Raw genomic sequence first — 57,671 nt, forward strand, 5'->3', positions numbered from 1 at the left:
CTCTCTGTTCAGACATTTTTCCCATTGAGTTCGTCCTCCTCATGTATTAAGTGTACATTTTCATGGTGGAGGACTCCAACTTAATTAGGGGGCTGTGGAGTGTAAGCGGGTTTTACCCGCTTATTTCGCTGAATTCACACCAGTCGCGGTCTGTAAGCGGGTTTTTCCCGCTTATTTCGCCGAATTCGCCCGAGTCGCGGTCTGTAAGCGGGTTTTTCCCGCTTATTTCGCTGAATTCGCCTCAGTCGCGCTCTGCAAGCGGGTTTTTCCCGCTTATTTCGCTGAATTCACCCCAGCCGCGCTCTGTAAGCGGGTTTTTCCCGCTTATTTCGCCGAATTCACACCAGCCGTGCTCTGTAAGCGGGTTTTACCCGCTTATTTCGCCGGAGTCGTCTGCTGCGTCGGAGTCCGGCTGCGGTTTGATGCGCGACGGCGGCGCGGCGATGTCAGGCGAGAGCATTTCGCCGTATTTCTCCAATTGATCGAGAAACCCCCGCGACTTCAAGTTCAGTCCCATGTGCGTATCCATCCAACGGCGAAGCGCAAGCCGAAGCTGCTTTTTCGTATTTTCTTTGACCGAGATGTTACCCAATCTTCTCATATCCATGCCGGCGAATATGCGGAGCAGACGCCACGCGCCGTCGCCAAGTTCAAGCGCACCGGGGTCCCGGTACGCGCACGAGTGGCATAACGCGCCGCCGGCAGGCGGGCTGAAGCGGAAAGGCACATTGCTTCTGCCGCAACCGGCGCATTCATCCAGATTCGGCTCATAACCCGCAGCCGCAATCACTTTCATCTCGTAGGCGCATACGACAATCTGCGGATCTTTCCCTTCTGCCAAAGCCGTTTGAAAAGCGAGCAACTGGTGGAACAAATACGCCGCCGCCTCGTCGTCCATCGCTCTGTCCGTCAGTTCGGCAGCATAAGCAGCATAAGCGGGACCGTCCAATCCTTGTCGCAGTTCCTGATACGAACGGATAATTTCCCCGCTATTCAGCGTCCCGAGCGTGCCGCCTTTGTAATACGAATAATCCCCGTATGTAAAAAGCTGTGCCAGCGCACCGTAACGGCTTTTCAGCTTTTTCGCGCCGCGCACGACAATGCCCTGCTTGCCGAAATCCGGCGTAAGCAGGGTCACAATTTTGTTGCCTTCCCCGTAATCGGTGCTGCGAATGACTAACCCTTCAACGCGATACAACAACGGCCATCATTCCTCGTCCGCGACATTCCCCTCGTCCTCTTCCGTTCCCGGCGCATGGCCAAGCTCGGCGGCACCGAGATTGTGCATTTCTCTATAAAGCAAATATGCTTCGATATCGCCGGTTTGCTTAAACACGTGCCACGTGAAATCCCGCACTGCGCCTCATCCTCTCCGGGCGAAAATGAACTGCACTTTCACCGAATAGGATGCCACCCCAGCTTGCAGGGTATGCCTGACACATTTTGACGCGACTCGGATTTTTACTTACTCTTCCCGGTACCCTAACGTCTTCAACAAAGATTCGCGATTGCGCCAATCTTTGTTAACTTTCACCCACAACTCCAAATAAATTTTCGATCCAAGCAATTTTTCCATGTCTTCGCGGGCTTGCCTGCCGACTTCCTTCAGAAGCGCGCCTTGCTTGCCGATAATGATGCCTTTCTGGGAATCCCTCTCGACATAAATGACGGCTCCGATATTCACGAGGCCATTGCTTTGGACGCTCATGCTCTCGATTTCGACGGCGATCGAATGCGGTATTTCCTCCCGCGTTTGTTGCAGCAACTTCTCCCGAATGAGCTCAGCGCAGACAAACTGCTCGGGATGGTCAGTCACTTGGTCAGCCGGATAGTACATTGGGCCTTCTTGCAAATATTTTGACAGCGTGTCCAATAACGCGTTAACGTTGTTGCCGTTGAGCGCGGATACCGGTACGATCTCCGTGAAGTTCATTTGCTTGCTGAATTTCTCGATGACCGGGAGCATTTGCTCCGGATGGATTTTATCGATCTTGTTGAGCACGAGAAACACGGGCGTGTCCTTGACTTTTTTCAACTGTTCCATGATGTAGCGATCGCCGCCGCCAATTGACTCCGACACGTCGGTCAAATACAAAATCGCGTCAACTTCGTTTAGCGCGCTTTCGGCCGCTTTCACCATATAATTACCAAGTTTGGAGTTCGGTTTATGAATACCTGGCGTATCGAGGAACACGATTTGCACTTCGTCCGTCGTATACACGCCGTGAATTTTGTTGCGAGTCGTCTGCGGCTTATCCGACATGATAGCGATCTTCTGTCCGATCACCTGGTTCATCAGGGTCGACTTGCCGACGTTCGGACGACCGACAATCGCAACAAAGCCCGATTTGAATTTTTTTTTCTGCGTCATCGCTTAGACCTGCCCTTTCATTTGTTCAAATCTCGCGAGGAGAAAGCGCCCGGTAATAACTCAGCCACCGTCGTTACTTGATGGGAACCGTTCAAGTTGCCCAGAATAACAGGCATGTCCGGCGCGCACAATTCGACCATGACCTGGCGGCAAACGCCGCAGGGAGAGATCGGTCCGTCCGTGTCACCAATGACTGCGATCGCTTTGAACTCTCCGGCCTGTCTACCGTCTGCGATCGCTCGGAAAAGAGCCGTTCGTTCCGCGCAATTCGTTGGTCCGTAAGCCGCGTTCTCCACGTTGCAACCATGATGAAAATTACCGTCGCCATCGATAACGACTGCTCCGACTTTAAAACCTGAGTAAGGCACATATGCCCTTTCGCGGGCTGTCTTCGCCATATCCAGAAGATGATCTACAGATTGTAAAAGTTTGTCTACGCTCATCCTCATGCCCCGTTCCGTTCTTGTTGTCGTGTTCATATATTGCAATGTCGCTTGCACAACCACTCGAGAACCATCGCCTCGCTAACCGAAGAACGCAGCCCATAACGGAGGCCCGAGGACAATCGCTCCGACAACCGCCGCATACAACGCCGCAACTAGCACGGCGCCTGCCGCCGTATCTTTCGCCGCCTTGGCGAGCGGATGCTGTCCCGGAGAAGCCAGATCGACAATCCGCTCCAGCGCCGTATTAAAAAGCTCCGCCACCCAGACAGCCGCTACTGCCGTCGTTATCCATAACCAATCGGTCGTGGTCGCTTTCAGCCAGACGGCGGCGGCAGCGACGACGATCGTCGCCGTCAGATGGAATCGGACATGGCTTTCGCTGCGCACTGCGCCGGCGATGCCAGCCAAGGCGCAGCGAAAAGAGCGAAGCTCCTTCGAGCGCCATCCGCTCATCGCGACAATCCCGCTTCCAGCAGCACTTGCTCTTGCTTGGCGAACATCTCTTTTTCTTGCGTCTCATCCGCATGATCATAACCGATCACGTGCAAGAAACCGTGTACAAACAAGAAACCGAGCTCTCGTTCAAAACTATGGCCATAATCCTCCGCCTGCGCTTCCGCGCGCGGAACTGAAATAACGATGTCGCCGAGCAGTTCCGAATACGGATTACCTGCTTTCTCCTCATCGTGCCATTCCTCTTCGTCTTCCTCGGTCGCTTCGTACTCGTCATCGAAACGGATGTCCGGCTCCTCGCCTTCAATCAGTGAAAAGCTTAGCACGTCGGTCGGCTTGTCCAACCCGCGATATTGCCGGTTCAATTCGCGAATGCCTTCGTCGTCCGTCAACGTCAACGTGACGATTCCCGTCTCCACGCCTTCCTTCTTGCCGGCGATGACGAGCAGCTTCTCAAGCAGTTCCATCCATTTCTCTTCCTGAGGTCCGGCGCCTCCTTCACGTTCGTCGATCCACTCGAGACTTAACGTCATTGTGCCGACTCCTTCGCTTCTTTTAATTTTTTCAATTCCTTGTCGTCGGGATATTCGATTCGCGAATGGAACATCCCGATAACGGTTTCCTTCAGTGTCTCCGCGATTTTGTCAAGCTCCCGGAGAGTCAGATCGCATTCGTTGAACTGGTTATCATCGAGCCTGTCCTTTATGATTTTGCCGATAATGCCTTCGATCTGTTCGACCGTCGGGTGATTCAGCGAACGCACCGCCGCTTCGACGCAATCGGCAATGCCCACGATCGCCGCTTCCTTCGATTGTGCTTTCGGCCCGGGATAACGGAAATCGTCCTCCGTCCATTTGTTGACCTCGCCCGCCTCTTGCGCCAGCTTGGCCGCCTTGTGGAAGAAAAACTTCAGAAACGTTGTGCCGTGATGCTGTTCCGCAATATCCCGAATCGGCTTCGGAAGTTTGTATGCTTTCAACATTTCTCCGCCGTCTTTCGCGTGAGCGATAATGATCGATGCGCTGACTTTCGGATCGAGCTTGTCATGCGGATTGCCGGAACCGTTCTGATTCTCGATAAAATAGAGCGGCCTCTTCGTCTTGCCGACATCGTGATAGAAAGACCCCACGCGACACAGCAGCCCGTTCGCGCCAACCGCTTCAGCAGCCACTTCCGACAAATTACCGACCATCAAGCTATGATGGTACGTACCCGGCGTCTCCGTCAGAAGCTTGCGCAGCAGCGGATGGTTCGGGTTCGACAGTTCGACGAGCTTCAGCGCCGACAGAATGCCGAACGTAACCTCGAAGAACGGCATGAGTCCGATGACGAGCACCGCCGTCAGCAAGCCGCTCGAGAACATGAACGCAACCGATTGGACAAGCGCGGACCGGCTAGGCTCCGGATCAACGAGCATAAGCGCCAGCACCGCTACCGAGCCGAACAGGCTGACCATAATGCCCGCTTTCAATATGGACGAACGCTGGCTCGCTCTGTGAATCGCCAGCACAGCGGTGAACGAGACAACCGCCGCAACGAATCCGTAACGGAAATCGAATATATGCGCCTGCTCTACATTTAAGATCACACTTGCGAGCAACGTAAATAAAAACGAGCTGACAAGGCCGAGATGGAAATCGAGCAATAATGTCACGAGCATACTGCCTAGCGCAACCGGTGCCAAGTAGCCGACATGCGGCCAATCCTGGCTATGGGCCAACGCCGCAAGATGCATGAACAAAATATTCAGCGCGAAGATGAGCAGCAGCATAACCCACTGGGCGTTTGTTCGTTGCGATGTCTGCGAGCCGAGCGAAGTGAATTCAGCGTACCCGTACAGCGCTAACGTGAATATTACGGCGAACAACAGCACGCCTAGTTTCGGCAAGTCGCTTTGGCGTTCCTGCAGAAGGCCGAGCGCGTCCAGCTTCTCATACAGAGCCTGGTTAATGACTTGTCCCGCCTTGACGACAACGTCGCCTTGCATAATGACCACTGGAGGAGTATTCTGTTTCGCTTCGACTTCGGCGTCATCCGTCGCTTTCTGATCGAAAAATTTGTTCGGGAGAATTGAGATGCGCGCCAATTCCTGCACGATTTCCCGTTCCGCCTTCAGCGAAAGCGAACTTGCATTCACAAGCTCAGCAACTTTTGTCCGTGCCGTCTCCGCCTGAACCAACGGCTCAAGCATCAGCTTGCGCACGACGTCCCGTCCGACAGCGCGCATACTCGCGATCTGTTCGGGCTTTAGCTTTGGAATTTTGTAATACGTTTCTTCCGGAATCGCGTAAGCTTGCGCGGAGACGACCTTCTCCATCTCCGCAAGCAGCTCAGTGGAATACGTTTCTTTGTTCCTGTTCGCCGCGACGAACGAGGAAACATACTGCTGAACCCGCTCCGGAATGACTCTTCTGTATATGTCGACTTTGTCGCTTTCGAGAATTTGATCATCCTGATTGATTTCTTCGACCCGGGCGAATATTTCGTCTATGAGTGTTTCGTTGTGAAGGGCGACGATGGAAAACCTCGAACCGACTTTTTTCGCCGCCTCTTCCTGCGCCTGCAGCGTCGCTTTTTCGTCAACCGTCTGGCGCGGAGCGCGAATGTCTTTCTCGCTTTTCGCGTTGAGCGTAATGTCGTACGTCTCCGGCACGAGACGCGGCGTCAGGCTGAAGTAAAACAAAAATACAAAAAGCAGGAGCAGGAGCCAGCGCATCGCCGCGCTGTGCTTCCATCCTGCCGCTGCCCGGGTCAAGGTCGATGGATGGCTGGTCTGGCCGTTATTGCGACGACTCATCCGGCGCTCCCTCCCTGATCGTTATTGTTCGTTAAAAGCGTTGTAAGCCAAAATGATCTTCTGGACGAGAGCGTGGCGAACGACGTCTTGATCGGTAAAATACACGATGCCGATCTCTTCGATGTTTTTGAGCACTTGTTCGGCTTCCATCAGACCGGACTTTTTGCCCTTCGGCAAATCAATCTGGGTGACATCTCCCGTAATGATCATGCGCGAACTGGAGCCCAGCCTCGTCAGAAACATTTTCATCTGCTCCGGCGTCGTGTTCTGCGCCTCGTCCAATATGACGAAAGACTCGTCAAGCGTCCGGCCCCGCATATAAGCGAGCGGCGCGATTTCGATCTGTCCGCGTTCCATCGCTTTGGCGACGCCTTCGACGCCAAGAGCGTCGTTCAACGCATCGTACAGCGGCCGCAAATACGGATCGACCTTCTCTTGCATATCGCCAGGTAGAAATCCAAGGCTTTCACCGGCTTCGACGGCGGGGCGAGTCAGCAATATCCGCTTTACTTTGCCGCCTTTAAGCGCAGCTACCGCGCACATGACAGCCAAGTACGTCTTGCCCGTACCCGCAGGGCCTATGCCGAACACGATATCTTTCTTGCGAATCGTCGTGACGTAATGACGTTGTCCAAGCGTCTTCGGAATGATCGGTTTGCCGCGAAACGTCGACGTGATTTCTCCTTTAAACAAACCCAGCAGCTCGTCCGCTTTCATCTCCTTGGACAGTTGCAGCGCATAACGAACATCGCGCTCGGTTATCTGCATACCATCCTGGATCAGCTGGATGAGCGTCTCGAACAACTGCTCAAGTGAGCGCACCTCATCGGATGGCCCTTCGATATAAATTTCAGCTTCTCTGGAACGAATCAGCGATACGGTTTCTTTCTCGATCAGCCTAAGGAACACGTCCTGCGGACCGAACAACGCCATTCCTTCCGCCGCGTTGCGTAACGGGATCGTCGTGCAAGCTTTCAGCTCCGTCAAAAAAACTCATTCCCCCTGCTGGAAAACGCTCATTATATCGTGTTCAAAAAGTTCGATATTCAGCACCGAGAAGGTTGAAGAAAACTTTTTGAACAACCTCTCATCCTATTGGACGTTCGACCGCGATCGATTGTTCCACTTCGAAATACACGGTTAACATCACTTTACCATTCTCGGTACGCTCATGTAAAATTTTTTCCTCTTTTATCGACGCCTCCGGCCCGCTCCCCCGCAGCAATTCCGACCGTGCCTGCGCAAGTCCGGCTTCTTTCGCTTCCGCCGGCGTCAGTTTATTGACGGTTTCCGTCACTTCCCGCTCCGTCTCAATCATCGTCCCGAACGGCAGCAGCCGGTCCCATAACTTCGCGCGTTTGACCGTCGCCAAAGTTTTGGACAGCTCATACGATTCGCCGCGATAGCCGGAAATTTGCAGCGCGCGGCTGCCAATGACGAGGAACTTGCGCTCCTGGGAGGCTCCCGTAAAGTTTCTTGCTTTCGTCTCAAGCGGCGATGAGATCCGGTATTCGTGCCAGACGAGCCCCATCACCTTGCCTTTGGAGGAGACGACTTTATTGTTTGTTTCGTTGCCGATAAACCCGGAGATCAACACGTCGCCTTTGCGCACTCTATCGTTACGCTCTACCTTCGGCCTGCCGCTTTCGGCGATAATCCGGGTAACGACGGCATCGGTCGTGGCGACGAGATTGCTTGGACCGGTGAGCGGTTTCTTCTCAGGACGCGTCGAATCGACGACCGTAATCGTAACCGTCGTCCCTTGCTTGTCCACGCCGATCCATGCCGCCTCCGGCAGCCGGAGCGCCAGCTTCTTCGCGAGCATATCCGGGCTTTTCAGCCTGAACGCCGATTGGAACGAATATAACCCTTCTTCCTTTGCAGCCGCGCGAATTTTCTCCGGCGGAATCGCAGAATTGCCTTCGATTTTGACATTCCATACGAAAGTCGACAGCACGAACAGCGCAATCGCGAAAGCAAGCATGCCTGCCGCAAACGTTTTGCGCCGCGATAGCTTGGCCAACTGGAATGGCAGCCCGTGCTTGGACAAAATGCGAGAACGGCTCCCACTCTCCCGCAAAAGCGGCCGCAGCTTGAAGAATTCAGGCACAGTCACGCCGAAGCTGAGTTCCCCGCCTTTTGTAAACGAAATATTCCATAGGCCGATTCGTTGTGCTGTCGCCGCGTTCAGGAACGTCTCCGGCTCTCCTCCGATCAACTTCACGCCGACGTAGCCGCGTACGTTCGCCAACCAAGTTCCTTTCATCCCCGCTACCCCCTGCCCCAGCTTGTCCTCCTACAAACGCGCGGAAAGCGCGCCGGGAAGCTTTTCCTTCATCCCGGCGTCTTGTTCTTGCCCGAAACCAACATCTGGACGCCTAAAATATTGCCTTCTACGAATACTTCCTCTGCGCCGATATTGCGGATAATCAAATTTTGTCCCGTCACTTCCATTTCCCCGTTATCCATCGCAAGCCGCAGATTGTCCGGAGAGAAATGAAGAATCCCGCGGTGGTTCTCCACCGTCACCTGAAGGCCCCCGATCATCGTGATGCGCGGTAAGTCCAGCACCACATCCTGCGGCAGGTCGAGAATCGTCGCGGTCCATTTGCGCAGCTTCCGACTTACACGCATCATTGGGCGGTCCTCCCTCCTATACGGTAAAACATATGCGCCGCATGCGCCCTTTATGAAGCGATGACGGCCAAGCTTACCGCAAATCGTCAGATCGGACGCCTGGCTCAACACAATTCAGGTGAAAATTGGGATGGCAGGGCTGTTAGTGGTCTGGCGGAGCTTTATTTCAGTGGATCACGGGAGTTCGGGACTGTTAGTGGTCTGGCGGAACATTAATTCGGCGGGTTACGGAAATTCGGGGCTGTTAGTTGTCTGGGAGAGCATTATTTCAGCGGATCACGGGAGTTCGGGGCTGTTAGTGGTCTGGCGGAACATTAATTCGGCGGATCACGGGAAATCGAGGTAGCGTCAAGAAGTTTGTGTAACATCTTTTGGTAAGTAGAGTATCCATCGGGACGATGGATACCACCGATTTCGTTTTCAATCCTTCAGGGGGTACCCCCCTGAAAAAATTTCCTGTCACTGGAAATCTACGCCTGATACCGGTCTTTGTACATCTGGTTAAACGCAGCCTTCGTGTCCACGTCCACAAAACCACGAATCGCTCTACCACACCACTTCTCATTGTAGTCGAGCGCCTGGAGGTAGATGATCTTCTCCGCCGCTTCAATGTTCGTGAGACTGTTCATCGGTTTGAGTCGCTTACGGAGTTCCTTGTTCGTCCGTTCAATCGGATTCGTCGTGTAGATCGCTTCCCAGGTCAGCTGCGGGTATTTGTAGAAAGTCAGAAGTGTAGAGAGCTGCTCCTCCCAGGACTTCACTTCCTTCGGATACTGTTTGCGCCACTTGTCCCTGAATCCGTCGAATACCGCTCTTGCTACATCTCCATCAAGCGCAGTGTACACTTGCTTGAGATCAGCCAGAAATTCGCTTTTATCCGACATACGAATTTTGGGGAACGTCGCACGTACCTTATGGACGACGCAGTGTTGTACGTCAGCCATTGGATAGATTTCTCGGAAGGCCTCCTCCAGCCCGGGCAGGCCGTCGAATACGCCGAGCAGGACATCCGTGGCACCGCGCTGCTTGAGATCCTTGAGCACCTCGCGCCAGCCGTTCGAGCTCTCGTGACCCCCGACGTAGAAGCCTAAAATTTGGCGAATCCCTTTCTCATCAATGCCCATCGCCAAGTAAACAGCCTCACTGCTCACCGTGTTACGTTTGAGTTTGACGTAAAGTCCGTCGAGGTAGATGACCGAGTAGCGCTTCTCCAGCGGACGCTTCTGCCACTGCTCGATGTCCTCCATGACGGTCTGCGTAATATTACTGATGGTCGTAGGCGAGTACTGCGTACCAAACATGCTCTCGATGAATTTAGCCACTTCGCGCGTGCTCATGCCACCTTTGTACATGTGAATGATGGCTTCTTCCAGCCAGCCCTCACGGCGTTGATACGGCTGGAACAAACGCGTTTGAAAGTAGCCTTTACGGTCTCGCGGCACTTGCAGGTGTAGTTACCGTTGCGCATCGTGCGCTGTCCTTGATGCTCGTGTTGGATATAATTTTTGATTTCTTCACGCAGCAGCAGTTCCAGCTTTTCCTGCAGAAGTTTGGTTACAGCATTTTCAAGTAGATCATTGAACGCATTTTCGGGTATAGTAGTCATCGAGTAGGGCTCCTTCTTGGTGCGTGTCGTAACCCCGAGAATACCCTACTTTTTTGCTGCCTGTTAAGGCTCCAAATCATGGTACACAAACAATTTTACGTCATCGAAATCGAGACTGTTAGTGGTCTGGGAGAACATTATTCCGACGGATGGCGAGAGCTCGAGGCTGTTAGTGGTCTGGTGGAACATTATTCCGATGGAATACTGGTGTTTGGGGCTGTTAGTGGCCTGGTGGAACATTGTTCCAGCGAAATACTGGAAATCGAGACTGTTAGTGGTCTGGGAGAACATTATTCGGCTTGATCAAGGGAGTTCGGGGCTGTTAGTGGTCTGGAGGAGCATTAATTGGTCACAAACGACAATCCGGATTGCGAGGGATAAAATGCACGAAAGGTTACGACTTCTGTCTCTCCCCTGAGAGAACTAAAATCGTAACCTTCCGCTTTGACTATTTACCGTATGGTTTTCTCGCCCGCGGCGGTCCGACGATCTCTGCCCAGACGATCGCGCGCTTCATGTCTTGGCGACTGAAAGCACCGGCCGACGATGTTGCACGCTGTTGCTGAAGCCGCACTTGCGACACAGGCTGCGACTCCGAAGCTGCCACCGGCTTCACAGCAGGCAACGACTGCGATACGTATACATCCGCAGGCGAGGATACGCGCTCAGGACGCGGCTGCTGGCGAGGCGCCGGTGGCTGCGAAGCTTGCGCCTGCCCTCGGTGCTGCGCATGTGGCCTAGGCTGTGAAGCCTGTGTCCGCTCTCCGTGTTGCGCATAAGGCCTAGGCTGTGAAGCCTGTGTCTGCTCTCCGTGTTGCGCATATGGCCTAGGCTGCGAGGCCTGTGTCTGCTCTCCGTGTTGCGCAGGAGGTCTGGGCCGCGCAGGCGCTGAATGCGCTCCGCCGCTGCCGAAGTCCGGCATCCGATTCCTCGGCCGCTCAAGCGGCGATTTTCGGAAAAACATCGAATAGATGATGCCTATGACGATAAACACGAAATAAAAGTTGTGCGTCAGGAAAGAGATCAGTTGCTCCAAGTTTCATCCTCCTCGCTGATCCGGCAACCCTGGAAAGGGTCGCCTTTCCGCTTACGGCTTGTGGCTGCCGTCTTCTCCCTGCTTGCCGATCGCACCACGCATTTGTGTGTCGGCTTCGATATTTTTCAAATTCATGTAGTCCATAACACCAAGCTTGCCGCCCTTCAGTGCGTCAGCCATCGCCAAAGGCACTTCGGATTCCGCTTCGACGACTTTCGCCTGCATCTCGACAACTCGGGCTTTCATTTCCTGTTCCTGTGCGACAGCCATTGCGCGGCGTTCTTCCGCCTTCGCCTGCGCGATGCGTTTGTCAGCTTCGGCTTGCTCCGTTTGCAACTGCGCGCCGATGTTTTTCCCGACATCGACGTCAGCGATATCGATCGATAAAATTTCAAACGCGGTGCCTGCGTCCAAGCCTTTGCTTAGAACTGTTTTGGAAATCAAATCCGGGTGCTCCAATACATCCTTATGGGATTCGGACGCGCCGTTCGTACTAACGATGCCTTCCGCGACGCGGGCCAGCACCGTTTCCTCTCCCGCACCGCCGACGAGACGATCGATATTCGCACGAACCGTCACGCGAGCTTTGACTTTGACTTCGATGCCGTTCTTCGCGACTGCAGATACAATCGGTGTCTCGATTACTTTCGGGTTAACGCTCATTTGCACGGCTTGAAGAACGTCTCGACCAGCAAGATCGATTGCCGCCGCTCTTTCAAACACGAGCGGAATATCGGCGCGCTGCGCGGCAATGAGGGCGTTCACGACGCGATCGACGTTACCCCCGGCGAGAAAGTGGCTTTCCAATTGGTTAATGTTCAGACCTAGTCCTGCCTTTGTAGCCTTGATCATCGGATTGACGATACGACTTGGAACGACGCGGCGCAGGCGCATTGCCACAAGCGTAATAATGCTGATCCGGACGCCGGAAGCAAGCGCCGAAATCCACAACATAAACGGGAAGAAGCTTAAAAATACGGAAACGGCCACAACAGCCAAAGCGACAATGACGAGCAATTGAATTTGCGTGTTATCCATAGTTAACCTCCAATGGTTTGATTAACAGCTCATATTATTCATGTATTTCTTTCACGACAATTCTCGTCCCATCGACGGATATGACTCGAATCGGCTTGCCATTCTCGACGAATTCGCCTGTCGTAATAACGTCCAGCCGTTCGCCTCCGATTTCCGCCAAACCGGACGGTCGAAGCATCGAAGCGGCAACGCCTTCGAGCCCGACCCAACGCTCTCTTGGCAAATGGGGAACGAATCCTTTATCCGCCGTAAGCTGCTCCTTCAAAATAAACTTGTTCCATATCCCTCGCTTGCGAAACACGTAAGCGACAGCCGCAACGATGACAGCAGCCACAATACCGGCGATGCCAAGCGAGCGCAGAGCGTTCCCCGTATCGTAGGCCCCCATCGTGATGCCGGCTACGACGCCAACAATGCCAAGAACTCCGAGTATGCCGAAGCTGGGCAAGAATGCTTCAAGAATCAACAGTACAATGCCGAGAATAAATACGGCAAGCGATTCCATGCCTGCAAAGCCGGCGATCGACTGCCCGAAGAAATACAGGCCGAAGGAGACCAACCCTAGGATGCCCGGAACGCCGAATCCCGGTACGAGGAATTCAATTGCAACACCAGCAATGCCAAGAATGAGCAGCAACGTACTCATGCCGGAGCCGGTTACAAAAGCAGCCACGCGTTCTGCCAAGGAAGGATCGAAATGTACGATCATGCGGTCCTGCAAGCCTTTCCAGGTGATCGCATCCTCCACGCTTTTCGCAATATGGTCGGCATAACCGACTTTCATTGCTTTGTCGGCGCTCAGTGAAATAATATGACCTTTCTCTTTCGTTTCCCCGATCGCTTTCATTTCGACGACGCGGTTCGGATCGACCATGCCGACAGCGATGTTCGGATCTCTGCCGTTCAGTTGCGCCGCCGCGTTCATCTCTTCGCTCCAGAAGGAGACGAGCTTCGGATTGTCGACGGCGTCTCCGTTGCTATCCACAATCATCGCCGCGCCGATGACCGTTCCCGGGGCCATAGCGATATCGTTCGCATTGAGGGCAATGTACGCCCCTGCGGACGCTGCTTTGCCGCTGACGAACGCCAGTGTCGGGACAGCGCTTTCGCGAATGCGCTTACCGATCCGCTCGGCGGAATCCAATCTCCCTCCCGGCGTATCGATGTCAAGCACAACAAGGGATGCTTTCGCCTCCTCCGCTTCCGTCAGCGCGCGATCGAGGAACGACTCAAGTCCGCTTTGCACTGTCTGCTGTACGGGCACGACGTAAACTGCCCCTTCGGACGGTTTACCCGCGGCGTCTACGGTGCCCGCAAGCCCGAACAACAGAAGCAGAACCGGCAGCAATAGCGACAGCATCGGCCTCGGAAATTTCTTTTGCCGCCCCTCGCTTCGATGCTTCTTAAATGGCCTCAAGGCGCTCCATCCTCTCTTTACGTGATTACCAGCTTGATCGGTTATACGCTGCAGCCGGTCAAACGTTCCAAATCCTTTGTCGCAACCGATGTCTCTATCATCGTTATTGCAAAATTAAAGCAAAAAGCACCCCCGGAAGGGATGCCTGTCGTTCGTCGGAATTATAGCAGAGATTGTTGGACGATCGCGTTCACAAGTTTGCCATCCGCGATTCCCTTTACCTTAGGCATTAGGGCACCCATCAATTTCCCTAGCTCAGCTTTAGAAGAGACACCGGTCTCTTGCATGGTCTGTACAACAATTGCTTTGATTTCTTCTTCCGTCAGCTGTCGGGGGAGATATTCTGCGATGATCTCAATTTCTGCTTTTACGTTCGCCACGAGATCATCCCGGCCGCCTTTCTCAAAGTCGGCTTGGGAATCACGTCGTTGCTTGAGTTCACGGCTGAGAACGCTGAGCGTCTCGCTTTCGTCAAGCGGGCGGCGCAACTCGATTTCTTGGTTTTTGATCGAAGCGCGAACCATGCGAATCGTCTGAAGACGAAATTTCTCGCCGTTCCTCATCGCGTGCTTCATATCTTCGTTCAAACGGTCCGCAAGAGTCATGAGTGCGGATTCCTCCTAGTACTTGCGTTTGCGCGCAGCTTCGGATTTCAACTTACGCTTAACGCTAGGTTTCTCGTAATGTTTACGTTTCTTCACTTCCGCGAGAACGCCATCTTTGGCAATGGAACGCTTAAAGCGGCGGAGTGCAGCGTCGATTGTTTCATTTTTACGAACTTTTGTTTCGGCCACCAGTTTTCCCTCCCTCCGCACCAGACCCAACACGGTTATCAAACTATATTATAGGTGATGTGGAAAGGGAGTGTCAACTTGGGCGGACCGAAAAATTACGAATCGTCCGAGCTAAGTTTTTCCTCGAAGCTTTCCCCTGCTTTTCTCGCGTTATTATTCACCGGAAACGTCGTTTTGTACGTTCAGCGCTCCGAGTTTCTCGCCCCCGAGCACATGCCAATGGATATGGAATACGATCTGTCCGGAATCTTTGCCGCAATTGTTCACGAGCCGATAACCGCTTTCCGCGATTCCCGCTTCTTTCGCCACTTGCTGGGCGGCAAGCAGCGTATGTCCGAGAAGTTCGGCATCGTCCGGCGTTGCGTCATTCATCGACGCGATATGTTTCTTCGGGATAACCAGCAAATGAACCGGCGCTTGCGGCTGAATATCGTGAAACGCGACGACACGATCGTCTTCGTACACTTTTCTCGCGGGAATCGTTCCTTCAACGATTTTACAAAACAGGCAATCGGACATGGGACACCTCGACCTATCGATTATTTGCTCTAATCATACTCGATGGAGAAGGCGCTCGTCCAATTTCCCTTCAAAGAAAAGGACCTGCAGAGACAGGTCCGGCGCGGCGCACGCCGATCACCAATAGTAAGGCAACAATGAGATCGCCGCAAGTCCTGCAAGGGGCAAAACTAGCCGGTTAAAGCGTCTCGGGCGATACGGAAAGAACGGACCGAAGCCGCCTCCGGGGAAAAAGGCGCGCATATGATCGACAGCTCCAGGAACCGCCAGGCAAAGCCATTCGTCATCAACATGTTCGACAATGCCGTCGTAACAGAACCCGTCCGCTCCTTGAACTTCTACATAGCGGTGCATGTGGGCGAGACATGTTTCTTTCGATATTTTGGAAGCTGCGGATTTCGCCGTCGGCTTTGCGGCCGGCATTGAATACGGCATCTGCGCGGGCATCGGAGCCGCAGGCTGAACGACCGGCTCGTTCGGCTGCTTATGATGATGGGCCGCAGGCTGAGTAGGTTTCGTCTTTTCCATGTGCCATTCCTCCTTGGGCGCTTTCCCCAACAGCATATGCCGGTTTAGGCGAACGGCTACACACCGAACAAAAATGGGCGATGGAGGTATAAGAAACATTTAATATTGTGATATTTACAATAGTGTGTGTTACACAGTATAATCATATCGGGAGCTGACCATATGACAAATATAAATGAACTGACATCGGGATTATTAAGCGAACTGCGAAGAGGCACGATTGTCATTGGCGTGCTCAGCCAATTGTCCGAGCCTCAGTACGGCTATTCTCTCGTGTCATTGATGGAGGAAAAAGGAATTGACGTCGATCCCGGCACCTTGTACCCCTTGCTTAGAAGACTTGAGAAGCAAGGGCTGCTGGAGAGCAGATGGGATACAAATGAATCTCGGCCTAGGAAATATTATTTACTCAGCCCGCTTGGAAAGAAAGTATACGCGGAACTGTACAGGGAATGGCACAAACTGGTCGCCAGTATGAATGTTGCTTTGACCGATCTTGGAGGGGGAGAGTAGGATGGAAGTCATTGACCGTTATATTTTTGCAGTAACGCAACGTCTGCCAGAGCAACAAAGAGCGGATATTAAACGGGAATTGCAAAGCCTGATCGAGGATATGCTTGAGGAGCGAGCGCCCAATGGTCAATCATCTAAAGAGGAAGTAGAGAGCGTACTGCTTGAGCTCGGTCCTCCGAATGAACTTGCCGCCAAATATCGCGGGTACGAACGTTATTTGATCGGCCCAGCATTAATCAGCGCTTACTGGACTGCGCTGAAAGTCGTATTAGCGTCAATCGTCATCGGATTAACCGTTGTTTTCGTATTCGATACGTTTCTTGCGCGCTCGGAAAGACTGGATCCGGTCACAAACTATTTGGCCTCCCTCGTTACGGGCGCTGCGCAAGGCTTCTTTTGGGTGACAGTTGTATTTGCCTGGATGGAATATAGACAGCGGATAAATAGCTCAGGAAACGGCAGCAAGAAGAAAATGTGGAGCCCTTCCGATTTGCCTTCGATTCCGGACGCCAAGCTGAAAATTAAAAGAAGAAGACCGATCTTTGGCATTATTTTTGTTATTGCAGTCATGACGATTTGCCTTCAATCAACCGATCTTCTCGGAATTTGGAGGAATCATGCCGGCGAGTTCACGAGCGTTCCGTTCCTGGACAACGATGTATTCCGGCACTATCGGCCGCTTCTGTGGATCATCGCCGCTCTATCCATAACGAAACAAATCGTCCTAATCATTGTCCGTTATAGATCGAGCAAGTTGCTGGCTTTTCATATTGCGATGACCATTATTACAGCATTGCTAGTGTGCGTCATGGTGTCGGATAATTCGTTATGGAATCCTCATTTCATCCAGGATTTAACTGCCTCTAGCCTTCTTCCAATTGATGGAAATAACTTCAAAACCTTAATATCGAATTGGCCCAAGGCAAGCGAATATCTTATCAAGGCTGTCGCATTGCTCGCGTTACTCTCTATCGTAAGGGAATCCCTGGCTTGGTACAGGGCAGTATCATCGCCCACTCCCATCACAAAACAAAAATCGTTAGTCTAACAACGGCTCAGGCTATTAAGGTGTGTTCAGTGTTCCACAAACTCTAACGGTTGCCATCACCGTTAAATCGCGGATTTATGGCTAATTGTGACTCTAACGGTTGTACATGCGGCTATTTCAATGTTTTGATGCGATATGAGGAAGTCTGCAACCAATAACGTCGCTCACAACCGTTTAGAAATTCAATAGCGCCGTTTTAGACTGATTAACGGCTATGGCAACCGTTAGATTTTTGGCCCCCTGCAAAGTCCACCCATAAGCCCCCGCCATTGATTTTGACCGGGTTTGCTAGTTAATCATGGGGGGATGTCGCCTATCGAATTCTTCCCAGAAAAAGAGCCTCAATCCCCACTGAAGTGCTGGTGGAAATTGAGGCTCTTTTGCGTGTGAATAGGGATGTTCACGTGCCGTGCGAACACTGTTGGGACATCCCATATTATTCGACCTTGCCATAAACAAGGAAATCTTTCCCTGCTTCTATCGCGCTCGGAATCCACTCTCCGCCCGCTTCCATCTGTCGGAAGCCGGCTTCTCCGGTCAGAGGGCGATAACTAGCCAGCTTCTTCCGGACGGCGTCCGCAACGTCACGAGCACGCGCCAGCGCATCGGACTGAGCTGCGGTCAACGTACCATCGGTTTGACCGACTCCGTCCAAAGCGCCACCTTCGCCAAGCATGTTTTTCAACACTTGCTCGTAAGGTTTAATGGTCTCTTCGGCTGATTTGCCGGTAGACTCGCTGTCCGCGTCGGCAAACAACGCGATCGCTTCTCCGGATGCAGCTTTCGCGCCACCGAGCGATTCCGCCGCGCGCACTTTATCGGCCGTCGTCTTGGCGTTCAGCATGCCTTCCGCGCCGTCATGCAGCTGATCCGCAAAAAGCAATGCGAATCCATAACGCTCGCCAATCCGCTGTCCTCTTTCCGTGTCTCGGGACTGCCCTTTTAACAAACTGTTCGAGTAAAATATGATGATCATCGTCATCATCACCATCATAATCACCAGAAGCACAGGCACCGTATACTTTCTTTTGACTTGTGTTTCTTCAGCCACAACTACTCCCCCTGCAATTACGATATCAAAATATGTTCAAAAAACGGATCAAACGAGCCTTACCGCTTGGCCGCCATCGAAAAAGTATACGTAAGCTTCCTTCAGCGGTTTCCCGACGATTCGCTCAACCGCTTCGCCATACTTCTCCACTTGGAAGCGATGCTTTTCCGCCGACTCTTTTGCATCCCGGCCCCAAAGCTCATCGGTCTTGTAATCGACAAGAACAAGTCCGTCTTCCTCGTCGAACAAGCAGTCGATAACCCCTTGAATAATAACCGTTTCGCCGCTATCGGGCGACATGGCTTCCGGATACGCCTCGGCGGCGTCCATCCCGTACGTAAATGGAACTTCCCGCCATACTTTCGCCGAAGCTTTCATTCGCTCGTAAAGCGCAGACCCGCAAAATGTCGCGACTGAAGCAGCATCGATACCTTGACGCTGCTCGGTCGAAAAAATGCGACGCTCCACAAGTCCGTCCAGTAAGCCGGATACGTGTTCCGGGAGAAAATCCGAACCGAGCGGCAAATGCTGCATCGCCAAATGGTAAGCGGTGCCTCGTTCGGCAGGCGTCAATCGTTTCGCCGACATGAAGCGCGGACGCCTCAAGCGGAAAGTGTGGAGCTGGCCGAGCTCGCCGTCGTCCGAAGCGCCTTCTGCGGCCATCCGCTCTTCCCCGGAATCATCGGTTAACGTCTCGAAGACACGTGCCGCCTCGCGATTTTTTAACGCAGTGACCGATGTTTTCGCCCCGACTTGCGTCGCCGACATATTGTCGTACTGCCAGGATAGCGTTGCCGCGATCTGCTTTGCCGCTTCGGCATTGCCCTCTTCGACCGATTCTCCTTTCGTTATGGCGTCCCAACGTTCGAGATCGACCTCCCCGGCGACACGATCAAGAGAAGCCGCGGATCGTGCATATTCGGACGAGCGGACGACTCGGCAACTCCAACGGACAGCGGCATCCACAGCATCGATGGCGAGCATCGCCGCCGGACCGAGCCAATCGAAATATTTGGTTGCCGCCGCGACCGTGTGTGCCGGCAATGCCCCGTCTGCCATCTCGGCGATGCCCAACCATTGCGCCATTTGTTTGTCTGCATCCTTGCTCGTTCCGACGAGGAACAGCTTCTCCTTCGGTCTCGTCAGCGCCACGTAAAGAACACGCATCTCTTCCGCCAACATCTCGGCGGCAAGTTTGCGCCGAATAGCGAGCTGCGGCAACGTCGGATAGGTTACCCGTAAATCTTCTTCCACGACTCTCGGTCCGAAACCGAGCTTTTTATGTTTCAGGAATGCCCCGTTCAAATCTTGCCGGTTGAACTGTCTGCCGAGACCCGCCGCGAACACGACGGGGAACTCCAGTCCTTTGCTGCGGTGGATGGATACGATGCGGACAACGTTCTCGCTTTCCCCGAGCGAACGCGCCGCACCGAGATCCGCTCCTGTATCTTTCATCCGCCCGAGGAATCTTAGAAACCGGAACAAGCCGCGGAATCTGGAGGAACGTTCATACTGTACCGCGCGGTCGACGAGCGCCCTTAAGTTCGCCTGTCGCTGGCTTCCTCCAGGCATGCCCCCGACGAAATCATAATATCCCGTTTCGCGATACAGCATCCAGAGCAAATCGCCTAGCGGCTCCCTTCTGGCATAATCGCGCCAGCTTGCGAGGCGATCGACGAACGCTGAGGCTTTCCCGGCCAGTTCGCTTGACTCGGACGAAGCGGCGGCGTTGAGCGCATCCCAGAATGAGCCGCCGCGTCGAACAAGCCTAACCCGGGCAAGATCTTCCGCGCCGAAGCCTCCGATTGGAGAGCGCAGCACGCCCGCAAGCGGAATATCTTGATGGGGGTTATCGATAATAGACAGCAAAGATAACAATACGTCGACTTCAGTAGCCGCGAAATACCCTGTCGCCAAGTCTGCGTATGCCGGAATTCCCGCCGCCTTCAACTCATCGATAAACGTCGGCGCAAGCGCAGATACCGCCCGCAGCAAAATGACGATGTCCCTATATTGCGCGGGACGATACAACTTCGCTTTGCCGTCGTAAACAGCGAACGGCTGGCCATTTCCATCCGCTCCACTGATTAAATTGCGAATTTCGTCCGCGATGTATCTGGCTTCCAGTTGCGCCACTTCGAGCTCCTCGTTCTCATCCGCCGCTTCCCCGGTCGTCGCCCCGTCTTCGGACTCCGCTTGCTCATCTTTCGCCGGCGCAGCGGCGTCAAGCACAATCATCTCCACAGCGTATGGGTTACTGGAGGAAGTTTCAATGACGCCGGACGGGTGAGCCACCTTTTCGAAAAATTCGGAAGGATACCCCTCTCCATAGATCAGCTCCGCCCTGCCGTCGTAGTCCATCTCGCCGACTGGCTCCTTCATAATTAGCCTGAACACATGATTGACCGCATTGACGATTTCCCTGCGACTCCGAAAGTTTCGAGCGAGATCGATGCGCAAACCGTCGGCATCCGAACCGGTCGGCAAACCCATGGAAGACCCGTCCCCGTTCTCGTCCGTGTACGCTTCGTAACTTTTATATTTGCTTAAGAATAGTCCCGGCTCTGCGAGACGGAAACGGTATATGCTCTGCTTGACGTCGCCAACCATAAATACGTTGCCGGGATCGCGACGCGCGATCAGGGCGACAATCGCTTCCTGCACTTCGTTCGTATCCTGATACTCGTCCAAATAAATTTCCGCGAACCGCTCGCGGTAGTTTAACGCGGCAAGTGACGGCTCGCTCCTCTCAGGAGTAGAGGCCGTATTCCGCAATATGCGCAATGCGTAATGCTCCAAATCTCCGAAATCGAGCAAACCCTTTGCCCTTTTCGCCTGTTCATAGCGTTGTCCGAATGCGATCGCCAGCTCCGCCAACCGCGACATGTCCGGCGCAAGCGAACGAAGTTCGGCCGCATATTGCTCCGGCGAACGAACAAGCCATTCCTCGGACAGCTTTGCAGCCGTTTTCTTCGCATTGTCCCGCATACTTTTGACCTTCTCGATCAGCTCGGGATCGTAAGCATCCCCTTTGCACGGCTTCAGCCTGCCGAACGAAATGCCGGCGACCGCCGATTGCCAGCTTGCCCAATCGCCGTCGGTAAGCGCCGCGGATGCCCGCTCTAACCCGTCGATGTCAGCAAACAGCGTATCGATGTACGGCTCGGGTCCGCCCGGTTCATGAGCGACATGCAGACCCGTCTTTAGCAGGTGGATCGCGCCGTCCAGAAGCAAAGCGGCATCTCGCCGCAAAGTCTCTACCCATAACGAGCGCAGCAGCGTTTCCGCATCTGCATCGGCGAATTGTCCGGCTTGCGTCAGCAGCCAATGCTCGGGCCATGGATGGCTGCCGGCGAACTCATGCAGCTCCAGCACGAGCCGGTGCAGCGGCTCGTCGCTTCTTTCACCGCCGAACCTGTTCGCGAGCGCGGCAAGCGCCCCCTCTTCCCCTTCCTCCGCGTATCGTTCCTCAAACACCTCGTCGAGCGTATCCATTCTTAATAACTCTGCTTCGGTTTCGTTCGCCATGCGGAAACCCGGATCCAGCCCGATCAACGGTGCGTAACATTCGACGACTTCCAGGCAAAAAGAGTGCAGCGTTGTTACGGCCGCCCTAGGCAACAGCGCGATCTGCCTGCGCAAATGCTTCGATTCCGGACGCTGCTCAAGCGCTTCTTCAAGCGCATGACGAATCCGCTCCTTCATCTCCGCTGCCGCAGCTTTCGTAAATGTGGCGACGAGCATCGCATCAACGTCAAGCGGGTTGATCTCATCGGAAATCCGGGTAATCATCCGCTCAACGAGCACTGCGGTCTTACCCGAGCCGGCCGCAGCGGCGACGAGCAAGTGAGAACCGTCCGCTTGGATTGCAGCCCATTGCTCGTTCGTCCAGCGGCTTCCTTCCGGCTTTCCGGGCCAGCCGCCTTGTCGTTCGTTCGCCGTCAAACCGGTCAATCGGTTCCCCTCCCTCGTTCGTTATCTCCAGCGAGCCGTCTCCACAGTTCGTCGCGATCGGCTGATTTCGTTAACGTCTGATAGCCGTTCCCTTCCACTTGGCTGTCGAAATGGCACACCGGACGAAAATCGCAAAAAGTGCAAGGACTTCGTTTATCAAGCCTATAAGGAGCGATCGCGACATCGCCTTCGGTGATCCGTTTGCCGATTCGGCGAATCTGCTTGCGAACGGAGCTCCGCAGCACCGACCACTCGGATGGCGTCGCCACCTGGGAGCGAGCGGAGAACGTCCCGTCTTTCTTGAATTCTACGGGAATGACAGCGGACTTGCCGGAGTCGTGTAACGATTCGTCCATCAGTTTGACGGATTCCCCGTCCGAAAGCAGCAGCCCCTGCATCCGGTATTGGCGCAACAGTGCCTCTTTAGCTTCATCCTTCGGCAACCCATTGGCCGTGTGCAGAAACGGATTGTGCACGTGAAAATACAGCACGCCCGCCGGCTCTGCCGCTCTGCCGAGCCAGTGCGGGGCATGCGTAACGACGACATCCAAATAGGTGAGCATCTGAAGCGACAAGCCATGGGCGACTTCGTCCAGCCTTAGCTTCATCGCGCTTGATTTGTAATCCAGAATACGAAGAAGTAAACCTGCAGAAGAATAGGCCGCGTCTACTCGGTCGATCTTCCCGGCGATATCCATCCAGCGTCCATTGCCAAGCTCCAGAGATAACGGCGGCAGCACCCCTTGCGGCCCGAAATCAAGCTCCAGTCCGACAGGTTTGAAGCTGGACAGCCCGGCATGGCTGCCGAGCACGGCTGAAGCCTGCTTCACGATGTCGCGCAGTTTGCGCGCCATTACTTGATGACGGTGCGTGGACAGCAATATTTGCGATTGCACGCGGGGAAGCAGCTTGTCCACCGCAGCGGCAGCCTCGCTCTGCCATCTGGCGGCGTCGATTCCTGCCGGTCCTTCCGCGAACAATTTCTCTGTCGTCTGGCGGAGCGCCGCGTGAAACAGTTGGCCGATATCGGGCGCATCGACCCGAAACAGCTTCCTCTCCCGCAGCTTTAAACCGTGAGAAGCGAAATGCTGGAACGGGCAGGCGACGAAACGTTCCATACGCGACACGCTTGCCAGCAGCCGATCTCCGTATAGCAGTCGGCTCGTTTCCCCCGAAAGCGGCTTTTCCTCGTTCGAATAATTCAGCGACAACACAAGCGTAGACAGCTTGGATCGCCATTGTTCGCGAGCGGCCAACCAGTTGTACACCGACCACCAGCCTGGCGCCAGTGCCTCTCCTTGCTTCCAGCTTCTTAACCTGGCCAACAAATGCGTCATCGCCCGACCGGGCCTGACAGCGAAACCGACCTGCTCTTGCTCGCTTTGCGATTCCGAAGGCTCCGCAGCCACCGTTCGTAACGGGATGCCGGGAAATCTCTTCCTCAGCTTGCCAATCCATTCCGACGGTAGCAGGCTCTGTCCTTCTTCATTCGCAATCGGATAACTGATCCAAAGATGATCCGATGCGGTCGTCAGCGTCAAATAAGCCAGAAACTGCTCATCGAGCAGTTTGCGACGCGCCCCGGGAGCAAGCTTCATGCCTGAAGCGGCGAGCCGGTCTCGTTCCTCCTCGGCGAGCAAGCCGTTCTCGGGAAAACGCATCGGCAAGACGCCATCGTTCGCTCCTAGCAAATAAACGATTCGCACGCGGTCCGAACGCGTTCTCTCCGGACTGCCGATCAGCACTCCGTCCAGTGATGGCGGTACGGCTCCAAGCTTAAGTTCCTCGAGCCCCGCATCCACCATCCCGGCGAACAGCTCCGCGTCGGCGGCATGATCGCCCATCAACTCGACGAGTTGATCAAGCAACGTCATCGCCGCGTCCCAAAGCGGACGGTGCATCGCCGCTTTGCCTGGTCTGCCTTCCTTAGCATCGGCTTCCGCCCAGCTTTCCAGCATATCGTGCGCGCCTGTCTCATCAAGGAAAAGAAACAGACTCTCGCATTGCTCCGTGACGGATTTTGCCCGGTCCATTCGTTCCTGCAACGCAATCAAAGGACGCAGCAGAGCATCCCGAACTTCAATCAATCGACGAAATTTATCGCCAATCTCATCATCCGTTGCCGCCCCCTCGTCTTCCAGATCCCCTCGGCTCAGCGGCCGCCACGAATGCTCGGACCGCCAGCGCCAACCGTCAATGCCGGCGGCGAGCGCGTAATTTTCCAGACGATCGACTTCGTCTCGGATGACGCGTCTTTCCGGTGTGCCAAGCAGGTCCGTCTTCGCGCAGCGGAACAACGCTTCCGCTTTCCATCCGCCGGTAACGCATTCGAGCGCTGAACGGATAAACTCGACGAACGGGTGATGGGAGACACCCGCTTTGCCATCCAAGTAATAAGGGATGCCATAATCTTCGAACACCGTGGAAAGCAAATCGGCGTAGTCGTCCATTTTCCTGACGAATACCGCCATGTCGCGCCAGCGTCCATTGTGCTCCCGAACGCGCGCAAGCATATCGCGAGCGACCGCTTCCGCTTCCGCTCGGCGGTTCGCAGCTGCGTGCAAGGAAAGGCCAAACCCGGGAGAATCCGGTCTAGTCTTCGCCGTATCGTCCCAACGACGTCGGCTGCTCCAATGGCGCTCCAGATACGCTAACGCTTCATTGCGCGCAAAACGGGGACTGGCTGCATTCGGGTCTGACGAAAGTTCGACGGCAGCCTCTATTCCCGTTCCTGATGCCTCGGCCAACTCACATAGTTGCGCGGACGTCTCCGCGGTCGGATGGAACAATTCCAGCTCGTCCGGCCTCTCTCCCGCACCGTATACGCGATCCAAACAAAGCGCGACGCTCACTCTCGGTGACACGCGCAACAGCGCTTCGACGACGTCGAATTCGCTCGGCGTGAAACCGTGAAATCCGTCCACCCAAATTTCCGCGCCTGCCAAAAACGGCGCCGTTTCCGCCCCTTTAACCAACCAACCGAGCATATCCTCTCCGTCCAGCCAGTGGCCCAATAGCTCCTTCTCCATGTCCGCGTAGACAAGCGACAAGTCGTGCAGCTTGTCCGCAAGCAACGACGCCTGCGGGTCACTCGCGGCTCTGCGCTCCACAGTCGCCGCTTGCCCGGCCAGCTTCTCGCTATCGATGCCGTATCGCTTCATCTCCGTCAACAGCCCGTTAATATTCGTAATCAAGCCGTTCTCGGACTTGCCCCCCCGGTATAAACGCAAGCCGTCCCGGCGCGCTTCCAGCACTTTATGTAGCAGCATCGCTTTACCGTTATCGTGAATCGGCACGACGGCTGCGCCGCCTGTCTCCTGCATGACCCGGAAAGCAAGCCGGCGAAAGCTTAATACTTGCGCTCGCATAAATCCCGTCATCCCGGGCGTCGTCGCCATCGCGTATTCCGTTTGAAAAGTCGCCTGCTCGGGCACGAGCAGCACAAGCGGAGGTCCGAACGGATTTTGCCGAATTTTCTCCCTGATTTCGTTTAACACGAACGTCGTCTTTCCACTGCCCGAACGACCTGTAATCAGCCGAAGCGTCATACGACACACCTCCTTCCGAATCTCGCTATTCCGACACTCTCTCAACTTTTCTATTGTATCATAGGCTCATCCTAAAATCTTAAACGTGCTAACGGTGCCCATACTTAATGCGTCTCACGAAGTTATTCGCGCAAAGATCGCGATGCTAGCCCGAGTTAATGCGTCTTAGAGACTGTCGATTAATTGTTTTGGCAAGGCATTATAAATTCACACACAAAAGTCGACTTGAGAGGAAGATACTCAGAATTAATCGGCAAACTCACAAATCAAACATCTCGCTCCCGGAAGGTGCTTGTTGCTGGCAGTTGCTCGAAAAAGTCGAACATCTCGCTCCCGGAAGTTGCTTGCTGCTGGCAGTTGCTCGAAAAAGTCGAACATCTCGCTCCCGGAAGGTGCTTGTTGCTGGCAGTTGCTCGAAAAAGTCGAACATCTCGCTCCCGGAAGGTGCTTGCTGCTGGCAGTTGCTCGAAAAAGTCGAACATCTCGCTCCCGGAAGGTGCTTGTTGCAGGCAGTTGCTCGAAAAAGTCGAACATCTCGCTCCCGGAAGGTGCTTGCTGCAGGTAGTTGCTCGAAAAAGTCGAACATCTCGCTCCCGGAAGGTGCTTGTTGCTGGCAGTTGTTCGAAAAAGTCGAACATCTCGCTCCAGGAAGGTGCTTGCTGCTGGCAGTTGCTCGATTCTCACGAAGTTATTCGCTAGAAGATCGCGATGCTCGCCCGAGTTAATGCGCCTCACGAAGTTATTCGCTCGAAGAGCGAGATGCTCGCCCCGAAAAGGCGCTGACCCAAAAGTGTTCGCACGGCAAGGGAACATCCTTATTCACACACAAAAGAGCCTCAATTTCCACCAGCACGGGGGACTGAGGCTCTTTTTCTGGGTAGAATTCGGTTCTAGGTGGGACTTAAACAATCACAAATTGACTTACGAAATATTCATATACCACTTCGTGCCATCGTCATATTTAAAAATCGCTGCGTCCGACCATAGCTCGACGTAAGCGACGTGTTTCCAGCGACGCCGGAAATCCAAATCGTCTTTCATCAGCTTCATCCGGTTGTCGAACCGGCTTCTGCTGCTCGGCGCCTTCGCCCGGTTGTCGAGCGGAACCGCTCTTTTGCCGAACAAGATAACCTCGTGCACCATACTGCATCCCTCCCGTATCATCGCCTATGATCTAAAAATAAGCCGAAGGCGTTAAAAATGTTACCGGGACGGGATGAGTTTCTTTGGCCAAACGCTAACATTCTCTTAACGATTTGTCGTCCTTACAGTTCTTTGCGGCTGCGAACTTCGAAAATACCGAATTTCAAGTAGTGGCCTTCCTCCACGCCCGCGAGCATTGGATGATCTTTGCCCGCCCCGCGCCATTCGACGCGGCGGATGATTTTGCCGGCATCTTTCGCAGCTTCCTGGATCGTCTCGAGGAATAGTTCCGGCCGGACATGATAGGAGCAGCTCGCAGTAACGAGAAAGCCGCCCTCGTTCAACAGTTTCATCGCCTGCAGATTAATTTCTTTGTAGCCGCGACTAGCAGCTTCGACCGCTTTCTTCGTCTTGGCGAACGCCGGCGGATCAAGAATAATGACATCCCATGTGCGCCCCTCGGAGACAAGCGGCTTGGACGTATCCACTTTCGCACCCGATGCTTTGGCATTTGCCCTCGTCTGACGTTCATCCCGCCCGGCAACTTGGGAACGTAAATATTCGAACGCATCGGCCGCGACGAACTCTACCCGATCCGTAAAACCGTTGATCTCAACGTTATGGCGAGCCGTCTCCAGCGCATGCTCGGAAATATCGAGACACGTCACCTTTTTCGCCCCGTAATCGCAGGCATGAAGCGTAAAGCTGCCCGTATGGGCGAAACACTCCAGCACAGTTGCCCCATCCCAGAATGGATACGTGACTACGGCTCCGTTCGCATTTACCGGTACTTGCGTCAAGCTTCCGTCCGCCGTTGAACGCTCTTCGAGCTTAATACCGCTGCGCCCTCCCCAGCCTTTGATCAGCGGTGCGATTGATGCGCGGTTTTCCCTCTGGTCGAAGAAGTAGCCGGTCTTCTGGCCGCCTTCAATGTCGACTTGGACTTTAAGTCCGTTCTCTTCAATCTCGATATGCCGCGGACATTCGCCGTACAGAACGCCGGTCCGCTCTTCCAGCCCTTCCAGCACGCGGACGCCGACATCGCTCCGCTCATAGATGCCTTGAGGAGCAAACACATTGATCAAGGCCGCGAGCCAAGCTTCTTTCGCTTTCTCCATGCCCAACGTCAGCACCTGAACAACGAGCACGTCCCCGAACCGGTCAACGACGAGTCCCGGAACGAAGTCCGCTTCCCCGTACACTAACCTGCACGAGACGTTGTCGCCCAGAAAACGATGCCGATGGGCTGCCGCTCGCTCAAAGCGTTTCTGAAAAAAAGCAGTGTCCATGTTTGCCAGCGGCTCGTAAGAGACGAGCCTTACTGTAATCTGTGAAGCCGGATTCCAGTAGCCCGTTCCCAAATACAATCCCCGATGGTCTTTCACTTCGACAAGATCTCCGGGCGTCGCTTCGCCTTCCATCTTCGCAATTTCATTCGCGTATATCCAAGGATGGCCTTCCTCCAAACGAGGCCTTCTCCCTTTATTCAACCACACCGCCGCTTGCATATTCATTCGCCTTCGCTCCTTCACCGTTCATAAACTTGTCCTGCGCTCGCATAGTCATTAGGGGAGGTGCCCTACATGTTCGTTCAATTGTTCGTCCCGTCGTTGCTTGGGTTCGCTTTGCTGCTATCCGGCATGAAAGCGGTCGAATCGTCTCTGCAACGCTGGGCAGGCCGCAAACTCGCCGACTGGATTGCCCGCTCGACCGCCACGCCGCTTCGCGGCTTCGCCGTCGGAACGGCCGCATCCGCGCTCCTGCAAAGCAGCTCGGCCGTCACCGTCCTGACGATCGGATTCGTTAACGCGGGCCTGCTAACGCTGCCCCGAAGCTTCGGCATTATTCTCGGCACAAACGTCGGCACCTGCTTCACGACTGAGCTTATGGGCTTACAGCTGCACCGCTACGGGTTGCCGCTGCTCGCCCTCGGCTTCGCCGGTTGGTTTGCCACTTATTTGCTTAACGAAGGTCGGGACGCTGCCCGCGCCCCTCGACTCGCGTTTTCCTTGCGTTATATATCCGTCGCCCTGTGCGGGTTCGCGTTGCTGCTGATCGGATTTAAGCTGCTTCAAGGCATCGGTCCGGCCATGGAACACAGCGGCGCGTTCGACTGGCTTATGCGCCGCACGAACGACGCCTGGATATGGGGACTGCTCGGAGGGGCGGCACTGACTGCGCTCGTTCATTCGAGCGCCGCCGTCATCGCCATGAGCATGGGTCTCGCAGCTACCGGTGCACTGAGCCCGGAAGCCGGCATCGCCATCGTCCTAGGCGCGAACGTCGGCACTTGTTTCACCGGTCTCGTCGCTTCGTTCGGCGGGGGCAGAGGCGGACGTTTCGTCGCCCTCTCGCAGCTTGCGTTGAACGTCGGTGGCGCACTGCTGTTTTTCCCGCTCATCGGAGCGCTACATACAGCCGCGGCCTGGATCGCACCGTCCGATCCTTCCGCGCAGATCGCCCATGCTCAAACGATATTTAACGTCGCCTGTTCCTTTATCGCGCTTCCGATCGCTTATTTACCCAAGTTCCGGTAAAGAGGTTGTTCAATAAGCCCACGGAACTTTATTCGAAATCCAGCCCGAGCTTCTCAAACGCCAGGCGAACGACCTCGTCGTTGTTATCGTAACCGGAATCCCGTTGTAACTGCCACGCCTCGGAAGGTTCGTACCATTCAACGCCAGCGATTTCCTCGATCTGTGCTTTTAGAGGACCCGCTTCAGCTTCGACCAAATAATAATGTACTTCCTTGCGGACCGGGCCAAGCTCCTTATGCTCGTACACGTAGGAGATTTGTTGAAGCGGCACCACGATGCGCCCCGCTATGCCCGTCTCCTCGTCGATTTCCCGAAGCGCAGTTTGTTCGATCGTCTCGCCCGGCTCCATTTTCCCTTTTGCCAGCGTCATCCTGCCGAACCTGTCCTGAATAAGCTGAATTTCCGTTCGGCCCTCTTTAACCCGATATACAACTCCGCCCGCCGATATTTCCCGATGCATCTTCCGTTTCCCCTTTCGACTGCCTATGTCGATTGTCTAATTGCCTATGTATAGGAAAAAGACTTCGCCCCGGAGGCGCGGAACATTCCCGCGATCCCCCGGCGGTGAAATCTTAGCCTTTGCCACTATGCTTGCATCGCCACCTGATGTGATACTTCGGCCCCGCCACGTGTGTCTACAGCCAGCACCTCTAGCAACTCGCCCTTACATTCGTTCACGCCGGACTCCGTCACCTTCACGCGGCATAACGCGCCGATCAAGGAAGGCTCTCCGCGGAATACGACTTGAATGTAATTGTCAGAGTAACCCGACAGCAGCCCTTCGCCTTCCGCCCCCTTCGCTTCGCGCTCCGGAATAATGTCAAGATCGCGCCCGACCCACTCGCGGCCATACGCCGCCTGCATCCGCTCGGACAATTCGATCAACTTGTGCACGCGTTCATGCTTCAGCTCTTCGTCGATTTGCTCGTCCATGCGCGCCGCAGGCGTCCCCGTCCGCTTGGAATAAGGGAAGACGTGCATTTCCGCGAATTTCATCTCTTCCATGAATTTGTAGCCGTTCTCGAACTGCTCCTCCGTCTCGCCGGGGAAGCCGACGATAACGTCCGTCGTAATCGCGACGCCCGGCATCGCTTCATGAAGCAGTCGAATTTTCTCCGCAAATTCGGCTGTCGTATATTTGCGGCGCATCCGCTTCAGAATGGCATCGTCGCCCGCTTGAAGCGGAATGTGCAGATGACGGCACATTTTCGGCGAGCTGTTAAGAATGGAAATCATTTTCTCGTCGATCTGGCTCGCTTCGATCGAACTGATCCGAATGCGTTCAAGACCATCGATCTTATCGAGATCGGCGAGTAGGTCAGCCAACCTGTAATTTTCGAGATCGTCTCCATAGCCGCCCGTATGAATGCCCGTCAGCACGATTTCCTTGTAGCCGGACGCCACAAGCTGCCTCGCCTGATTCAGCACGCTTTCCGGCTTACGGCTGCGAGACAGTCCGCGCGACCACGGAATGATGCAAAATGTGCAGAAGTTGTTGCAGCCTTCTTGAATTTTCAGAAACGCACGCGTCCGCTCGGAGAAATCCGGAACGTCCAGTTCCTCGAACTCGCGAGTCTTCATAATGTTGCGGACCGCATTAATCGGTTTACGCTCGGCCTGAATGTCGTTCACGAACGACATGAGTTTCTCCCGATCCTGCGTGCCGACAACGAGGTCGACGCCCGGAATCGCCATAATTTCCGCAGGGGAAGTTTGCGCGTAACAGCCCGTCACCGCGATGACGGCGTCCGGATTTCGGCGCACCGCTCTGCGGATAATTTGGCGGCTCTTCTTGTCGCCCGTATTCGTAACCGTACATGTGTTAATCAAATACACGTCGGCTTTCTGCTCGAAGTCGACCTGCTCGTAACCTTCGTTCTTAAATAACTGCCAGATCGCTTCCGTATCGTAGAAGTTGACTTTGCAACCCAGTGTATAAAATGCCACGTTCGGCATAATCTAGTTTCCTCCCAACTCTCCGGACTCGTAAGCAAGACAAGCGAGCGCATACAGCGCCGCCGTCTCCGTCCGCAATATTCTCGCGCCGAGGCCGATCGGAATCGCGCCGACCGCAACCGCTTCCTCGGCTTCCTTAGGGTCGAATCCGCCTTCAGGCCCGACGACAACCATAATGCGCGGTGCTTCCGATTGCGAATAGGCCGCCTTAAACTTCTCAAGCGTAGCCTTTAACCCGCCTCCGGAACGGCCTTCTTCCTCGTAGCAGAACAGCACGAGATCTTGTTCCCCGGCCACCTGCAGCAAAGACTTCCACGAAACAACGGAGTCGACGCGCGGCACGACGCTGCGATGGCTTTGTTCCGCCGCTTCCTTCGCAATTTTGCGCCATCTGTCGACCCGTTTCGCTTCCTTGCGCTCGTCGTACTGGACGACCGTCCTCTTCGACAGGAACGGGACGAACGCGATCGAGCCCGCTTCGGTTCCCTTCTGAATGACCGTCTCCAGCTTGTCTCCTTTCGGAAGGCTCTGCGCAACGGTCACTCGCCAAGCCATCTCCGCGTTCGACGCCAGTCGCTCGATAATGTCCGCCTGAACGAGCTCCTTGTCTATTGAAGTGATCTTGGCAAGAACGTCTCGCCCCGTTCCGTCGCAAGCGATAAAACAATCTCCCGGCTTCGATCTCATGACGGCAGCCGCATGCCTGGCGTCATCGCCCTCAAGCGTGACGGTAAGCTCCCCCATCTGCGCCTCCGGTACAAAATAACGCTGCATTTCCGTAAAGCCTCCCGTCGTTAACTGATGTAAAAGATGCTTCCGCCGAACAAGGCGTCAAGCAGCCGTATCATATTTTCGATAATCGGATTCGACAGATCCAGCAAAGGGCCGATCGTCCATCTGCGCAGTTGCGGGATAAAGATAATGAGCAAGAAAATAAACGTCGTCCATTGCGAATATTCCATAATTTTAATCCGCCAGCGGACCGGCAGAAATTCTTCGACAATCCGATAGCCGTCAAGAGGCGGAATCGGGATTAAATTAAATAAGAACAAAGTAAGGTTGATCGTAATCCAATATCCGGTGAAAATCACCATCTGGTTCGACAAGCTGCTGATGATGTTCATCGCGTGCAGCGCATCCAGTACAAACAACATCAGAAAAGCGAGCAATACATTGCTGATCGGCCCGGCGGCGGACACGGCAATGCTCATCCATCGCGGATTTTTGAACCGGCTGCGACGAACCGGCACCGGCTTCGCCCAACCGAAGCCGCCGATGAGCAGGAACAGCATCCCGATCCAATCAAGGTGGGCCATCGGATTCAGCGTAACCCGACCTTCTCTGTAGGCCGTGTCGTCGCCGAATTTCCACGCCGTCCAGGCATGCGCGAATTCGTGAACGCTGAACGCGACAAGCATCGTCAAAATGATAACCGGCAGATGTTCGAACGGAAACCAGAAAAAGTTCATTCACTGTCCCCCTTAGGCTTGCCGGCCACGAAGGCGATCCACTCTTCCTGACGCAGCACTTCGATGATTTCGAAACCTGCGGCGAGCAGACCCGCTTCTACGATCAGCTCTTTGTTTTTGTAAATCCCCGACGTGATATAGATGCCGCCCGGCTTCAGCACTTCCATGACGTCACCGATGAACAACAGAATGATCTCAGCAAGAATGTTGGCGACGACGATGTCGACCGACGGCTTAACTCCGGAATCCGGACGTTCATCCCCTTCGGTCAGAATGCCAAGCAGATCGCTCACTTTCGTCTCGACTTCGTCCGCATAACCGTTCAGCGCGATATTCTCGCCCGCCACTTTGACGGCTACCGGATCGAGATCAAGCGCAAGCACTTTTGAAGCGCCAAGCTTCATCGCTCCGATCGCAAGCACGCCCGAGCCGGTGCCAACGTCGATCACCGTTTCTCCGCCATCAATGGCGCGATCTAGCGCCTTTAAGCAAAGTGCTGTCGTCGGATGCGTTCCCGTGCCGAATGCCATGCCCGGATCGATCTCAATGATGAGCTCGCCTTCCCGGATCGGCTCGTAATCTTCCCATGTCGGCTTGATCGTGAGCCGTTCCGTAATCGGCACCGGCTTGAAGTATTGCTTCCAGGCATCCGCCCAGTCATCTTCGTGCACGCTGCCGATGTCAATCGTAAATTCGCCGGCGTCGAACCCGTATTCCGGCAAGCCGTTCAGCAGATCCTTTAATTGCTCCGCAATCGGCTCCATTTGCGTATCTTCCGAGAAATACGCCTTAAACACGGCATATCCCGGCCTAATATCGTTAGTCGGCGTATCGTGCAACTCGCCGTAAAGGTTATCGCGCGGTTTATCCGCCGACCACGCTTCCTCGATCGTTACGCCTCCTGCTCCAAGCTCCGTTAAATAGTGCGTTACCATCTCCTGGGACGTCTCCGTCGCAAGAACGGTTAATTCATGCCAGCGCAACCGTTTTTCCTCCCCTGATGCTTCCATACCTGTAATGTTCCCATTATACAGGATGCCGGGTGAAAATAAAAAGCACCGCGCTGCTAGGGCGTATCTGTAAACCCGCTCAGGGGCATCTTTCACCGCCTTTTCGCCCCCTGCTTCGTCACTTTTGCTTGACGTACCTCCGGTACGCCTTCACAAAAGTTCCTTGCATGGAACGAAAATTCGGCAAAATCTGCTGCCCTCGGAGTTTACAGACACGCCCTGGCGCGATGCTGGTCGTTCAAGATTTACTGCGACGTACACGCACGGTTTCCTCAGAGGAGGCGTCCGCCGGCCTGCTCGATGACGGCTCTCGCCTGCTCCGCAGCGGCACCCGGCACGCTAGCCGACAGCGTGAATTCGATCGCATTGGGAGCAAATCCCGCAGCGGTCAAACCGATCTCTTCGGAGAATTCCGTGCCAGCATCCGTCATGTCTCCCGCAGCTCCTATAGCATCGGGAACGGAAGTGCGGGATAACCGGAACCGGTCGCCACGGAGTGCTCCGAGCTTGCGTATGGCCGCTTCAGCTTGATCCTGCGTTTCGAACCCGGCGTGCAGCGGTTGCATGTCCACCGGTTATTCCCCCTCGTACGCTTCAGCGCGACGATCCGCTTCCGCCGCTCGTGCTGCCGCTGTCTTGTCGTTCGAATCCGCCAATTCCTCGCTGAATTCGACATCCTCCGCCGATGCAGTCGGCAACTGCTCTTGCTCATTTTGCTTGTTTAGATCAGCCATTGTCATTCCTCCGTTCTCTCGCCGTTTCGGACTGTTCCGGCATTCCACTAGCGTTCTCTCCTCCCTGTCCGCTTATTCACGCGAGATTTTGTGATATGAGGTTAATCAGACGCAAGGTGAGGTCTATCATGGTAAATTAGTGTAGTACTATGCTCAACCTTACGTTTTGTGTTGTTTGTGGATGCAAAAGAAGGAGGAAATCTAATGTTCACTCTCGAACAAGAAATCAAGGATATTGAGAAAGCCATCGACGCGCCCCTTGAGTTCGAAGATTTGAACAATAGATAGGATTATCTAATTGTATAGGAGGATTAGAAAAATTGTCAGTGAACGTGTTGCTACCAGAATATTATGATCATTTTAAGTGTATTGGGGAAGATTGCGAAGATACATGTTGTGCAGGATGGAACATTTCAATAGATACAGAAACCAAGAAAAAATACAAAAGTGTTCCGACTAATGTAATCGATCTTCAATCGGGGATTGTAAAAGACAGCTTTAAACAACATGAAGGTGTATGTCATTTCCTACACAACAATCTGTGTCGCATTCAGTTGACGCTCGGTGAATCCTATTTATCAAATACATGTAGTACATTTCCACGTCAATATAAACAAGTAGACGATATTTTAGAACTCTCTGCAAGTCCAGCGTGTCCAGAAATTGCAAGACTTGCTTTGATGAATCGGGATGGAATTTCATTTCAAACCGACACAAGAGATGTTATTGCTATGGGGAAAATGAAATTGAATGCGACAGATGAGTTTTATACATTGCGTGCTTTAACAATTGGTGTCCTGCAAGATCGTCGTTACTCTATTTCGGATAGACTCATTATTTTAACAATGTATTTTACACAAAAAGAAGTTTATTCAGGTGATGAACAGCAATTTTTGAATAATGATTTCTCGGATGTTTTAAAGAAAATTCGACCAGAATCGGAAAATCAGTTCAAGTTGATTTCTGAATTGATTCACTTTTTGCGTGACGAAAAAAAAGATCGGATTCGATATAAAGAGTGCTACGATGAAATGTCCACTTATTTGAATGGTTCATTTTCGAATTATGAACAGGCGTATCATGATTTTTATAAGCCGTTTATGGAAGAAAATGAATTTATTCTCGAAAATTATTTAGTTAATTACGCTTTTCGGAATTTAGACTATAAGAGCCTCGATCAGTTCTATCTTATGTGCGTTTACTTTGCGGTAATTAAGTATCACTTAATTGGACTTGCTGGCTCTCGTAAGGGATTAGATACTGATTTGGTCATCAAACAAATTCAATCATTTGTGAAACGATTTGAGCATCATCCAGCAACATATACAGTAATCAAGCACTTGCATAAGAAAGAATTTGCCTCATTAAGAGGTTTTGTTTTGATTTTGAAAAATTAATTTTAGCATGTGTTCAAAGAAGGATTAACAGATGATGTCAGCAATGACGTAGTAAGGATTCATGCTCTTTCCACAATTTCATAACGGCAACAGCAAAACCGCCCGGCATCTGTCTGCCGAGCGGTTCGGTTTATTCAAACGATACGGATGCGGAGATTAGTCGCCGAGAATCGCTCTTTTCATTCGTTCGAAAATCGATTGGCTCTGCTCGTGCGTCGATTCGCCGCTTTTGGCAGCAAACTCGCGAAGCAGTTCACGCTGATCATCGCTCAGGTGCGTCGGCGTAACAACCGTCACCTTCACGAGTTGGTCGCCTTGGCCGTAACCGCGCAATCTCGGCACGCCTTTTCCTTTAAGGGAGAAATATTTGCCGGTTTGCGTGCCAGCCGGAATTTTCAGCTTCACCTTCTCGGTCAGCGTCGGAATTTCGATTTCGTCTCCAAGCGCGGCCTGCGTGAACGTGAGCGGAATTTCACAAAGAATATTGTCGCCTTCACGATCAAAGAAGTCATGCGATTTCACGCGAAGTACGATATATAAGTCCCCGGACGGTCCACCGCGAACGCCGCCTTCCCCTTCGCCGCTCACGCGGAGCTGCGCGCCGTCGTCGACGCCGGCCGGAATTTTGACGTGGATTTTGCGTTGCTTTTTCACTTGGCCGCTGCCCGCGCATGTGCCGCAGCGTTCCTTAATAATTTTTCCTTTGCCTCCGCAAGTCGAACATGCGCGACGATTGACAATACGGCCGAATGGCGTGTTTTGCGCGACTTCCTGCTGTCCCGTACCGCGGCAAGTCGAACACGTATCCGGCTTCGTGCCGGGTTTCGCGCCGTTTCCATGACAGGTATCGCACGTCTCCGTCCGCGGAATCGTAATATCGGTTTCTTTGCCGAATACCGCTTCCTTGAACTCGATCGTCATCGTATACTGCAGATCGTTGCCTCGCTGAGGGGCATTCGGGTCCCTACGCCCGCCTCCGCCGCCGAAGAACATATCGAAAATGTCGCCGAAACCGCCGCCGAAATCCGCCCCTCCGGCTCCGCCAAAACCTGCATTTGGATCTTGATGGCCGAATTGGTCGTATCGCGCACGTTGTTGGTCATCGCTGAGAACGTCATACGCTTCCTTGACTTCCTTAAACTTCACTTCGGCATCTGCAGCCTTGTTTACGTCTGGATGGTATTGCCGGGCCAGCTTCCGGTAGGCTTTCTTAATGTCGTCCGCGGAGGCGTTCTTCTGTAGCTCCAGCACTTCGTAATAATCTCTTTTGTCCGCCAATTCCCCACCTCCTCATGAATGAAAGTCAAAGCATTGCCGCAGGGCGCGACAATCGCTTTGACTTTCGGATTTATCCGTACGTTGGCTTAGTTCTTTTTGTCTTCGTCCACGACTTCGTATTCCGCGTCAACAACGTTGTCGTCTTTCGGAGCCGCACCAGTGCCTGATGCGTCAGCGCCAGGAGCGCCTTGTTGCGCTTGCGCCGCTTGCTCGTACAGCTTCACGGACAATTGCTGAACGATTTCCGTCAGTTCTTCCGTCGCTTTCGTGATGCTCTCGAAGTTATCGGAAGCAACCGCTGCGGTCAGCTTTTCTTTCGCTGCGTTCGCTTTGTCGATCTCGCCAGCGTCGACTTTGTCGCCAAGGTCTTTGATCGTTTTGTCGACTTGGTAGATCAGTTGATCCGCACCGTTCTTCGCTTCAACGAGTTCGCGGCGGGCTTTATCTTCTTCCGCGTGCAGTTCGGCTTCGCGTTGCATACGCTCGACTTCTTCTTTGCTCAAGCCGCCGGACGAAGTGATCGTAATTTTTTGGCTTTTGCCCGTACCTTTGTCAAGCGCGGACACGTTTACGATGCCGTTGGCGTCGATATCGAACGTCACTTCGATTTGCGGTACGCCGCGAGGCGCCGCCGGAATGTCGCTCAGAATGAAGCGGCCTAGCGTTTTGTTATCTTTCGCCATTGCGCGCTCGCCTTGCAGAACGTGGATTTCAACCTGCGTCTGCATATCCGCATACGTAGAGTACACTTGGGATTTGCTTGTCGGAATCGTCGTATTGCGATCGATCATCTTCGTCAGAACTCCGCCAGCGGTTTCGATACCGAGGGAAAGCGGCGTAACGTCGAGAAGAACGACGTCTTTCACTTCGCCTGTCAGGACGCCTGCTTGCACGGCAGCGCCAAGCGCAACGACTTCGTCAGGGTTAACGCCTTTGTGCGGCTCTTTGCCAGTCAGTTTCTTGATTGCTTCTACGACGGCAGGGATACGCGTTGAACCGCCGACGAGGACTACTTTATCGATCTCAGCGGAAGAAAGGCCGGAATCGGCCAAAGCTTGACGCGTAGGGCCCATCGTGCGCTCGACAAGACTTGCCGTCAATTCGTCGAATTTCGAACGGCTCAAGTTCAGCTCCAAGTGCTGAGGTACGCCGTCGACAACCGTAATAAACGGCAAGGAAATCGTGGTGGAGACGACGCCGGACAGTTCTTTTTTCGCTTTCTCCGCCGCGTCTTTCAGACGTTGCACAGCCGCTTTGTCTTTCAACAAGTCGATGCCGTGATCTTTTTTGAATTCGCCTGCGAGCCATTCCATAACGACTTGGTCGAAATCGTCGCCGCCAAGGTGGTTATCGCCGCTCGTCGCTTTAACTTCGAAGAAGCCATCGCCAAGCTCCAAAATACTAACGTCGAACGTACCGCCGCCAAGGTCAAAAACGAGAATCGTTTGGTCTTCTTGTTTCTCGAAGCCGTATGCGAGAGCTGCCGCCGTCGGTTCGTTGACGATACGGAGCACTTCGAGACCGGCGATGCTGCCCGCGTCTTTCGTCGCTTGACGCTGGCTATCGTTAAAGTATGCAGGAACCGTAATAACGGCTTGCGTTACCGGCTGGCCCAAATACGCCTCTGCATCTGCTTTCAGCTTCTGAAGGATAATCGCGGAAATTTCCGGAGCGGAGTACGCTTTGTCGTCGATCGTTTCCTTGTGGCTTGTGCCCATGTGGCGTTTGATCGAAATAACCGTACGGTCCGGATTCGTAATGGCTTGGCGTTTCGCCGTTTCGCCGACAACGCGCTCGCCGTCCTTCTTAAAGCCGACGACCGAAGGGGTCGTGCGGTTACCTTCCGCGTTCGGGATTACGACGGCTTCTCCGCCTTCCATTACCGCTACGCAAGAATTTGTTGTTCCAAGGTCAATACCAATGACTTTACTCATAAATGTGTGCCTCCTTATATAACTGCTTAACCGCTGACTTTAACCATTGCAGGGCGAATGACTTTGTCTTTCAGCCAGTAGCCTGTTTGAACGGCTTCGACAACGATGCCTTCTTCGTACTCTTCGCTTTCCACTTGCATAATTGCCTGATGGTGTTCAGGGTCGAACGGCTGTCCTACCGCGTCCATCTCCTTCAGCCCTTCGGCTTCCAACACCTGGAACAATTGACGGTAGATCATATCGACGCCTTTAGCGAAAGAACCGGTATCCGCAGCCTCAGCTCCGGTCTGCAGCGCGCGCTGGAAGTTGTCCAGCACTGGCAGCATTTGAGTAATGAGCTTAAGCGACGCGTATTGCGACAGCTCTTCTTTTTCCTTTAATGTACGCCGACGGAAATTGTCAAAGTCGGCCTGGCCCCGCAAATAACGGCTATGATAATCATCCGCTTGACGTTGAAGCTCGGCGATTTGCGCGGCCGCGTCGGCTGGCGCTTGCTCGATCTGCTCCGCGTCCTCGGCTGCTGTTGCTTCGTTTACCTCGGAACCCGCTTCGTTCGGCTCCAATTTTTCCTCGTGCTGCTCTTCCATGTTTGCTTGCTCCTTCGTCTCTTTCGAGCTCATGTCGGATTCACCTCCTTACCGTGCCACCCGTGAACGGGCGCTATACCCTTCTTACTTATGCCATCGGGACATCATAACCGCGATATCCTGGGACAAAAAGTTCAACAAACCGATTACTTTGCCATACTCCATCCTCGTCGGTCCAAGAATGCCAATCGTGCCGATGGACTGTCCTTCGTGTGTATACGTGGCAGTAATTAAGCTGCACTGGTTAACCGCTTCGAGCCCATTTTCCGTACCGATCTTCACTTGAATACCGCCAGGACTTTGCCCGAAAAGCTGTAGCAGCAACTGCGTTTCTTCGAGCATGCCAAGTATTGTCTTTGCCTTGTCGACGTCTTTGAATTCGGGCTGGGTCAACATGTTGGAAGCCCCGCTCAAGTACACCTTCGGTTCGTGTTCCTCGGTAATCGTCTGTTCTAGCATCCCGATAATACTCTCGACCTGTTCCGCATGGCGAGTAAGCTCCTTGGCGACTTCGCTGTGCAGCACAGACTTCACCTTGTAGAACGGCACGCCTACCAACTTGTCGTTCAACAAGTTCACGATGTTCCTTAAATCGTCCACATCGATGCCTTCCGGTATGGAGATCGTCCGGTGCTCGACATGGCCGGTATTCGCAACGATAATCGCCACGGCAGACGTATCATTGATAGGCAGCAGTTGGAAATGTTTCAGCGTCGTGCTGAACATCTCCGGACCAAGCACGATAGACGTGTAATTCGTCAACTGGGACAAGATCGTCGCCGCGTGTTCGATAACGCCTTCCCAGTGATTCATCTTCTCCGCAAAAAAAGTGCGAAGTTTCTTAGCATCCTGCGCGCCGACGCCGTCCAGCGTAACAAGGTGATCCACATAATAACGGTAGCCTTTAATAGAAGGGACACGACCGGCGGACGTATGCGGCTGCTCAAGCAAGCCAAGCTCCTCGAGATCCGCCATTTCATTGCGGATGGTCGCCGGACTGAAAGTTACATCGCCGCGTTTCGAAATACTGCGAGACCCGACAGGTTCGGCGGAACGGATATAGTCGTCTATGATTGCATTTAATATCATGCGTTGCCGTTCGCTCAGCATTCGATTCCCTCCTTATTTGTACATGCCGTTATGACGCTTAGTTCTCGTTGTCGTTAGCACTCATAAACGTCGAGTGCTAACGGTTAATACAAAAATACCAAATCGAGCACGGGGATGTCAAGAACGTTCCGGCTCGATTCGGCATGTTCGGTTAAATTTGGGCGAGGCCGACTTGCTCATTTCCAGCAAGTTGCTCGACGCCAGTCAGCCGAACGACGGCAATCTCGTCGCAAGCGTGCTGCTTCGGGCAATTAACGCAATCGGTCCACACTTTTTCAGGGAAAATTTCCTTTTCTACGATTGTAAAACCGTTTTTCAGGAAAAAGGATGCCTCGAGCGTCAGCGCCATCACTTTCGGAATGCCTTGCGCTTCCGCTTCCGCCATAAGCTTGTCGACAAGGCGGCTGCCGACGCCTTGGCCCTTGTAGCCGTCGACGATGCCAAGGGAACGAATCTCGACCAGATCGTTGCCGAGGCGGCACAGGGAACCGCAACCGATCAATCGCTCGCCGTCTTGCGCTACGAAGAAAGAGTCGATGTTCCGGGAGAGCGCCTCGCGTGAACGCGGCAGCATAATCCCCGTGGCTGCATAGCCTTGTATAAGTTCGTAAAGTGCTTCGACATCGCTCAAAAGCGCTTTACGGCAAACGATCGTCATATCCATTCCTTCTCTCGTCCATCATTGTGTATGAATAAATATACAACATTACGAATGAAGGCTCAAGAGTCATTTCTACCGGGACGGAATGCACCGGCTTGGGTAACTTGGTGCTCGGAGCCCTGTGCGAGGCAGAATTAATGCGGCAGCGTGAGTAATTCGGTGCTTGGAGTCTTGTGCGAGAGCAGAATAAACGCGCTATCGTAAGTAACTCGGTGTTCGGAGCCTTGTGCGAGGCAGAATTAACGCGCTAACGTTGGTAACTCGGTGCCCGGAGCCTCGTGCGAGGAAGAATTAATGCGCTAACGTTGGTAACTCGGTGCTCGGAGCCTCGTGATAGGAAGAATTAATGCACTAACGTTGGTAACTCGGGTTCTCGGAGCCTCGTGCGAGGAAGAATTAATGCGCTAACGTTGGTAACTCGGTGCTCGGAGCCCTGTGCGAGGCAGAATTAATGCGGCAGCGTGAGTAATTCGGTGCTTGGAGCCCTGTGCAAGGCAGAATTGATGCGCCATCGTTGGTAACTCGGTGCCAGGAGCTCTTTGCGAGGCAGGGAGTATCTCCGTTGGTGGTGAGAGTATATATGTCCGGGGATATTTGATCTCTAACGAATGCCCGTCACGTAGTCTGATAACATCAGTTAATCGGCCCGATTCGAAAGTTCGTATGCGGTGCATTACGTCGTTCGCTTACAATAAAATCGTGCAATCATTCGAAACGAAGAAGGAGTCGGATTACGATGACTGATTATATTGCTGATCTCGCGGCCCACACGCTCACAACCGCCATTGCCACATTCAGAAGCCAGAAAAAGCTCGGAGATCGCGCCATCGCCCAGCTCGACGATGCCGCCATTGGATGGTCCCCCAACCCTGAAAGTAACAGCATCGGCATCATTGTCAAACATCTGTCCGGCAATATGATTTCGCGATGGACGGACTTCCTGACGTCAGACGGAGAGAAACCGAACCGCAATCGCGATGACGAATTCGAAGGCGGATACGAGTCACTTTCTTTAATGAACGAAGCTTGGGAACGTGGTTGGGCTGCTCTGTTCGGCGCGCTGGAGGCAATGCACCCAGACGATCTGCTTAGCACCGTGTACATTCGCGGCGAAGCGCATACGGCGCTCGAGGCGATTTACCGGCAAATCTCTCATTACGGCTGCCACGTCGGTCAAATTGTTTACGCCTCTAAAGCATATAAGTCTGCTGGGTGGGGGACTCTTAGCATCGCGAAAGGGAAGTCGCAGCAATTTAATGAGGATATGCAGCGGAAGTAACGCCACTGGGTGTGTGGATTTAAGCACGCCGGCAGCGTACTATTAATCAATTGCCCGGCGTATGGCAACACGCTGGCAGCGTGCTATCCCCCAACACCTTGCACCCCTTTAGATAAACGCCCCGAAAACCTCGTTGCCGAGCAAAATACCTTGAGCGGTGAGCCGGTAGCCCACGGCAGGCACCGCAACCCGCTCCAGCAAACCTTGCCGCATAAGCTTCTCGAGCTGCGGACCAAAGGTCGCTTCAAGCGAAAAGCCGCCGAATTGGCGGGCGAATGCGTCCGCAGTTACGCCTTCTTCCAGCCGCAAACCGACCATCATAAAGTCCCCCATAGCCTCTTCAGTATCGACCACGTTCGTTTCCAGCCGCGGCAACCGCTCATTCGCTGCATCGATGTAAGGCTGTACGCCTTTAATATTGATATGGCGCAGTCCCATCGCATAGCCATGAGCTCCCGCTCCGAGTCCGTAATACGGCTCGTTATGCCAGTACGTCGTATTGTGCCGGCTCTCGAATCCCGGACGAGCGAAGTTGCTGATCTCGTAGTGCCGATAACCGGCGCCGCCAAGCCTCTCCATCAGATGCTCGTACATCGCAAGTTCATCATCCTCTTCGGGAAGCGGCAATTCATCGCGCTGATAGAGGCGATGAAACAACGTGTTCTCCTCCACTTTTAACCCGTATAACGAATAATGAGGCAAATCCAGCTCAAGAGCTGTCGTTACACTATCTTTAAGCTGCTGCAGCGACTGGTTCGGCAACCCAAACATCAAGTCAATGGACAAATTCGTAAAACCCGCTGCTTTCGCATTGGCGATGCTTTGAATGACGTCCTGCGCCGCGTGAATCCGGCCGATTCTCTCGAGCAAACCGTTATCGAACGTCTGCGCGCCAAAGCTGATGCGATTGACGCCTCCCGCCCGCATCGCGGCCAGCTTCTCCATATCTGTCGTACCGGGGTTCGCTTCCATCGTAAACTCCACATTGTCCGCAAGCGGAAAATGCCTGTTCACGGAAGATAGGAACCGTTCCATTTGCGTCGGATTCAGCACGGTCGGCGTACCGCCCCCGACAAACACCGTATCGATAACGGTCGGCGGCAGGGCGCGGACGGTCAGCTTCATTTCATTTTCCAATGCGTCCAAATACGCGTCGATCGGCTGCCCCGCCGCCACGTAAGAGTTGAAGTCGCAATAATAGCACTTGTTCGTACAAAAAGGGATATGGATGTACAGTGCGCGCGGCGTCCACGTATGGAGCGGAGGAATCGCGGCAGATTGACTGTTCGTCGTCATGTGTAACTTCTCCTTACTGCGAACGGACCGCCTCTTGCCGGCGGCAAGAACGCGGTCCGTATGTGCGAGTGTCGCTTCGTTTAATCGTTATCCAGCTTCAGGACGGCCATGAACGCTTCTTGCGGCACTTCGACGTTGCCGACTTGCTTCATCCGTTTTTTGCCTTCCTTCTGCTTGTCGAGCAATTTCCGCTTTCGGGAAATATCGCCGCCGTAACATTTGGCGAGAACGTTTTTACGCATCGCCTTGATCGATTCGCGGGCAACGATTTTCTGACCGATAGCGGCCTGGATCGGAACCTCGAACATCTGGCGCGGAATCAAGTCCTTCAGTTTCTCGCAAATGACCCGTCCGCGGTTGTACGCACGATCCCTATGAACGATAAACGAAAGGGCGTCTACCTTCTCGGAATTGAGCAGAATGTCCATCTTCACGAGCGTCGATTGGCGATAGCCGATCACCTCGTAATCGAACGAGGCGTAGCCTTTCGTGCTGGACTTCAACTGATCGAAGAAGTCGTACACGATCTCGGCGAGCGGAATGTTGTATTTCAACGTCACACGGTTCGTGTCCAAATATTGCATATCGATAAACTCGCCGCGTTTACCTTGGCACAAGTCCATGATGGCGCCGACGAAATCGTTCGGCACGATAATCGATGCTTTGACGTACGGCTCTTCGACGAAGTCGATCTTCGCGGAATCCGGATAGTCCGCCGGATTGGAAATTTCGAGCACGTCGCCGTTCGTCTGCGTTACCCGGTATATAACGCTCGGAGCCGTCGTGATAAGGGGGATGTTGAATTCGCGCTCGATCCGCTCCTGAATGATCTCCATATGCAACATGCCGAGGAATCCGCAACGGAAACCGAAGCCTAGCGCTTGGGACGATTCGGGCTCGTAACGGAGCGACGCATCGTTCAATTCAAGCTTCTCAAGCGCGTCGCGCAAATCGTTATAGTCCGTAGATTCGATCGGATATAAGCCGCAGAACACCATCGGGTTAATACTACGATAACCAGGGAGCGGCGCAGGCGTCGGATTTTTGGCATCGGTAATCGTATCCCCGACCCGTGTATCTTTCACGTTCTTGATCGATGCGCTGACGAATCCGACATCGCCCGGTCCAAGCTCGTCAACAGCCGTCGGTCGCGGCATAAACGTGCCGACTTCGACGACGTCGAACGTCGCTCCTGTCGCCATGAACTTCATCTTCGTGCCGGCTTTGATCGTACCGTCGATAACGCGGATGTAACAGACAACACCTTTATATGCGTCATAATGCGAGTCGAAAATAAGCGCTTTAAGCGGTTTGTCTCGATCGCCGACAGGAGCCGGAATTTTCTGCACGACCTGCTCGAGAATTTCCTTGATGCCGATGCCGTTCTTGGCAGAAGCAAGTACGGCATCGCTCGTATCGAGTCCAATGACGTCCTCGACTTCTTTCTTGACCCGGTCGGGCTCTGCGCTCGGCAAGTCGATTTTGTTGATAACAGGCACGATCTCGAGGTTGTTATCCAGCGCCAAGTACACGTTCGCAAGCGTCTGCGCTTCGATGCCTTGCGCGGCATCGACAACAAGCAACGCCCCTTCGCAAGCAGCGAGACTGCGCGATACTTCGTACGTGAAGTCGACGTGTCCCGGCGTATCGATGAGATGCAGCAAATACGTCTCCCCGTCGTCCGCTTTGTATAGAAGCCTTACGGCCTGCAGCTTAATCGTAATGCCGCGCTCCCGCTCCAGGTCCATCGAATCGAGCACCTGGTCTTGCATTTCGCGGGAAGTCAGCGTTCCCGTGTATTCCAATATGCGGTCGGCCAACGTTGACTTCCCGTGGTCGATGTGCGCGATAATGCAAAAATTGCGTATGTGGCTTTGTTTAATCGTCAATTGTGCCATTTTCCGATGCGTACCTCCAGCCGATTCCCCTAACGTCAGGTGACAATCACTTCATTATACCAACGGATGCCCGCGGCATCAATGATCGTCTCAATGTCAAACGACGAAGCCCTACCGACTCCCCATCTCAATCCTCAGACGTTTGCTCAATCGCAACCCCTTCGACGTGCCTTTTGCTCATCAAATGGCGCTTCTTGCGGTTTTCCACAGTATCAAACACGATCGACATGTCATAATCTTCTCCAGGGTACAGCTCTTTGCGATCGATATATTTGCGAACTCGCTTGTGATTGATTTTGAGTTTCTCCTTCTGCACTTGCACGATTAAATCGCCCTTTTCGTCAGCAAGCCGGTAGACGACGCCTGGTTTGCGCAAATAAGGGATGAACACGACATCGCCAACGGACCAATCGCCAGGCTGTACCGTTTCCTTCTTCGCCGGCCTGGCTCCGCGCTTCGCATAACGCTCATCCTTGGGCCTATAACCCTCTTTCGGCTGTTCCGCGTTCCGCCTTGGCACTTGCGGTGTCGCGCCGCCTTTGAGCGCATCGGCGATCGCCCTCGCGCGGTCGATGATCGACGGTCCGATGCCAAGCTTAGCGGCAATGACGAATGCGTAACTGTTGCCAGCCTCCCCCATGTCGAGGCGATACAGCGGACTAAGCGTATTTTCGTCAAACGCCATTCGCGCGTTGCGGAAACCTTCGGTCACTCGAGCGTACTCTTTGATTTCATTAAAATGCGTTGTTGCCATCAGCGTTGATCCGCGGCGATACAGCTCTTCCAGTACGGCGATCGACAAGCCGACTCCTTCTCCCGGATCTGTCCCGGTCGCAAGTTCGTCGAGCAGCACAAGCGTCGAAGAACCGGCATGCCCCAATATATCGATCACATTGCGCAGGTGCGATGAGAACGTGCTGAGCGAAGAGTCAAGACTTTGCCCGTCGCCGATGTCGACTTCGACCGTCCGAAACACGCTAAGCTTGCTACCTTCTGCAGCCGGAATCAACAAACCCGACTGCGCCATCAACGTCAGCAATCCGACGGTTTTGAGCGATACGGTTTTGCCGCCCGTATTCGGCCCCGTCACCAAGAGCGCCCGGTAGCCATCGCCCAGACGAATATCAAGCGGCACCGGCGTAACCGGCAGCAGCGGATGCCTCGCCTGACGCAAATCGATGAGTCCGACATTGTTCAGTTCTGGTGACGTCCCTCCAATCGCAACTCCCCACTTCGCCTTCGCAAACAGGAAATCGAAATGGCCAACCGCTTCTACGTTCACGCCTAACTCATACGCATAAGTTTCGACTTCCCCGGTCAGCAGAGCCAATACGCGGGATTCTTCCCGCGCCTCCTCGGCCCGGAGCTCGCTTAGCTCATATTGCAACCCCGCCGACTCGGACGGCTCCACGAATACGGTTTGACCGCTTGACGATTCGTCAAGCACAGTTCCCGGCAACTTCTTGCGATATTCTTTCTTCACGGGAAGGACATACCTACCGTTTCTTTGGCTGACGACACGTTCTTGAAGAATATCCGCGTAACGCGTCAGCATCGTCTCCAGCCGCTTCTGCAGCTTCTCTTCCACCGCTCTTAGCTTCTTGCGGATTTTGTACAGCTCGGAACTCGCCGTATCGACGATCCGTCCTTTGTCGACACAAGCTTCGATCGTCTCCCGCAGCGGCTTCAGGTCGTGCATTGCCGAGCCGTAGGCGGCGACGATCGGCGCGTCTCCCCGTTTGGAAGCCATATATTGGCGGAGCTGTTCGCAGCTCCTCGCGAACTGGGCCATAAAGCCGAAATCTTGCTCGGACATGACATAGCCGGTTCCAAGCAAAGCCATTAACGTCTCCATCCCTTCCAAGGAAGGAAGAGGCGGATGACCGCCTTTGGCGAGCAGCGCGGCCGCCTCCTTTGTTTCGGACAACCTTTTTTCAATGACGGCAATGTCTGTCAGCGGCTGCAGCCCTTCGGCATGGCGCACGCCCAAATACGTACCTGCGTACCCTTTTACGATCTCAATCACTCGTCCGAATTCCAATTTATTCATCGCTTGTGTCCTCATTGTCGTTTCCCTCCGATTCGTTATGGTCATATTCAATGATCGCGCGAAACGCAAAAAAGGCAGGAACCGTGCGCTCTCGGCGCAAGCTCGCTGCCTGTCGGAAACTTCCAAGGAAATCGTGTCAACCCGTCGGAATAAAGCCCGATCGTCTATTACAGACGCCGCAGCTTTCCGATGGACGCAAAAAAACCGTACCCTGAATGAGCACGGTTCGATCTCCCCGAAATTTCTTTCGCAAGGGCGGTCTTTGCCGGTTCTTCACTGGTTATTCAGTCCGCGCGCGGCAGAACGAAATAAGCCTGTGTCAGGCTTGCAATCGTCCATTCCGTTATGCGGCTATTCGAATAATTCAGTTCAGAACCAAGACCAACATAAATTCATTCCCCTTAGAACATTGATGTTTTCATCATACGGATGTCTGCGTCCTTCGTCAAGACCGTAAGTGAACCGACGACGCTTCCCGCTCAGCCAAGTACCTTGTCGAACAGCGAGACAACGGCTTTAATGCCGCTACGGGACAGGTCGTGCAATACTTCGCCCGTCTTGCCCGACACCCGGTCGACGATGGGTTCCCGGTCGTTCCGGGGGATTTCCACCGTCTCGTCCCCGTCGTCAACCCGAACTTTACCGTCTGCCCGATCATCCGTCCGATCCGCCGTTTTCCCGCTGCTGCTCGTTTTCTCTTTCACAGGCAGCGTCCAATCGTCCGTTTCACCGGCATTCGTCTGCCCTACGGCAGTCGCACCTTCCGTCGGAAACGGTCCGTTTACTTCCCGAATGCCTTTGTTCGATAGCTCCATACCGTACAAAATCGCAAACCCGACTATTCCGGCGAAAACAAGCAGCTTTAACGTATCTTTGCGCACGTTTACCCCTTCTTCCCGCTTGATTTCGCCGGTGCGTCCGCCTTCGTCGCGTCCTGATCTTCCCAGTATATGCGGGCAATCGCTTTGGCCAGCACGTCCGCCGTCCGATAGCTTTCCTGAAGCGTATTGTCAACGCCGCCGATTTCAATCAGCACGCTATCCGGGGCGACGGACTGATTGTATTCGCCGTTTCCGTTCGCCGCTGTTTTACCCCATATGCCTCTGGACAAACCGGGGTACTCTTTCTCCAGCAGCTCGTGGATCCGGTTTGCAAAAGCTTCGTTCTCACGCCAATCCGGATTTTTGTGGCCGATGATGAAATAAACCTGGGCATAGTCTTTACCATCGATCGTCGCCGTCGTTTTGTTGCGCCGTTGCGAATCGCGGTGAATATCGAAAAAAAATTGGAGCCGATCATTGGCAGCCAGCGCTTCTTTGACGGTTTTGAGCGAGTATTTGTACGAATAATTCCAATTATACCCTTGTACCGATGCCGGGTAGTCTTTAGACGACTGGGAAGCGCCGATGCCCCTCGCCTCCAGTTGCTTGGCCAGACGTTTGCCTACAAGCGTGACATTGATTTTGTCGGAGTTAGGGTCTTTCTGGGTCGTTTTCAGTTCCGGATACCAGGATTCTCGGTTATGAGAGTGGTAAATAAACACGACTTTGTCGCCATGCGTCGTTCGGGGGCCAGCCGCGTCCGGCTTGTCCGGCTCCGGCTCGGACTCCGTCTCCTCCGGAGAAGCCGATGGCCCCTTCTGTCCGTTATCCGGCTGTGTCGATTCGCCTGTATCGCCTTCCGGCGGGTTCGACCCTTCGTCTGGCCCGTCCGTTTGCACGTGCTGCGTACCGATCGGTCCGCTGTCTTCCGGCGCTTCGGCCCCGCCCGATCCGGGCCTGAGCAACACCGAGCTGTCCCTTTCCATAAGAGGCATCTCGCTTGCAAGCAAACTTCTCGGGTCGTCAGGGTTAACGTTCGTCATAAAGCGGAGCAAGAAGGCGGCCATCCGTCCGGCTTGCAAAGGAGACTTTGCCGGAGTATCCATATGAGGTAACTCTATGCCAAGAAGCGATTCAAACAGGCGTGCCGACAATGATGCGGCTAGTCCTTGCATCGATTGCACGGGTGACTTCACGAGAGATTGTTGCAGCATGCCGCCGAGCCCAAGGAACACGAACAATAATGCGGTACAGGCGCTTAACAACAAGTAGGCACGTCCCGTCACAAGCATTCTTCGCCAATTTGTCCGACGCGAATACCCGTCCGTACCATAACCGTTATGTTTCATTCTCGTCCTCCCCGGAGCTTTCTGCATGCGAAAGCTTCCTTCTCTTCGTTTACCTTGCGTAATCTATCCTATGAGCGTGAGCTATTTGATAGAACACAGGAGAACGAAATGATAGAGTCGAAAATGAAAACGGACACCATCGCCTAAGTTCAGCTAACCCGTTCTTATTCCAGATCGCCGTCCAAAATATTCACAAATCTGCCTTTCCAGACGTTCTCATGATGGCGAATGATCTGTTCGGCTGGCAACACTCTGCTGTCCAGCGTGCTATGCGTGCCTGCGAACAACCGATTCCGTTGATAACCGAGACTGTATGCCGCGCGAATGGTCGTATCTATGCAAAATTCGGTTTGCGCGCCCGCAAACACAAGTTCATCGATCTCATTTTCTCGCAAATACGCCTCCAGGCCGGTTTGATAGAACGAATCCCATTTTGTTTTTTGGAAAACGGGGTCGCTTTCCTCTCTGTCCATACCGTGGTGGATTTGCCAGTCGTCGCCTCCCTCGTAAAATTCGTCCCGCTCGTCTTCTCTTTCCGTATGCTGTACGAAGATAACAGGCATCCCTTTTGCTCTCGCCTGGCCGATCAGCCGGTTTATTTGGCCAACTAATCGATCTTTGTCGTACAAATAATTTTCCAGCAAACGAAAAAAAACTTCCTGCATATCGATGACGATTAACGCCGCTTTCATATTCCCTCGCTCCTCCGGTTCGAATATCCCGAGTATAACAGACGCGGTGAGAAGCGGAAAATCCCCGGCCCTACGGCCGAGGATTCGCGCTTTTAATGCGTATAAGCCGCCACGTTGCCGGTGTCGATCGCTTCGTGCAACGCGGCGTTAAGGCCGCTTGCGATAATGTTCGCGATGTCCTCCATAAACTTGTCGATATCTTTCGGCGTGACAAGCAGATCATGGCCGAGCGGGCTCAGCACTTCCTTGACGAGTTGCAGCCTTTCCGTTTCTTCCATCTTCCCGAATGCCCCGAACATCGGGTCGGTATTCTCCGTATGTTTCTTCATATGCTCGAACATGAGGTCCATCGTGTTGTTCACGATTGTCGACGCATATACGACAGTCGGCACGCCGATGCCGATGCAAGGGATACCAAGAATATCTTTCGTCAACCCTTTGCGCTTGTTGCCGATCCCCGAGCCGGGATGAATGCCCGTATCCGCGATCTGGATCGTCGTATTGACCCGATCTAGCGATTTGGCGGCAAGCGCGTCGACGGCGATAATCAAGTCCGGTTTCGCTTGCGCCACGATGCCTTGGACGATGTCGCTCGATTCGATGCCTGTCGTCCCGAGCACGCCCGGAGCCACGGCGCTAACCGAGCGATAACCCGGACTTACCTGATCGGGCATCAGTTCGAAAAACTGCCTCGTCACCATTACATTATCGACAACAATCGGCCCAAGCGCATCCGGCGTCACATTCCAGTTGCCGAGTCCGACAACGAGCACGCTTTTTTTCGGGCCGAAGCCGATTCGATTCAAGAACGCTTCGAACTCCTTGGCGAACGTCGTCGCGACTTTATCCTGTAGTTCCGTATCCCCTTGCCTCAGGTCCGGCACTTCCAGCGTGACATAGTGCCCGATCATTTTGCCGATTTGGCGTGCTGCCTGATCATCTTTGATCTCCATCCGGGTGACGGTAATGCCATCGGCGCTGTCCGACTCCGTCCACAGGCCGGGAATGCCCGTCTCGCCTGCGCTCTGCGCAGCAATGTCCCGAGCTTCCAAAGCCAGATCCGTTCGCACGTTATACATGGACAAATCAAGTTCCATAGGGTATGTTGACGCCCCTTTCGATTGCGGATTCAAGTGGGAAATCAGCTTGCTTTTTACCCCCCTGCATGATAGAATGTTACAAGTTGTGTGGAGAAATACTTCTGTTTTTTGTTGGAGGTGAAAAGAATGCCAAACATCAAATCCGCGATCAAACGCACGAAAACGAACGAAGCTCGTCGCCTGCGCAATGCATCCGCCAAGTCCGCTCTGCGTACTGCGGTGAAACAAGCTGACGTAGCGGTTCTGGGAACGGACGTAAACGCGGCGAAAGCTGCTTACGGCGTTGCTCAGAAGAAATTGGACAAAGCGGCAACGAAAGGCCTCATTCACAAAAATGCGGCTGCTCGCAAAAAATCCCGCTTGGCCAAAAAAATTAACGCATTGTCCGCACAAGGCTAAGCCTTGCGCCTGACGCATATGCGGCCGTCCCGTCTTCTGGCGCGACAGCCGAAAAAGCCATCCGGTAGGATGGCTTTTTTTGCGTCCTGTTTCTTGCCTCCCGCTCCGATACTGCTTAGCTTGCACCGCGAGAGCCGGTTTTAAGCAGAAATAACTCTAACCCCAGTATCTTGTCGACGCGTCCAGACTTCATTGCATAATCCAGATCAGCCAGTTCCGACAGCAGTGCCGCCAAACGTTGTTGGCTGAACTTTCTTGCCTGCTCGCCCGTAATCTTCACCGCAAAGGGGTGAAGTCCAATCTGGGACGCCATCTGCTGCGGCGAATATCCTTGCGCGCTTAACTCTTTCACGTAGAGCATGTTGCGAAACTGCCGAACTAGCAGCGCCAGTAGCTTGATCGGTTCCTCTCGCTGCCTCAGCAAATCATAATACAGTGTAATGGCCGCTTCCGTTCGCAATCCCGCGAGTTCCTCCGTCAGCTTGAAAACGTTCTGTTCAGTTGCCATTGGTACGAGTGTCTTCACGGCGTCCAACGTAACCGCTCCTCCGGCACCTGCATGAAGGCACAGCTTGTCCGTCTCTGCGGCGAGCGCCTGCATATCGGTACCTGCGCGGCGCAGAAGCTCCTCTGCGGCAGGGGCGCCCATCTGGCGGCCCTGGTTCGATACCCTTTTAAGCAGCCATTGTTGCAGTTCCTCGGGCTGGAGAGGCGAGAAGCTGACTGTACCGTCGGCCGACTTGACCGTTTTTACAAGTTTTTTGCGTTCGTCGAGCTTCTCGTGGGGCACAATAAAGACGAGCACGGTCGACTCCAATGGTTGACCCATGTACGCTATCAACCGTTCCGGCCGATGTTCGACGCGTGACGATTCTTTTCCCGCCGCGAATAAGACGCTGTCTCGGACGAGAACAAGTTTACTCGGCACGAGGAACGGAAGGGTCTCTGCTTCATCGACGATATGGTCGACAGGCGTCTCGCCCGTATCGAAACGGACAATACCCATTTCTCTATGTTCCGGCTGGATAAGCGCTTCCTGCAACCGCTCGACGAATTCGTTCATTAAATACGATTCAGTTCCGAATATGACGTAAACCGGAGCAATCCGGCCTTGTTTCAGTTCGCGAAATGCTTGTTTGGCGTCCATGCGGCGGATCTTCCTTTGTTCCGTAATGGTGTGTCGTCTTAGTCATTGTACACTACAAGTGCGTGTTCAAAAAGCTCGGTTTTCAATACCGAGCTTAGGCAAACGAAGGGATCCCGCCTTTTGCAAGGCGCGATCCCTTCGTTCCCGGACATCTATATCAACGTTCGTGGGCCGGCCCATGGTGCCGTGCGCGAACGAGCGTGACGAGCGTCCAAGCAAATGCGACTTCGCCATTGGTGACAGCGACAACGCATTGCGATTATGCTGTGGCGACATCTACCGTATATCATACGCGCAGCCGCGAAAAAGGTGCATAAGCGGAGCGAATTATCGCTTTGACTCCGTCGCGGAAGCGACGTCGAACTGCCATTGTTCCGCCGTGCCGTCTTTCGCAGTATACGTAAAGTACAGCACAGTGCCTTCAGCGTTCCAACTTAGCGCCCCGATCTCTCCGTCGCGCGTAGCCGATACGTAATTCGGATTCACGTCGTCGCTAGTCGCGTACACTTTGAACGTGCCTTCCCCGGCAACGGCGACCGCCTTCCACTTGCCGTCGGGAGATTCGGCTCTGTCCGCCGGAACGGAAAATTTAAGAGAATTTTCGTTCGAGCTCGGCGCATCCAACGCGCTAGGCGCAACGGATTTATTGAGCTCGTTCGCCGATATGGACTCCTTGTCTTGACTCTTCGTCGCCTTCGCAAATGTATCGGCCTTGCCGTCTCCGTCTGCGGGAGCAGCTGGAGCGGAACTTGGAGAGGCGACCTCTTGCCCGGTCACGTCGTTTTTCGTTTCTGCTGAGCCACCGCTTATTCGCATCTCCGAGCCTGCTTCTCCGCTGAGACTTTCTTGTTGCGTCGCAAACCCGAATTGGTCCATATTGGCCGCAGCTTGCGGGCTAGGCGCAGCCGCTTCGTTATTCGAACTGCCTCCCGGCTTCAAGAAGCCACTCGGGTTGCCGAACAACAGAAATCCAACGACAACGCCAGCGGCAACAACGCCGGCGACTCGGCCGAACACTTTTCTCGCGGGGCGCTCGGATCTGGATACGACTTTCGGAGACGTCTCAGCCGACTTATTGCCGTCTGTCGCGCCTTCCGCCTGCAGCCGCTCCAGCTCCGGCAAGATTGCATCGACGAGACTGAACCTTGGAACGACACGCGGGAGCTGTTCCAGTTCGTTCGATAATTTCTGCAACCTCGACAGCATCGCGGCGCAATCCGGGCATCGGCTGGCATGATCCTTCATGAGCGACTTTTCTTGTTCGTTCAAATCGCCATCCATATCACGCTGCATGAGTTCCATCACCTCTTCGCAATTCATCCCCGGACACCACCTTTCTGATATTCGTGAAGTAGGACCTGCAACTGCTGCCGGGCTCTAAATAAGTAGGATTTCACCGTGTTGAGCGGCAAATTCAACGAATCGGCGATTTCGTTGTACGAGAAATCCTGCAAGTACCGCAAGACGACGACAGTCCGATGATGCTCGGGCAGCTTGCCGATCGCCTCCCGGATTTCCTCAGCCGCGTATGCGGAAAGAACCTCGGTCTCGACGTCGTCATGCGCCTGGAATACCATTTCGTGCTCGTCTATGGACACGGAGGGTTTCTTGCGCCGGAACTTGTCGATGCAGATGTTCGTAACAATTCTTTGCACCCAAGTCCGGAATTGAGCCTTCTCCTCATATGATCCGATTTTCGTATAAATACGAATGAGCGCATCCTGGGATGCATCCAGTGCATCCTGTTCATTGTTCAATAAATAATAAGCGGTCCGGTATACTTGGTTCTCTATTTCGCGGAGTAGCGTTACGAGAGCTTCCCGGTCGCCCGCTTGTGCGGCTTTGATCAGAGCCGGCTCCACCACAGAAGATCCTCCTCCCCTGCACCTTCACAGACGTTATCATTAATCGGAAGGTTGCGCTTCCCCAGAGGGAATTTAAGGTATTTGTACAATCACCTCTTCAGTCTAGCAAAAACAAGCGATTAGGGACAATGTTTTATGTTGGAATGACTGAACCGATTGGTTTTTGAACCAGTCTAATAGGGTAGAGGAGGAAGACCGATGCAAGAAAACAGGAAGCGAGACAAAGAACGACACGTAGGGGAAAAATCGAAAAGCTCAAGCAAACGGCGCGCCCGAGTGCTATGGGTACCGCTTGCGGCTGCATGCTGCGTGCTCTTGCTCATTTGGTTATGGCCTTCGCAGAAGGCGGAGGCCCCCGACGATAACTTACCATCCGCATCGGTTCCCCGGTCTTCCGAAGAAACCGGGATCAACGCTCCCGACCTGGCGGCAACGCCTTCTCTCCACGACATGATTGCGCTCGGCTCCGGGGAGAAAGCCGTATCGCCTGACGTCTACCCGATTGAAGTGAATCGGATTGTCGGCGCAAAAATCGCCAAATCGTCCGTACACGTCCAAAAAAAACGGGATACGGGCGTTTTCGGCACGATCGATCTTTATTTCAAAAAAGATGATAATGATCGGTTGTTTGCAGGTTTGGAGACCGGAAGTACCGACCTGTACGAGTTTGGAGCCGTTGGGGAAGCTGCTTATTTGAATGAAATTTCCATTACAAAGAGCGACTGGCGCGGCCGGGCCGGGCTCCGGATTTCCGGGGCATGCGGTGCGAGCTGCGTTATGAACAGCTGGATTCATTTCGAACCCGGCATGCCGGGCGTTCCGATCAGCGATTTTCGCTTGAACGCCCACGTCCAGGAAGTCGATCTCGATGGTGACGGCTCGACCGAAATCGTCGCTGCGGAATCGTACATAGCCGGCCATACGCTCCTTTTCAGGCAAGCAGAAAATGACGTTTTGTTTTACGATTTGACTGCTCTGATTAGTAAGAAAATTCCGAATACATATATCTACTACGAGGGACAACAGAATATCTTCAAAGTAGTGAACGGGAGTTTGACATACGAATATCGTTATTTGCAAAAGGACGGGGTAACGTTGGAGCGAGTTTATCCGGAAGCACGTACCGTGCAATAGGTCATCAACGGGATTGGATTAATCTTTGTCCCCTGCCGTAAGGGTCTGACGCTCCATCGCACCGTCCGGAGAGATCCGATACCGGATCTCTCCGTTCAAATCCGTGCGCCATATTCGGCTGCCCATCGAAGCCAGCCGTTCAAGCACTTCGCCGTTCGGATGTCCGTACGTATTCTTCGCACCGACCGAGACGACCGTTTCCCGGGGGTGCCAATACGCGATCCATTGCGCTGTGCTCGACGTCCGGCTGCCGTGATGTCCAGCTTTCAGCACGTCTACTGGCGCCCTGGGTCCTGCGTCGCGGCGGAGTTCTGCCTCGACGACAGCTCTCTCTCCTTCCGCCTCCAAATCCCCCGGGAGTAGGAACAACCTGCCGTAAATCGTTACAAGCAGTGTAACACTTCGTTCGTTCTGGTTGTTTTCGATCGTCGCCACTTCATCTTCAGCTTGTTCTTCGCCCGGATAAAGTACATTGATTTTCGTTGATTCGTCCAGATCCCAAGCCATTGACGCGTGAACCGCATAGCTCGGAATTCGTTTACGCTCTGCCAGTCGGAACAGTTCCGTAGTCTGCGGAGAATTTTTTATTGTGCCATTGTAAAACAGCGCACCCACCGTGACGTTTTCCATAATTGCTTTCGCCCCACCGATATGATCTGCATCCAGATGAGTCAGCACGAGCGCGTCTATGCGGTCAATGCCTCTTCGCAGCAGCAGCGGGACGAGCAGCTTCCGGCCGACCTCATAAGGGCTCGCACGGTTGCGCCACTCCTCCCCCGGCTTACGGAATTGGACAGTGCCTCCCGCATCGACCATAATCGTTCGGCCGCCGCCGGTTCTGATCAACACCGAGTCTCCCTGCCCGACGTTCAGGAACGATACAGTCGCCCGACTGTCCAGTCGATCCGGTTGAATGCCCCAGATGAGCCAGCTGAAGACGGCGCACATGTATACAAAGACAAGCGCAATCGTTTGCCGCCGCTGACGCTTGTCTGGCGATGAATCGAATACGGGGAGCGGAACCGTATTGTCTTCCGAGGCAGCTTCCTCCCTCCGGTCCTGCCACCAT

The 57,671-nt window shown here is 53.8% G+C and carries 52 protein-coding genes and 1 pseudogene (1 of these 53 running past the window's edge); 7 read left to right on the top strand and 46 right to left on the bottom strand.

Translation table 11 applies throughout. The features are described from left to right. Positions 1 to 367: 367 nt before the first annotated feature. The 18 genes and pseudogenes from recO to ACFPOF_RS20485 all read right to left on the bottom strand — a co-directional run bounded on the left by recO (position 368) and on the right by ACFPOF_RS20485 (position 15,642). Entirely contained in the window at positions 368 to 1,201 is an 834-nt protein-coding gene (gene recO, locus ACFPOF_RS20400; RefSeq protein ID WP_378136074.1) for a DNA repair protein RecO, read from the bottom strand. A 6-nt stretch (positions 1,202 to 1,207) separates the two neighbouring features. After that, positions 1,208 to 1,357: a YqzL family protein gene (locus tag ACFPOF_RS20405; protein WP_378136076.1), complete on the bottom strand. Its 150-nt coding sequence runs from the start codon at positions 1,355 to 1,357 to the stop codon at positions 1,208 to 1,210. Positions 1,358 to 1,465: 108 nt separating this feature from the next. Continuing rightward, positions 1,466 to 2,371, bottom strand: a complete 906-nt coding sequence (gene era / locus ACFPOF_RS20410) for a GTPase Era (protein ID WP_378136078.1) — start codon at positions 2,369 to 2,371, stop codon at positions 1,466 to 1,468. Positions 2,372 to 2,388: 17 nt separating this feature from the next. Continuing rightward, entirely contained in the window at positions 2,389 to 2,814 is a 426-nt protein-coding gene (gene cdd, locus ACFPOF_RS20415; RefSeq protein WP_378136080.1) for a cytidine deaminase, read from the bottom strand. Positions 2,815 to 2,895: 81 nt separating this feature from the next. Beyond that, entirely contained in the window at positions 2,896 to 3,270 is a 375-nt protein-coding gene (locus tag ACFPOF_RS20420; RefSeq protein ID WP_378136082.1) for a diacylglycerol kinase family protein, read from the bottom strand. Then, the gene (gene ybeY, locus ACFPOF_RS20425) at positions 3,267 to 3,803 is read right to left on the bottom strand and encodes an rRNA maturation RNase YbeY (protein ID WP_378136084.1); all 537 of its coding nucleotides are present in this window, start codon (positions 3,801 to 3,803) and stop codon (positions 3,267 to 3,269) included. The genes ACFPOF_RS20420 and ybeY overlap by 4 nt, the downstream gene beginning before the upstream one ends. After that, positions 3,800 to 6,067 (bottom strand): HD family phosphohydrolase, encoded by a 2,268-nt coding sequence (locus tag ACFPOF_RS20430; RefSeq protein WP_378136086.1) that lies wholly within the window; start codon positions 6,065 to 6,067, stop codon positions 3,800 to 3,802. The genes ybeY and ACFPOF_RS20430 overlap by 4 nt, the downstream gene beginning before the upstream one ends. Positions 6,068 to 6,088: 21 nt before the next feature. Next, complete coding sequence (locus ACFPOF_RS20435; RefSeq protein ID WP_378137075.1) at positions 6,089 to 7,000, bottom strand: PhoH family protein; 912 nt, start codon at positions 6,998 to 7,000, stop codon at positions 6,089 to 6,091. Positions 7,001 to 7,154: 154 nt separating this feature from the next. After that, entirely contained in the window at positions 7,155 to 8,333 is a 1,179-nt protein-coding gene (gene yqfD, locus ACFPOF_RS20440; protein WP_378136088.1) for a sporulation protein YqfD, read from the bottom strand. A gap of 68 nt (positions 8,334 to 8,401) precedes the next feature. Next, the gene (yqfC, locus tag ACFPOF_RS20445) at positions 8,402 to 8,704 is read right to left on the bottom strand and encodes a sporulation protein YqfC (RefSeq protein ID WP_378136090.1); all 303 of its coding nucleotides are present in this window, start codon (positions 8,702 to 8,704) and stop codon (positions 8,402 to 8,404) included. A gap of 470 nt (positions 8,705 to 9,174) precedes the next feature. Next, a pseudogene (locus ACFPOF_RS20450) lies at positions 9,175 to 10,310 on the bottom strand (IS256 family transposase). Positions 10,311 to 10,758: 448 nt separating this feature from the next. Next, positions 10,759 to 11,346, bottom strand: coding sequence for a hypothetical protein (locus ACFPOF_RS20455; RefSeq protein WP_378136092.1), 588 nt, complete (start codon positions 11,344 to 11,346; stop codon positions 10,759 to 10,761). Between the two features lie 51 nt (positions 11,347 to 11,397). Continuing rightward, on the bottom strand, positions 11,398 to 12,384 hold the full coding sequence (gene floA / locus ACFPOF_RS20460) for a flotillin-like protein FloA (RefSeq protein WP_378136094.1): 987 nt from the start codon (positions 12,382 to 12,384) through the stop codon (positions 11,398 to 11,400). Positions 12,385 to 12,418: 34 nt separating this feature from the next. Beyond that, entirely contained in the window at positions 12,419 to 13,801 is a 1,383-nt protein-coding gene (locus tag ACFPOF_RS20465) for an NfeD family protein (RefSeq protein WP_378136096.1), read from the bottom strand. Positions 13,802 to 13,962: 161 nt separating this feature from the next. Further along, positions 13,963 to 14,406, bottom strand: coding sequence for a GatB/YqeY domain-containing protein (locus tag ACFPOF_RS20470; RefSeq protein ID WP_378136098.1), 444 nt, complete (start codon positions 14,404 to 14,406; stop codon positions 13,963 to 13,965). A gap of 15 nt (positions 14,407 to 14,421) precedes the next feature. Further along, positions 14,422 to 14,595, bottom strand: a complete 174-nt coding sequence (gene rpsU / locus ACFPOF_RS20475) for a 30S ribosomal protein S21 (protein WP_094041673.1) — start codon at positions 14,593 to 14,595, stop codon at positions 14,422 to 14,424. 153 nt (positions 14,596 to 14,748) lie between these two features. Continuing rightward, positions 14,749 to 15,114 carry a histidine triad nucleotide-binding protein gene (locus ACFPOF_RS20480; RefSeq protein WP_378136100.1) on the bottom strand — a complete coding sequence of 122 codons (366 nt, stop codon included), beginning with the start codon at positions 15,112 to 15,114 and terminating at the stop codon, positions 14,749 to 14,751. A 117-nt stretch (positions 15,115 to 15,231) separates the two neighbouring features. Next, positions 15,232 to 15,642: a hypothetical protein gene (locus ACFPOF_RS20485; protein WP_378136102.1), complete on the bottom strand. Its 411-nt coding sequence runs from the start codon at positions 15,640 to 15,642 to the stop codon at positions 15,232 to 15,234. Between the two features lie 162 nt (positions 15,643 to 15,804). On the opposite strand from ACFPOF_RS20485, the gene ACFPOF_RS20490 reads away from it, so the two are divergent. Together ACFPOF_RS20490 and ACFPOF_RS20495 are read left to right on the top strand one after the other, a co-directional pair. Continuing rightward, positions 15,805 to 16,155, top strand: coding sequence for a PadR family transcriptional regulator (locus ACFPOF_RS20490; protein WP_378136104.1), 351 nt, complete (start codon positions 15,805 to 15,807; stop codon positions 16,153 to 16,155). Position 16,156: 1 nt separating this feature from the next. Continuing rightward, positions 16,157 to 17,203, top strand: coding sequence for an HAAS signaling domain-containing protein (locus tag ACFPOF_RS20495; RefSeq protein WP_378136106.1), 1,047 nt, complete (start codon positions 16,157 to 16,159; stop codon positions 17,201 to 17,203). Between the two features lie 436 nt (positions 17,204 to 17,639). Here the strand turns inward: ACFPOF_RS20495 and ACFPOF_RS20500 are convergent, their stop codons facing one another. The 5 genes from ACFPOF_RS20500 to ACFPOF_RS20520 form a co-directional block, all read right to left on the bottom strand. Continuing rightward, positions 17,640 to 18,254, bottom strand: a complete 615-nt coding sequence (locus tag ACFPOF_RS20500; protein WP_378136108.1) for a hypothetical protein — start codon at positions 18,252 to 18,254, stop codon at positions 17,640 to 17,642. Positions 18,255 to 18,302: 48 nt separating this feature from the next. Further along, positions 18,303 to 22,208, bottom strand: a complete 3,906-nt coding sequence (addA, locus tag ACFPOF_RS20505; protein WP_378136110.1) for a helicase-exonuclease AddAB subunit AddA — start codon at positions 22,206 to 22,208, stop codon at positions 18,303 to 18,305. Continuing rightward, positions 22,205 to 25,756, bottom strand: a complete 3,552-nt coding sequence (addB, locus tag ACFPOF_RS20510) for a helicase-exonuclease AddAB subunit AddB (RefSeq protein WP_378136112.1) — start codon at positions 25,754 to 25,756, stop codon at positions 22,205 to 22,207. Before addB ends, addA begins: the two co-directional genes overlap by 4 nt. Positions 25,757 to 26,677: 921 nt before the next feature. Next, positions 26,678 to 26,899, bottom strand: coding sequence for a hypothetical protein (locus ACFPOF_RS20515; RefSeq protein ID WP_378136114.1), 222 nt, complete (start codon positions 26,897 to 26,899; stop codon positions 26,678 to 26,680). Between the two features lie 122 nt (positions 26,900 to 27,021). After that, positions 27,022 to 28,413: a class I SAM-dependent rRNA methyltransferase gene (locus tag ACFPOF_RS20520; protein WP_378136116.1), complete on the bottom strand. Its 1,392-nt coding sequence runs from the start codon at positions 28,411 to 28,413 to the stop codon at positions 27,022 to 27,024. A gap of 69 nt (positions 28,414 to 28,482) precedes the next feature. Here ACFPOF_RS20520 and ACFPOF_RS20525 point away from each other — a divergent pair, with 69 nt between their 5' ends. Further along, the gene (locus ACFPOF_RS20525) at positions 28,483 to 29,436 is read left to right on the top strand and encodes a Na/Pi cotransporter family protein (RefSeq protein WP_378136118.1); all 954 of its coding nucleotides are present in this window, start codon (positions 28,483 to 28,485) and stop codon (positions 29,434 to 29,436) included. A 28-nt stretch (positions 29,437 to 29,464) separates the two neighbouring features. Here ACFPOF_RS20525 and ACFPOF_RS20530 read toward each other — a convergent pair whose 3' ends face one another. From ACFPOF_RS20530 to ACFPOF_RS20560, 7 genes are all read right to left on the bottom strand, one after another. After that, the gene (locus ACFPOF_RS20530; protein WP_378136120.1) at positions 29,465 to 29,896 is read right to left on the bottom strand and encodes an NUDIX hydrolase; all 432 of its coding nucleotides are present in this window, start codon (positions 29,894 to 29,896) and stop codon (positions 29,465 to 29,467) included. Positions 29,897 to 30,021: 125 nt separating this feature from the next. After that, complete coding sequence (gene mtaB / locus ACFPOF_RS20535) at positions 30,022 to 31,392, bottom strand: tRNA (N(6)-L-threonylcarbamoyladenosine(37)-C(2))-methylthiotransferase MtaB (protein WP_378136122.1); 1,371 nt, start codon at positions 31,390 to 31,392, stop codon at positions 30,022 to 30,024. A 3-nt stretch (positions 31,393 to 31,395) separates the two neighbouring features. Next, positions 31,396 to 32,166: a 16S rRNA (uracil(1498)-N(3))-methyltransferase gene (locus ACFPOF_RS20540; RefSeq protein WP_378136124.1), complete on the bottom strand. Its 771-nt coding sequence runs from the start codon at positions 32,164 to 32,166 to the stop codon at positions 31,396 to 31,398. A 20-nt stretch (positions 32,167 to 32,186) separates the two neighbouring features. Then, positions 32,187 to 32,861 carry a site-2 protease family protein gene (locus ACFPOF_RS20545; protein ID WP_378136126.1) on the bottom strand — a complete coding sequence of 225 codons (675 nt, stop codon included), beginning with the start codon at positions 32,859 to 32,861 and terminating at the stop codon, positions 32,187 to 32,189. Continuing rightward, the gene (prmA, locus tag ACFPOF_RS20550) at positions 32,858 to 33,844 is read right to left on the bottom strand and encodes a 50S ribosomal protein L11 methyltransferase (RefSeq protein WP_378136128.1); all 987 of its coding nucleotides are present in this window, start codon (positions 33,842 to 33,844) and stop codon (positions 32,858 to 32,860) included. The genes ACFPOF_RS20545 and prmA overlap by 4 nt, the downstream gene beginning before the upstream one ends. A gap of 299 nt (positions 33,845 to 34,143) precedes the next feature. Beyond that, positions 34,144 to 34,443: a hypothetical protein gene (locus ACFPOF_RS20555; protein WP_378136130.1), complete on the bottom strand. Its 300-nt coding sequence runs from the start codon at positions 34,441 to 34,443 to the stop codon at positions 34,144 to 34,146. 3 nt (positions 34,444 to 34,446) lie between these two features. Then, positions 34,447 to 34,605 carry a YfhD family protein gene (locus ACFPOF_RS20560; RefSeq protein WP_378136132.1) on the bottom strand — a complete coding sequence of 53 codons (159 nt, stop codon included), beginning with the start codon at positions 34,603 to 34,605 and terminating at the stop codon, positions 34,447 to 34,449. A gap of 326 nt (positions 34,606 to 34,931) precedes the next feature. On the opposite strand from ACFPOF_RS20560, the gene fliB reads away from it, so the two are divergent. Then, on the top strand, positions 34,932 to 36,002 hold the full coding sequence (gene fliB, locus ACFPOF_RS20565; protein ID WP_378137077.1) for a flagellin lysine-N-methylase: 1,071 nt from the start codon (positions 34,932 to 34,934) through the stop codon (positions 36,000 to 36,002). Positions 36,003 to 36,158: 156 nt separating this feature from the next. Here fliB and dnaJ read toward each other — a convergent pair whose 3' ends face one another. The 5 genes from dnaJ to ACFPOF_RS20590 all read right to left on the bottom strand — a co-directional run bounded on the left by dnaJ (position 36,159) and on the right by ACFPOF_RS20590 (position 41,575). Continuing rightward, entirely contained in the window at positions 36,159 to 37,280 is a 1,122-nt protein-coding gene (dnaJ, locus tag ACFPOF_RS20570) for a molecular chaperone DnaJ (RefSeq protein WP_378136134.1), read from the bottom strand. Between the two features lie 86 nt (positions 37,281 to 37,366). Then, entirely contained in the window at positions 37,367 to 39,214 is a 1,848-nt protein-coding gene (gene dnaK, locus ACFPOF_RS20575; protein ID WP_378136136.1) for a molecular chaperone DnaK, read from the bottom strand. 26 nt (positions 39,215 to 39,240) lie between these two features. Then, on the bottom strand, positions 39,241 to 39,834 hold the full coding sequence (grpE, locus tag ACFPOF_RS20580; RefSeq protein ID WP_378136138.1) for a nucleotide exchange factor GrpE: 594 nt from the start codon (positions 39,832 to 39,834) through the stop codon (positions 39,241 to 39,243). A 51-nt stretch (positions 39,835 to 39,885) separates the two neighbouring features. Beyond that, positions 39,886 to 40,911, bottom strand: coding sequence for a heat-inducible transcriptional repressor HrcA (hrcA, locus tag ACFPOF_RS20585; RefSeq protein WP_378136140.1), 1,026 nt, complete (start codon positions 40,909 to 40,911; stop codon positions 39,886 to 39,888). Positions 40,912 to 41,062: 151 nt separating this feature from the next. After that, entirely contained in the window at positions 41,063 to 41,575 is a 513-nt protein-coding gene (locus tag ACFPOF_RS20590; RefSeq protein ID WP_378136142.1) for an N-acetyltransferase, read from the bottom strand. A gap of 733 nt (positions 41,576 to 42,308) precedes the next feature. Here ACFPOF_RS20590 and ACFPOF_RS20595 point away from each other — a divergent pair. Then, a complete protein-coding gene (locus tag ACFPOF_RS20595) occupies positions 42,309 to 42,851 on the top strand; it encodes a DUF1572 family protein (protein WP_378136144.1) in 543 nt (180 codons plus the stop codon). A 108-nt stretch (positions 42,852 to 42,959) separates the two neighbouring features. Here ACFPOF_RS20595 and hemW read toward each other — a convergent pair whose 3' ends face one another. The 7 genes from hemW to gpr all read right to left on the bottom strand — a co-directional run bounded on the left by hemW (position 42,960) and on the right by gpr (position 52,054). Further along, on the bottom strand, positions 42,960 to 44,147 hold the full coding sequence (gene hemW / locus ACFPOF_RS20600; RefSeq protein WP_378136146.1) for a radical SAM family heme chaperone HemW: 1,188 nt from the start codon (positions 44,145 to 44,147) through the stop codon (positions 42,960 to 42,962). 80 nt (positions 44,148 to 44,227) lie between these two features. Beyond that, positions 44,228 to 46,045, bottom strand: coding sequence for a translation elongation factor 4 (gene lepA / locus ACFPOF_RS20605; protein WP_378136148.1), 1,818 nt, complete (start codon positions 46,043 to 46,045; stop codon positions 44,228 to 44,230). Positions 46,046 to 46,172: 127 nt separating this feature from the next. Beyond that, a complete protein-coding gene (locus ACFPOF_RS20610) occupies positions 46,173 to 48,110 on the bottom strand; it encodes an endonuclease MutS2 (RefSeq protein WP_417286518.1) in 1,938 nt (645 codons plus the stop codon). Between the two features lie 464 nt (positions 48,111 to 48,574). Further along, the gene (locus ACFPOF_RS20615) at positions 48,575 to 48,976 is read right to left on the bottom strand and encodes a hypothetical protein (RefSeq protein ID WP_378136152.1); all 402 of its coding nucleotides are present in this window, start codon (positions 48,974 to 48,976) and stop codon (positions 48,575 to 48,577) included. A 2-nt stretch (positions 48,977 to 48,978) separates the two neighbouring features. Next, positions 48,979 to 50,265, bottom strand: a complete 1,287-nt coding sequence (locus tag ACFPOF_RS20620) for a stage II sporulation protein P (RefSeq protein WP_378136154.1) — start codon at positions 50,263 to 50,265, stop codon at positions 48,979 to 48,981. A 164-nt stretch (positions 50,266 to 50,429) separates the two neighbouring features. Continuing rightward, positions 50,430 to 50,957, bottom strand: coding sequence for a cysteine hydrolase family protein (locus ACFPOF_RS20625; protein WP_378136156.1), 528 nt, complete (start codon positions 50,955 to 50,957; stop codon positions 50,430 to 50,432). A 92-nt stretch (positions 50,958 to 51,049) separates the two neighbouring features. After that, a complete protein-coding gene (gene gpr, locus ACFPOF_RS20630; RefSeq protein WP_378136158.1) occupies positions 51,050 to 52,054 on the bottom strand; it encodes a GPR endopeptidase in 1,005 nt (334 codons plus the stop codon). A 129-nt stretch (positions 52,055 to 52,183) separates the two neighbouring features. Here gpr and rpsT point away from each other — a divergent pair, with 129 nt between their 5' ends. Further along, on the top strand, positions 52,184 to 52,456 hold the full coding sequence (gene rpsT, locus ACFPOF_RS20635; protein WP_209743756.1) for a 30S ribosomal protein S20: 273 nt from the start codon (positions 52,184 to 52,186) through the stop codon (positions 52,454 to 52,456). Between the two features lie 115 nt (positions 52,457 to 52,571). Here the strand turns inward: rpsT and holA are convergent, their stop codons facing one another. The 3 genes from holA to ACFPOF_RS20650 form a co-directional block, all read right to left on the bottom strand. Further along, positions 52,572 to 53,603 carry a DNA polymerase III subunit delta gene (holA, locus tag ACFPOF_RS20640; protein ID WP_378136160.1) on the bottom strand — a complete coding sequence of 344 codons (1,032 nt, stop codon included), beginning with the start codon at positions 53,601 to 53,603 and terminating at the stop codon, positions 52,572 to 52,574. A 327-nt stretch (positions 53,604 to 53,930) separates the two neighbouring features. Continuing rightward, positions 53,931 to 54,923, bottom strand: a complete 993-nt coding sequence (locus tag ACFPOF_RS20645) for an anti-sigma factor family protein (protein WP_378136162.1) — start codon at positions 54,921 to 54,923, stop codon at positions 53,931 to 53,933. After that, positions 54,920 to 55,468: an RNA polymerase sigma factor gene (locus tag ACFPOF_RS20650; protein WP_378136164.1), complete on the bottom strand. Its 549-nt coding sequence runs from the start codon at positions 55,466 to 55,468 to the stop codon at positions 54,920 to 54,922. The genes ACFPOF_RS20645 and ACFPOF_RS20650 overlap by 4 nt, the downstream gene beginning before the upstream one ends. 198 nt (positions 55,469 to 55,666) lie before the next feature. Here ACFPOF_RS20650 and ACFPOF_RS20655 point away from each other — a divergent pair, with 198 nt between their 5' ends. Further along, positions 55,667 to 56,602 carry a hypothetical protein gene (locus ACFPOF_RS20655; RefSeq protein WP_378136166.1) on the top strand — a complete coding sequence of 312 codons (936 nt, stop codon included), beginning with the start codon at positions 55,667 to 55,669 and terminating at the stop codon, positions 56,600 to 56,602. Between the two features lie 18 nt (positions 56,603 to 56,620). Here the strand turns inward: ACFPOF_RS20655 and ACFPOF_RS20660 are convergent, their stop codons facing one another. Then, a protein-coding gene (locus tag ACFPOF_RS20660) for a DNA internalization-related competence protein ComEC/Rec2 (RefSeq protein ID WP_378136168.1) crosses the window boundary here: on the bottom strand, positions 56,621 to 57,671 show its end. It continues 1,538 nt past the right edge of the window; only the last 1,051 of its 2,589 coding nucleotides appear in the window; its start codon lies beyond the right edge, outside the window; it ends in the stop codon at positions 56,621 to 56,623.

This window comes from Cohnella soli (assembly GCF_042655525.1).
Taxonomy (GTDB): domain Bacteria; phylum Bacillota; class Bacilli; order Paenibacillales; family Paenibacillaceae; genus Cohnella; species Cohnella soli.

Bases quoted from the DNA above. Each gene is read 5' to 3' on its own strand.
- yqfC (WP_378136090.1), bottom strand. From the start codon at position 8,704: ATGATGCGTGTAAGTCGGAAGCTGCGCAAATGGACCGCGACGATTCTC.
- ACFPOF_RS20490 (WP_378136104.1), top strand. From the start codon at position 15,805: ATGACAAATATAAATGAACTGACATCGGGATTATTAAGCGAACTGCGA.
- ACFPOF_RS20435 (WP_378137075.1), bottom strand. From the start codon at position 7,000: ATGGCGTTGTTCGGTCCGCAGGACGTGTTCCTTAGGCTGATCGAGAAA.
- lepA (WP_378136148.1), bottom strand. From the start codon at position 46,045: ATGGCACAATTGACGATTAAACAAAGCCACATACGCAATTTTTGCATT.
- rpsT (WP_209743756.1), top strand. From the start codon at position 52,184: ATGCCAAACATCAAATCCGCGATCAAACGCACGAAAACGAACGAAGCT.
- ACFPOF_RS20530 (WP_378136120.1), bottom strand. From the start codon at position 29,896: ATGCATCGGGAAATATCGGCGGGCGGAGTTGTATATCGGGTTAAAGAG.
- ybeY (WP_378136084.1), bottom strand. From the start codon at position 3,803: ATGACGTTAAGTCTCGAGTGGATCGACGAACGTGAAGGAGGCGCCGGA.
- ACFPOF_RS20595 (WP_378136144.1), top strand. From the start codon at position 42,309: ATGACTGATTATATTGCTGATCTCGCGGCCCACACGCTCACAACCGCC.
- ACFPOF_RS20560 (WP_378136132.1), bottom strand. From the start codon at position 34,605: ATGGCTGATCTAAACAAGCAAAATGAGCAAGAGCAGTTGCCGACTGCA.
- ACFPOF_RS20430 (WP_378136086.1), bottom strand. From the start codon at position 6,067: ATGAGTCGTCGCAATAACGGCCAGACCAGCCATCCATCGACCTTGACC.
- ACFPOF_RS20515 (WP_378136114.1), bottom strand. From the start codon at position 26,899: ATGGTGCACGAGGTTATCTTGTTCGGCAAAAGAGCGGTTCCGCTCGAC.
- dnaK (WP_378136136.1), bottom strand. From the start codon at position 39,214: ATGAGTAAAGTCATTGGTATTGACCTTGGAACAACAAATTCTTGCGTA.
- ACFPOF_RS20420 (WP_378136082.1), bottom strand. From the start codon at position 3,270: ATGAGCGGATGGCGCTCGAAGGAGCTTCGCTCTTTTCGCTGCGCCTTG.
- ACFPOF_RS20480 (WP_378136100.1), bottom strand. From the start codon at position 15,114: ATGTCCGATTGCCTGTTTTGTAAAATCGTTGAAGGAACGATTCCCGCG.
- ACFPOF_RS20645 (WP_378136162.1), bottom strand. From the start codon at position 54,923: ATGAATTGCGAAGAGGTGATGGAACTCATGCAGCGTGATATGGATGGC.
- addB (WP_378136112.1), bottom strand. From the start codon at position 25,756: ATGACGCTTCGGCTGATTACAGGTCGTTCGGGCAGTGGAAAGACGACG.
- hrcA (WP_378136140.1), bottom strand. From the start codon at position 40,911: ATGCTGAGCGAACGGCAACGCATGATATTAAATGCAATCATAGACGAC.
- ACFPOF_RS20655 (WP_378136166.1), top strand. From the start codon at position 55,667: ATGCAAGAAAACAGGAAGCGAGACAAAGAACGACACGTAGGGGAAAAA.
- grpE (WP_378136138.1), bottom strand. From the start codon at position 39,834: ATGAGCTCGAAAGAGACGAAGGAGCAAGCAAACATGGAAGAGCAGCAC.
- ACFPOF_RS20545 (WP_378136126.1), bottom strand. From the start codon at position 32,861: ATGAACTTTTTCTGGTTTCCGTTCGAACATCTGCCGGTTATCATTTTG.
- ACFPOF_RS20590 (WP_378136142.1), bottom strand. From the start codon at position 41,575: ATGGATATGACGATCGTTTGCCGTAAAGCGCTTTTGAGCGATGTCGAA.
- yqfD (WP_378136088.1), bottom strand. From the start codon at position 8,333: ATGAAAGGAACTTGGTTGGCGAACGTACGCGGCTACGTCGGCGTGAAG.
- era (WP_378136078.1), bottom strand. From the start codon at position 2,371: ATGACGCAGAAAAAAAAATTCAAATCGGGCTTTGTTGCGATTGTCGGT.
- ACFPOF_RS20495 (WP_378136106.1), top strand. From the start codon at position 16,157: ATGGAAGTCATTGACCGTTATATTTTTGCAGTAACGCAACGTCTGCCA.
- ACFPOF_RS20625 (WP_378136156.1), bottom strand. From the start codon at position 50,957: ATGAAAGCGGCGTTAATCGTCATCGATATGCAGGAAGTTTTTTTTCGT.
- gpr (WP_378136158.1), bottom strand. From the start codon at position 52,054: ATGGAACTTGATTTGTCCATGTATAACGTGCGAACGGATCTGGCTTTG.
- ACFPOF_RS20525 (WP_378136118.1), top strand. From the start codon at position 28,483: ATGTTCGTTCAATTGTTCGTCCCGTCGTTGCTTGGGTTCGCTTTGCTG.
- ACFPOF_RS20610 (WP_417286518.1), bottom strand. From the start codon at position 48,110: ATGAGGACACAAGCGATGAATAAATTGGAATTCGGACGAGTGATTGAG.
- ACFPOF_RS20520 (WP_378136116.1), bottom strand. From the start codon at position 28,413: ATGAATATGCAAGCGGCGGTGTGGTTGAATAAAGGGAGAAGGCCTCGT.
- ACFPOF_RS20485 (WP_378136102.1), bottom strand. From the start codon at position 15,642: ATGGAAAAGACGAAACCTACTCAGCCTGCGGCCCATCATCATAAGCAG.
- ACFPOF_RS20620 (WP_378136154.1), bottom strand. From the start codon at position 50,265: ATGAAACATAACGGTTATGGTACGGACGGGTATTCGCGTCGGACAAAT.
- ACFPOF_RS20540 (WP_378136124.1), bottom strand. From the start codon at position 32,166: ATGCAGCGTTATTTTGTACCGGAGGCGCAGATGGGGGAGCTTACCGTC.
- hemW (WP_378136146.1), bottom strand. From the start codon at position 44,147: ATGACGACGAACAGTCAATCTGCCGCGATTCCTCCGCTCCATACGTGG.
- ACFPOF_RS20470 (WP_378136098.1), bottom strand. From the start codon at position 14,406: ATGACTCTTGCGGACCGTTTGAACGAAGATATGAAGCACGCGATGAGG.
- holA (WP_378136160.1), bottom strand. From the start codon at position 53,603: ATGGACGCCAAACAAGCATTTCGCGAACTGAAACAAGGCCGGATTGCT.
- cdd (WP_378136080.1), bottom strand. From the start codon at position 2,814: ATGAGCGTAGACAAACTTTTACAATCTGTAGATCATCTTCTGGATATG.
- floA (WP_378136094.1), bottom strand. From the start codon at position 12,384: ATGGATAACACGCAAATTCAATTGCTCGTCATTGTCGCTTTGGCTGTT.
- mtaB (WP_378136122.1), bottom strand. From the start codon at position 31,392: ATGCCGAACGTGGCATTTTATACACTGGGTTGCAAAGTCAACTTCTAC.